The sequence below is a fragment of the Acinetobacter sp. YH12254 genome (genome assembly GCF_013417415.1).
Lineage (GTDB): Bacteria > Pseudomonadota > Gammaproteobacteria > Pseudomonadales > Moraxellaceae > Acinetobacter > Acinetobacter pseudolwoffii.
In genome coordinates this window covers 1-52,912 of the sequence record NZ_VPEB01000020.1, presented here as the reverse complement: position 1 = coordinate 52,912, position 52,912 = coordinate 1, and the positions used below count along the sequence as shown (strand labels likewise).

At 43.9% G+C, this 52,912-nt stretch carries 43 protein-coding genes, 1 rRNA gene and 2 pseudogenes; 23 read left to right on the top strand and 23 right to left on the bottom strand.

Annotation, left to right across the window (positions count from 1 at the left end):
- Nucleotides 1-121: 121 nt before the first annotated feature.
- The 11 genes and pseudogenes from FTV29_RS13465 to FTV29_RS13415 form a co-directional block, all read left to right on the top strand.
- Nucleotides 122-682 (top strand): annotated as a pseudogene (locus FTV29_RS13465) (hypothetical protein); the annotation flags it as partial.
- A 434-nt stretch (nucleotides 683-1,116) separates the two neighbouring features.
- Nucleotides 1,117-3,300: a polysaccharide biosynthesis tyrosine autokinase gene (locus FTV29_RS13460; RefSeq protein WP_180075617.1), complete on the top strand. Its 2,184-nt coding sequence runs from the start codon at nucleotides 1,117-1,119 to the stop codon at nucleotides 3,298-3,300.
- A gap of 165 nt (nucleotides 3,301-3,465) precedes the next feature.
- Complete coding sequence (locus FTV29_RS13455) at nucleotides 3,466-4,170, top strand: FKBP-type peptidyl-prolyl cis-trans isomerase (protein ID WP_005094756.1); 705 nt, start codon at nucleotides 3,466-3,468, stop codon at nucleotides 4,168-4,170.
- A gap of 48 nt (nucleotides 4,171-4,218) precedes the next feature.
- Entirely contained in the window at nucleotides 4,219-4,908 is a 690-nt protein-coding gene (locus FTV29_RS13450; RefSeq protein WP_005173644.1) for an FKBP-type peptidyl-prolyl cis-trans isomerase, read from the top strand.
- A gap of 163 nt (nucleotides 4,909-5,071) precedes the next feature.
- Nucleotides 5,072-5,806, top strand: a complete 735-nt coding sequence (locus tag FTV29_RS13445) for a dienelactone hydrolase family protein (RefSeq protein ID WP_180000602.1) — start codon at nucleotides 5,072-5,074, stop codon at nucleotides 5,804-5,806.
- Nucleotides 5,807-5,900: 94 nt separating this feature from the next.
- Complete coding sequence (locus FTV29_RS13440; protein WP_005268188.1) at nucleotides 5,901-6,260, top strand: HIT family protein; 360 nt, start codon at nucleotides 5,901-5,903, stop codon at nucleotides 6,258-6,260.
- Between the two features lie 160 nt (nucleotides 6,261-6,420).
- Entirely contained in the window at nucleotides 6,421-7,449 is a 1,029-nt protein-coding gene (gene mutY / locus FTV29_RS13435; RefSeq protein ID WP_100357664.1) for an A/G-specific adenine glycosylase, read from the top strand.
- 69 nt (nucleotides 7,450-7,518) lie between these two features.
- Complete coding sequence (locus FTV29_RS13430; protein ID WP_005173640.1) at nucleotides 7,519-8,061, top strand: M23 family metallopeptidase; 543 nt, start codon at nucleotides 7,519-7,521, stop codon at nucleotides 8,059-8,061.
- Nucleotides 8,062-8,076: 15 nt separating this feature from the next.
- A complete protein-coding gene (locus FTV29_RS13425; protein WP_005268190.1) occupies nucleotides 8,077-8,322 on the top strand; it encodes a hypothetical protein in 246 nt (81 codons plus the stop codon).
- 24 nt (nucleotides 8,323-8,346) lie between these two features.
- The gene (locus tag FTV29_RS13420; RefSeq protein ID WP_180075616.1) at nucleotides 8,347-8,928 is read left to right on the top strand and encodes a DNA-3-methyladenine glycosylase I; all 582 of its coding nucleotides are present in this window, start codon (nucleotides 8,347-8,349) and stop codon (nucleotides 8,926-8,928) included.
- Nucleotides 8,929-8,932: 4 nt separating this feature from the next.
- Nucleotides 8,933-9,961: an NAD(P)-dependent alcohol dehydrogenase gene (locus tag FTV29_RS13415; protein ID WP_180075615.1), complete on the top strand. Its 1,029-nt coding sequence runs from the start codon at nucleotides 8,933-8,935 to the stop codon at nucleotides 9,959-9,961.
- Between the two features lie 48 nt (nucleotides 9,962-10,009).
- On the opposite strand, the gene FTV29_RS13410 is transcribed toward FTV29_RS13415, so the two are convergent.
- Nucleotides 10,010-10,654 carry an START domain-containing protein gene (locus FTV29_RS13410; RefSeq protein WP_180075614.1) on the bottom strand — a complete coding sequence of 215 codons (645 nt, stop codon included), beginning with the start codon at nucleotides 10,652-10,654 and terminating at the stop codon, nucleotides 10,010-10,012.
- A 58-nt stretch (nucleotides 10,655-10,712) separates the two neighbouring features.
- Complete coding sequence (dapB, locus tag FTV29_RS13405) at nucleotides 10,713-11,534, bottom strand: 4-hydroxy-tetrahydrodipicolinate reductase (protein ID WP_180075613.1); 822 nt, start codon at nucleotides 11,532-11,534, stop codon at nucleotides 10,713-10,715.
- 386 nt (nucleotides 11,535-11,920) lie between these two features.
- Between dapB and FTV29_RS13400 the strand changes: the two genes are divergently transcribed.
- The 5 genes and pseudogenes from FTV29_RS13400 (at nucleotide 11,921) to FTV29_RS13380 (ending at nucleotide 17,347) form a co-directional block, all read left to right on the top strand.
- Nucleotides 11,921-12,277 carry a GtrA family protein gene (locus FTV29_RS13400; protein ID WP_180075612.1) on the top strand — a complete coding sequence of 119 codons (357 nt, stop codon included), beginning with the start codon at nucleotides 11,921-11,923 and terminating at the stop codon, nucleotides 12,275-12,277.
- A gap of 1 nt (nucleotide 12,278) precedes the next feature.
- On the top strand, nucleotides 12,279-13,220 hold the full coding sequence (locus FTV29_RS13395) for a glycosyltransferase family 2 protein (RefSeq protein ID WP_180075611.1): 942 nt from the start codon (nucleotides 12,279-12,281) through the stop codon (nucleotides 13,218-13,220).
- 154 nt (nucleotides 13,221-13,374) lie between these two features.
- Nucleotides 13,375-14,748 carry a hypothetical protein gene (locus FTV29_RS13390; RefSeq protein ID WP_180075610.1) on the top strand — a complete coding sequence of 458 codons (1,374 nt, stop codon included), beginning with the start codon at nucleotides 13,375-13,377 and terminating at the stop codon, nucleotides 14,746-14,748.
- Between the two features lie 119 nt (nucleotides 14,749-14,867).
- Nucleotides 14,868-15,808: pseudogene (locus FTV29_RS13385) on the top strand (IS5 family transposase).
- A 213-nt stretch (nucleotides 15,809-16,021) separates the two neighbouring features.
- Nucleotides 16,022-17,347, top strand: coding sequence for an ISNCY family transposase (locus FTV29_RS13380; RefSeq protein ID WP_180075619.1), 1,326 nt, complete (start codon nucleotides 16,022-16,024; stop codon nucleotides 17,345-17,347).
- A 153-nt stretch (nucleotides 17,348-17,500) separates the two neighbouring features.
- Here FTV29_RS13380 and dnaJ read toward each other — a convergent pair whose 3' ends face one another.
- From dnaJ to FTV29_RS13360, 4 genes are all read right to left on the bottom strand, one after another.
- Nucleotides 17,501-18,619 (bottom strand): molecular chaperone DnaJ, encoded by a 1,119-nt coding sequence (gene dnaJ / locus FTV29_RS13375; protein ID WP_005094779.1) that lies wholly within the window; start codon nucleotides 18,617-18,619, stop codon nucleotides 17,501-17,503.
- Nucleotides 18,620-18,723: 104 nt separating this feature from the next.
- A complete protein-coding gene (locus FTV29_RS13370) occupies nucleotides 18,724-19,101 on the bottom strand; it encodes a hypothetical protein (RefSeq protein WP_004280853.1) in 378 nt (125 codons plus the stop codon).
- A 130-nt stretch (nucleotides 19,102-19,231) separates the two neighbouring features.
- The gene (locus FTV29_RS13365; protein WP_074383763.1) at nucleotides 19,232-22,369 is read right to left on the bottom strand and encodes an efflux RND transporter permease subunit; all 3,138 of its coding nucleotides are present in this window, start codon (nucleotides 22,367-22,369) and stop codon (nucleotides 19,232-19,234) included.
- Between the two features lie 2 nt (nucleotides 22,370-22,371).
- Nucleotides 22,372-23,475 (bottom strand): efflux RND transporter periplasmic adaptor subunit, encoded by a 1,104-nt coding sequence (locus FTV29_RS13360; RefSeq protein WP_180075609.1) that lies wholly within the window; start codon nucleotides 23,473-23,475, stop codon nucleotides 22,372-22,374.
- Nucleotides 23,476-23,623: 148 nt separating this feature from the next.
- Between FTV29_RS13360 and FTV29_RS13355 the strand changes: the two genes are divergently transcribed.
- The 3 genes from FTV29_RS13355 (at nucleotide 23,624) to FTV29_RS13345 (ending at nucleotide 28,684) form a co-directional block, all read left to right on the top strand.
- On the top strand, nucleotides 23,624-24,247 hold the full coding sequence (locus FTV29_RS13355; protein WP_100535506.1) for a TetR/AcrR family transcriptional regulator: 624 nt from the start codon (nucleotides 23,624-23,626) through the stop codon (nucleotides 24,245-24,247).
- Nucleotides 24,248-24,397: 150 nt separating this feature from the next.
- Nucleotides 24,398-27,082 (top strand): phosphoenolpyruvate carboxylase, encoded by a 2,685-nt coding sequence (ppc, locus tag FTV29_RS13350; protein WP_180075608.1) that lies wholly within the window; start codon nucleotides 24,398-24,400, stop codon nucleotides 27,080-27,082.
- Nucleotides 27,083-27,388: 306 nt separating this feature from the next.
- Nucleotides 27,389-28,684 carry a solute carrier family 23 protein gene (locus FTV29_RS13345; protein WP_148334914.1) on the top strand — a complete coding sequence of 432 codons (1,296 nt, stop codon included), beginning with the start codon at nucleotides 27,389-27,391 and terminating at the stop codon, nucleotides 28,682-28,684.
- A gap of 266 nt (nucleotides 28,685-28,950) precedes the next feature.
- Here FTV29_RS13345 and FTV29_RS13340 read toward each other — a convergent pair whose 3' ends face one another.
- The 7 genes from FTV29_RS13340 to ilvD (FTV29_RS13310) all read right to left on the bottom strand — a co-directional run bounded on the left by FTV29_RS13340 (nucleotide 28,951) and on the right by ilvD (FTV29_RS13310) (nucleotide 37,827).
- Nucleotides 28,951-29,130, bottom strand: a complete 180-nt coding sequence (locus tag FTV29_RS13340) for a hypothetical protein (protein ID WP_004280844.1) — start codon at nucleotides 29,128-29,130, stop codon at nucleotides 28,951-28,953.
- A gap of 308 nt (nucleotides 29,131-29,438) precedes the next feature.
- On the bottom strand, nucleotides 29,439-29,726 hold the full coding sequence (locus tag FTV29_RS13335; RefSeq protein ID WP_004647685.1) for a chorismate mutase: 288 nt from the start codon (nucleotides 29,724-29,726) through the stop codon (nucleotides 29,439-29,441).
- On the bottom strand, nucleotides 29,707-31,029 hold the full coding sequence (locus FTV29_RS13330) for a hypothetical protein (RefSeq protein WP_180075618.1): 1,323 nt from the start codon (nucleotides 31,027-31,029) through the stop codon (nucleotides 29,707-29,709). Before FTV29_RS13330 ends, FTV29_RS13335 begins: the two co-directional genes overlap by 20 nt.
- A 178-nt stretch (nucleotides 31,030-31,207) precedes the next feature.
- Nucleotides 31,208-32,503, bottom strand: a complete 1,296-nt coding sequence (locus FTV29_RS13325; protein WP_180075607.1) for an RNA-guided endonuclease TnpB family protein — start codon at nucleotides 32,501-32,503, stop codon at nucleotides 31,208-31,210.
- 177 nt (nucleotides 32,504-32,680) lie between these two features.
- Nucleotides 32,681-34,366, bottom strand: coding sequence for a dihydroxy-acid dehydratase (gene ilvD, locus FTV29_RS13320; protein WP_004280835.1), 1,686 nt, complete (start codon nucleotides 34,364-34,366; stop codon nucleotides 32,681-32,683).
- Between the two features lie 126 nt (nucleotides 34,367-34,492).
- Nucleotides 34,493-35,800 (bottom strand): RNA-guided endonuclease TnpB family protein, encoded by a 1,308-nt coding sequence (locus tag FTV29_RS13315; RefSeq protein WP_180075606.1) that lies wholly within the window; start codon nucleotides 35,798-35,800, stop codon nucleotides 34,493-34,495.
- Nucleotides 35,801-35,997: 197 nt separating this feature from the next.
- Entirely contained in the window at nucleotides 35,998-37,827 is a 1,830-nt protein-coding gene (gene ilvD, locus FTV29_RS13310; RefSeq protein WP_100357653.1) for a dihydroxy-acid dehydratase, read from the bottom strand.
- A gap of 408 nt (nucleotides 37,828-38,235) precedes the next feature.
- On the opposite strand from ilvD (FTV29_RS13310), the gene fmt reads away from it, so the two are divergent.
- Together fmt and rsmB are read left to right on the top strand one after the other, a co-directional pair.
- Nucleotides 38,236-39,198 (top strand): methionyl-tRNA formyltransferase, encoded by a 963-nt coding sequence (gene fmt, locus FTV29_RS13305; RefSeq protein WP_180075605.1) that lies wholly within the window; start codon nucleotides 38,236-38,238, stop codon nucleotides 39,196-39,198.
- A complete protein-coding gene (gene rsmB, locus FTV29_RS13300; protein WP_180075604.1) occupies nucleotides 39,195-40,502 on the top strand; it encodes a 16S rRNA (cytosine(967)-C(5))-methyltransferase RsmB in 1,308 nt (435 codons plus the stop codon). The genes fmt and rsmB overlap by 4 nt, the downstream gene beginning before the upstream one ends.
- A gap of 71 nt (nucleotides 40,503-40,573) precedes the next feature.
- Here rsmB and zupT read toward each other — a convergent pair whose 3' ends face one another.
- The 4 genes from zupT to FTV29_RS13280 form a co-directional block, all read right to left on the bottom strand.
- A complete protein-coding gene (gene zupT, locus FTV29_RS13295) occupies nucleotides 40,574-41,383 on the bottom strand; it encodes a zinc transporter ZupT (protein WP_005108262.1) in 810 nt (269 codons plus the stop codon).
- An 88-nt stretch (nucleotides 41,384-41,471) separates the two neighbouring features.
- Entirely contained in the window at nucleotides 41,472-41,582 is a 111-nt protein-coding gene (locus tag FTV29_RS13290; protein WP_004647694.1) for a methionine/alanine import family NSS transporter small subunit, read from the bottom strand.
- 10 nt (nucleotides 41,583-41,592) lie between these two features.
- A complete protein-coding gene (locus FTV29_RS13285; protein WP_180075603.1) occupies nucleotides 41,593-43,068 on the bottom strand; it encodes a sodium-dependent transporter in 1,476 nt (491 codons plus the stop codon).
- A 597-nt stretch (nucleotides 43,069-43,665) separates the two neighbouring features.
- The gene (locus FTV29_RS13280) at nucleotides 43,666-45,114 is read right to left on the bottom strand and encodes an aldehyde dehydrogenase family protein (RefSeq protein ID WP_180075602.1); all 1,449 of its coding nucleotides are present in this window, start codon (nucleotides 45,112-45,114) and stop codon (nucleotides 43,666-43,668) included.
- A 135-nt stretch (nucleotides 45,115-45,249) separates the two neighbouring features.
- Between FTV29_RS13280 and FTV29_RS13275 the strand changes: the two genes are divergently transcribed.
- Nucleotides 45,250-45,939, top strand: a complete 690-nt coding sequence (locus tag FTV29_RS13275) for a TIGR04219 family outer membrane beta-barrel protein (protein ID WP_180072911.1) — start codon at nucleotides 45,250-45,252, stop codon at nucleotides 45,937-45,939.
- Between the two features lie 379 nt (nucleotides 45,940-46,318).
- Nucleotides 46,319-46,870: a type 1 glutamine amidotransferase domain-containing protein gene (locus FTV29_RS13270; RefSeq protein WP_180075601.1), complete on the top strand. Its 552-nt coding sequence runs from the start codon at nucleotides 46,319-46,321 to the stop codon at nucleotides 46,868-46,870.
- Between the two features lie 47 nt (nucleotides 46,871-46,917).
- Here FTV29_RS13270 and FTV29_RS13265 read toward each other — a convergent pair whose 3' ends face one another.
- The 6 genes from FTV29_RS13265 to rrf all read right to left on the bottom strand — a co-directional run bounded on the left by FTV29_RS13265 (nucleotide 46,918) and on the right by rrf (nucleotide 52,908).
- Nucleotides 46,918-47,241 (bottom strand): ankyrin repeat domain-containing protein, encoded by a 324-nt coding sequence (locus FTV29_RS13265; RefSeq protein ID WP_180075600.1) that lies wholly within the window; start codon nucleotides 47,239-47,241, stop codon nucleotides 46,918-46,920.
- A 17-nt stretch (nucleotides 47,242-47,258) separates the two neighbouring features.
- Complete coding sequence (locus FTV29_RS13260) at nucleotides 47,259-47,933, bottom strand: hypothetical protein (RefSeq protein ID WP_159516523.1); 675 nt, start codon at nucleotides 47,931-47,933, stop codon at nucleotides 47,259-47,261.
- Between the two features lie 95 nt (nucleotides 47,934-48,028).
- Complete coding sequence (locus tag FTV29_RS13255) at nucleotides 48,029-49,378, bottom strand: aromatic acid/H+ symport family MFS transporter (protein WP_180072917.1); 1,350 nt, start codon at nucleotides 49,376-49,378, stop codon at nucleotides 48,029-48,031.
- Nucleotides 49,379-49,714: 336 nt separating this feature from the next.
- Complete coding sequence (locus FTV29_RS13250) at nucleotides 49,715-51,079, bottom strand: MFS transporter (RefSeq protein WP_180075599.1); 1,365 nt, start codon at nucleotides 51,077-51,079, stop codon at nucleotides 49,715-49,717.
- Between the two features lie 288 nt (nucleotides 51,080-51,367).
- A complete protein-coding gene (locus FTV29_RS13245) occupies nucleotides 51,368-52,627 on the bottom strand; it encodes an esterase-like activity of phytase family protein (RefSeq protein WP_180072919.1) in 1,260 nt (419 codons plus the stop codon).
- A 166-nt stretch (nucleotides 52,628-52,793) separates the two neighbouring features.
- A 5S ribosomal RNA gene (rrf, locus tag FTV29_RS13240) occupies nucleotides 52,794-52,908 on the bottom strand.
- Nucleotides 52,909-52,912 lie beyond the last annotated feature (4 nt).

Below are 52,912 nucleotides of genomic sequence, written 5' to 3'. Positions count from 1 at the left end.
GAGATCCATGCACGTGTAGCAGTCCTTAACAGATTTACGGAATTAGGTCGACCACTTACCCAAGTTACGCCTTAAATTTGGCTCAATTAGGGGCGCTTTGCATTTCAAATCTTTGTGCAACAAAGCCGGGCAGTTTTATTTGTCTGATCAGCCCGTGAGCGTTTATACAGCACTGGGTCTGGCCGGCGGCATTAACGAGCAAGGTAACTCTAGCTCTATTCAATTGGTGCGTCAGGGTGTGGCCTATGACCTCAATACAATTGCATTAGAAAAGGCAGGATATTCATTACATAAGCTGTTAATTCAACCCAATGACACCCTGTATATCAGTCCTCGTGAAAATCAGAAAATCTATGTCATGGGTGAAGCAGGCACGAATACCCCCTTACCCATACGTGACCAAGGGATGACTCTCGCGGATGTTCTCGGTGAAAGTGAAGGGATTAATCCCTATTCAGCCAGTGCTAGTCGCATTTACGTCTTACGTGACAATTCAAATAACCAAATGACTGAAATATATCATTTAAGTTTAAAAAATCTTGGAGATTTTGGCTTGGCCAAAAAGTTTAAAATGCACAGCAATGATATTGTCTATGTGGATGCCACAGGTCTGACTCGTTGGGAACGAGTGGTTAGCCAGATTCTTCCCTTTTCAAATGTTGCTGGTACAGCTATACGCTAGCAGGTAGTTCAGCTATGCATATTAAAAAGATTTTGGGGAGCTGTTTTGAAAATATTAACCATCGATTAATGACTGAATGTTTACTAACGAGATCTGCCCGTATTTGTAGATTAAATCTATAAATATAGATGGCTGAAGTAATGCTCAGCGCTGATCACAAGACAGCATATTTACGTAATAGCATGGGATCTGCCTGCAACTCCATGTAGTTCAACACTAAATATGAAGCAGATTGAATAAAAATAATCTTATCCTGATCATCATAAAAATATCTGGGTTTACCAGACTAGATTTTTTTTGAGGGAACAATAAAGCCAGCATATTTGGAATTCATTTTTGCAGGGGCAGCAGGTCTTTGATGAAGTTCTGTAATTTAATTCAACACGACGTCATCGACTGGAAAAATCACTTTTAAACTTTTAGAAAGCAAAATTATGAACAAAAATAACAATACCGAAAATATGATTGACCTAAAAGGGGTGTTATTTTCCTTGTTTGCGCAATGGAAACTTATCCTCGTATGTGCCTTGCTCAGCGTGCTTGCTGTCCTGCTCTATTTACGCACTGTAGCGATTAATTATAAGGTCGATGCCATCGTCCAAGTCGAAGAAAGTAGAGGTGCCTCAGCTGCTTTATTGGGTAACCTTTCAAGTGTCATTGGACAAATGTCTTCATCTAATGCTGAAGTTGAGGTATTAAAATCACGCAATATTCTGGAATCAGTAATTAATCGCTTAAATTTGGATCTTCAGATTGCCAGTACTGAAGACACTTTTGTTCAGCGACTATTTCAAGGTGTAAATTATCAAACCGAATATCAACCTGAAACTGTGCGCTTTAAAGAGGGTCAAAAAAGCTTCGACATTCGACAGTTTGAAGTTCCTGCCGCCTATTTGGATAAAAATCTGCTACTGCAATTTCAACAACAGGGTTTTAGTCTGATCAATCCTGTGACAGAAGAAACCATTTTCAAGGGTGCACTGAACCAGCCAGTACAATTCAAGACTGCGCAGGGCGACTGGAAAATCGCGATCTTTACTCAGGATCCGCTAGATAGCAGTTATCAGGTGCAAAAGCTCTCTTTGCCCTCAGCGATTGATTCTATTCTTGCCAATTATTCAATTGTAGAAAAAGGCGAACTTAGCGGGATTTTGCAGCTTCGCTACCAAGGTCATGACAAACAGCACATCACCAAAGTTCTGAATACTATTTTGGCAATTTATAGCCAAAATAATATTACCCGTCGTTCGGCAGAAACTGCTCAGACCCTCGCTTTCTTGGATGCTCAATTACCGGATTTAAGAAAACAGCTGGATGATGCAGAGCGGGTCTTTAACCAATTCCGTCAACAGCATAATACTGTCGACATCACCCGGGAGTCAGAATTATATTTAAATCAGAGTGTGACTTTAGAAACACAACGAGCTCTACTCGAACAAAGACAGGCGGAAATAGGCGCTAAATATGCAGCAGCACATCCGACCATGCGAGAAGTTACTGCTCAACTTCGTGTGATTAATGGCAAGATTCGTGAGCTCAATACGACACTTAAAAATCTTCCAGAAATACAACGCCAGTATTTACAACTGTCTCGTGAAGTCGAAGTCAAACAACAACTGTATACCAATTTGGTCAATTCCTACCAACAACTGCGAATTGCCAAAGCCGGCGAGATTGGCAATGTACATGTTATTGATACTGCGCTTGAACCGATTGACGTGATTAAACAGAAACAGCCATTAATTCTGTTCTTAACTTTTTGCTTCGGTACTTTCTTGGGAATTCTGGTGGCATTATTCCGCAATATGTTCCGTTCTGGAGTGAAAGATAGTAGCCAAATAGAATACCAACTGGATCTTCCCGTCTATGCCAATATTGCACACTCCCCTGTTCAGAAACCGGGACTGAAACTGCTGAAAAAGAAAAAACTGCCTTTCTTATTAGCCCTTAAACATAGTGATGATATGGCGATCGAAAGCTTGCGCAGCATCCGGACAGCAAGTCATTTCGCTCTGTCTCAGGCCAAAAACAATATTATTATGATCTCGGGTCCAGCGCCTAGAGTTGGAAAATCATTTGTTTCCAGCAATCTGGCAGTCATCATGGCAGAAAAACATAAACGCGTATTGATCATTGATGCGGACTTGCGTCGTGGTCATATACACAAATATTTTGATTTGGATAATCAATATGGATTAACTGAATACCTGAATGAGCAAATTACCTTGGAACAGATGGTGCAAAGCACCAATGTAGCAAACCTCAGCGTCATCACCTGTGGTGAAAATCCAGTCAATCCATCCGAACTTCTCAATTCGGTACGGTTTCAGGAATTACTGCAACACCTGACGCCACACTATGATCATATTATAATTGATACGCCTCCTGTCCTGGCGGTCACGGATGCGATCATCGTGTCCCGATATGTCGGACTCAATCTGGTGGTGGCCCGCTATGCAAAAACACAAATGAAGGAATTGGCACTGACAGTGAACCGTTTTAAACAAGCGGGAAGTACCGTAAATGGCTTTATCCTGAATGATATCCAGCGTTCAGCAGGTGGTAGTTATAGCTATGATTATACTTATAGCTATAAAACCAAAACAAAAACCAGTTGATCTTTTTGAATAAAAAAACCAGCCATTGCTGGTTTTTTTATTTTTTTAAAGCTCTACCAAACTGCGATATTTGCTTGCTAAAAAACCACCCATTCTGCAAGATTTCTCAAAATTTTCTGCTAAGATGGAATGAACCTCAACGATAACATTAGATTGGAATAATACATGAGCAAGGCCTTACCGATTGCTGTCGCTGTTCTTCTAGGCGGTGCCGCGCTAGTACCTGTTTACTATGCAACTCAAAACCCAGCTGCTCAAACGACTAAAGCATCTAAAGATGCCTCTGCTGTTTCTAAAATCAGCTATGCTCTCGGTTATGAAGTGGCTCATCAAACCCCACCTGAACTCGATATTAATAGCTTTGTGACAGGCGTACGTGAAGGACATGCGCGTACTGAACCGGCGTATACTGAAGAAGAATTACAGGCAGCTTACGAACAGTTCCAGAAAGAAATGCAGCAAAAGCAACTCGATAGCACTAAACAGGCACAAGCATCGAGTGACAGTTTCCTGACAGAAAATGCCAAAAAAGCGGGTGTAAAAACCACAGCTTCCGGTTTGCAATACCTAGTGACTAAAGAAGGCACGGGCAAACAGCCAGCTGCTTCTTCAATCGTGAAAGTCCATTACACCGGCAAACTGGTGGATGGTACTGTATTTGACAGTTCGGTTGAACGTGGCGAGCCGATTGAGTTTCCACTCAATCAAGTGATTCCAGGCTGGACTGAAGGTCTGCAACTGATGAAAGAAGGCGGTAAAGCGACCCTGTATATCCCATCTCAACTTGGTTATGGTGAACAAGGCGTGCCAGGGACGATTCCTCCACACAGTACTTTGATTTTTGATGTGGAACTCATTGAAGTCAAATAATCTATAAATAAGGAGAGCAATGCGCTCTCCTTTATTTTGAGAATAAATATGAAAATACAAATAAGCTTGATGGTTTTACTGCTAAGTTCTGGCAATCTGCTTGCCAAAGATGTGACCAATAAAAGCCCGGAAGCTGAACAGGTCGGTTATAGCTTTGGTTATCTGATGGGAAAAAGTAATGCCGACTCTTTGCAAGGGATTGATCTGGATGCTTTCAGTGCCGGTTTAAAAGCTGCTGCTGCCGGAAAACAATCCACTTTAACTGAAGAAGACATGGCTCGAGTGCTGACCCAGTTTAAACGTCAAAGTGAAGCCAAAGAGCTGATTGAATTAAAACAAAAAGCTGAAGAAAACACCAAAATCGGTCAGGCTTTTCTGACAGAAAATGCCAAAAAAGCAGGGATAAAAACGACTAAATCTGGCCTGCAATATCAGATTCTTCAGGAAGGCAAAGGCAAATCGCCAAAAGCCGATAGCAATGTCCGCGTACATTATGAAGGCCGTTTGATTGATGGCACGGTTTTTGACAGTTCAATTGCCCGTAATCAGCCTGTGGTCTTCCGTACCACCCAAGTGATTACCGGTTGGACTGAAGGCCTGCAACTGATGAAAGAAGGTGCCAAATACCGCTTCTTCATTCCTGCAGAACTGGCCTATGGACAAATTGGTTCAGGTGATGTGATTGAGCCAAACAGTACCTTAATTTTTGATGTGGAATTACTGGAAATTATGAAGTAATCAATACTGTTTTTTTAAATATTCAATCAGAGAGGCGCGATAGCGGCCTCTCTTTTTTATATGGATGAAGCATAATTAATCGAATGTTTTCATGTCACATTCAGATCAGTTTTGCTATGTTATATGTTAATTAAACGGTTCAACAAGAATAGAGGACGTCAGCATGGCAGCAATCAAGACCCGTGAAATTCATTATACTGCGCCGGATGGTAGCGCATTGATTGGCTATTTTGCCGCTCCAGAAACAGATACACCCCTTGCAGGTGTGCTGGTCGCACCAGAATGGTGGGGTCGTAATGAATATACCGAACAGCGTGCTCGCGAACTTGCAGAACATGGCTATGCGGCCTTGGCAATTGACATGTATGGTGACAAAAAAGTGACCACCCATTCTGATCAGGCCTACCAGTGGATGATGCAGACCTTTGAAGATCCGGACACCATCGTTGATCGTGCGACAGCAGCTTTAAATACCTTGGCAGCACAGGATGAAGTCAATGCAGAGAAACTTGCTGCCATCGGTTTTTGTTACGGCGGTAAAGTAGTGCTGGATCTGGCGCGTGCCAATGCCCCTTTAAAAGCAGTGACCACCTTCCACGGGACACTTGCTGCCAAAGCACCGGCTCAAGAAGGTCAGGTTCAGGCCGAAATTCTAGTCTTGCACGGTGAGCTAGACAGCATGGTCACCTTAGATGATGTCGCCAGTTTCCGTGAAGAAATGCATGCGGCCAACGTCGAGCATGAGGTGATTGTCTTTGAAGATGCCAAACATGGCTTTAGCAACCCGCTCGCCGACGAACGGGCCAAAGCCAATGGCGTGGATCTTGGTTACAATGCTGAAGCGGAACAAAAAAGCTTGGCGGCGATGTATGCCTTATTGGAACGTCATTTGGCTTAAATAGATATAAGTGCTCGACTTGAAATCAAGCTGAGCACTTTAAAGAATCATTGAAGAAAAGAACGATAAATCCTACCAGAGGAGAATGCTGACTATGGCTGAAACCAACTGCCCTTACTGTAACTATGACGAATATGATGTCATTGCCAAAAATGATTATGGTGTAGTGCTGCCTGAACCGAATTCATTATCCGAAGGTCACTGTGTAGTGATTCCACTCCGGCATGTGGCTTCATTTTTTGAAGTGACCGACAAAGAACGTAAAAGCCTGATGTCTTTGCTCGAACAGGCACGTAATGAGCTCAATTTACGTTACCAGCCCGCCGGTTTCCATGTCGGTTTTATTGATGGCGAAGTGTTTCAGGAAAAGGTCGAACATCTGCATATTCATATTATTCCGCGCTATAAAGACAAAGTATTGAAGCTGGATGAACGCTGGGGGATTAGCGACTAAATCTTTGCTGTTTTAAAATAAATGCTCTTCGGAGCATTTATTGTTTGTGTTATTAAGCCGATATCCATACACACTACTCCGCAGTTTTTATCTACTTTTCACATTTCAGGCCTGCCGATTCCGCTATAATGGCTGCTGCTTATTCGGTTACTATTTATCCATGTTTGTATTTTCAGATGCCCTGTTAGAATGGTTTGATGTGCATGGTCGTCATGACTTGCCCTGGCAGGTGACAGATGATCCCTACAAAGTCTGGGTCTCTGAAATCATGTTGCAACAAACCCAAGTCAAAACTGTGCTGCAATATTATGAACGCTTTATCCAGCGTTTTCCGACCGTTCAGGACTTGGGTCAAGCCTCTTGGGATGAGGTCGCACCGTACTGGGCAGGACTGGGCTATTATGCCCGTGCCCGTAACCTGCACAAAGCGGCCGGCATCGTAACCGCACAGCAGCAATTCCCTCAAAGCCTGGAAGAATGGATGGCCTTACCCGGCATTGGCCGTTCCACTGCAGGTGCCCTGATGTCACTCGGTTTACGTCAATATGGCGTAATCATGGATGGTAATGTTAAACGGGTATTGTCACGTTTCTTTGCTATTGAGGATGATCTGTCCAAACCGGTGCATGAACGTGCCCTCTGGCAACTGGCGGAACAGCTCTGTCCTATCGAACGCAATCATGACTATACCCAGGCGATTATGGATTTGGGCGCGACCGTTTGTACGCCGAAAAAGCCTTTATGTCTGTATTGTCCGATGCAGCAGCATTGCAAGGCTCATCAGCAAGGACTGGAAAATGAATTGCCTTTTAAAAAGGCCAAAAAACCAGTGCCGGTGCGCTCTGCTCAGGTCTTGCTGATCCAGTCCGGTGCAGAATGGCTCTGGCAGCAACGTCCTAATAGCGGCCTGTGGGGTGGTCTCTGGTGTCTGCCGATTATTGAAAACACCCATGAATTCGAACAGCAATGTCAGCAGCTTGGCCTGAAAAATATCCTCAAAAAAGTCCAGATCAGCCACAGTTTCACCCACTTCACCTGGCAGCTTGAAGCAACCGTTTTCGCAGTGGATCAGGATCAGCAGGAACATTTGGCGATTGAACTGCAAGGCAACTGGATGCGTCCAGAGACAGCCATTGATTGCGGTCTGCCGACAGCAATGAAAAAATTGATCTCTGCCGTTAACCTATGACATAGTCTGGACAAAGCATCATATCGATCAGCTCAGAATGAGCATTGCCAATATTTAAGGATGAATAACGTGCGCCAATACCTTGCTTTGACCTGGGTGGCTTTGATTGCCATATTACTGACCGCCTGTAGCAGTACACCGAAACAACCTTCTTCTGCACAGTTAAATCCGCTACTGGTACAAAAACTGCAAAATAAGCGAATGCCTTCTTCACTGCCCATCCCGGTGGCACGTGTACAGGCACGTGAATTACAGGATACCTGGGGTGCGTCGCGCAGTCGCGGACGTTTGCATGAGGGCATTGATATCATGGCTCCACGTGGAACCAAAGTCTTTAGTGCCACAGAAGGTCTGATTGCAGATTTACGCAATAACAATTTGGGTGGTAAAGTAGTCTGGATTCTCGGTCCGGGCGGTTCCTGGCATTATTATGCACATCTGGATGGACATAAACGCGGCCTGAAAGTAGGTGATGCTGTCAAAAAAGGCCAGCTCATCGGCTATGTGGGCAATAGCGGTAATGCCCGACATACTGCACCACATCTGCATTATGGTATTTATTTACAGGGCAAGGGGCGCGGTGTGGTCAACCCCTACCCCTATTTACGTTAATTTTAGGATATTTACATGTCAGAAATGTTGATCAACCGTCTGGTAGAATTTGCTGAATCAGGCAATCAACAAAAAATCGTACTGAATGGTCAAAGCTATCAGGGCTGGGTGATGGAAATTACCGAAGATGCGCTGCTGATCAGTACCGGTTATGCCGACAAAAGTGGTAAAGACATGTGGATTCAATTTAGCGATCTGGATCAGGCTGAACTGTCTTACTGGGATAATCAGCAAGATCAATGGGCTGTGTTTAAATTATAAAACTATAAAAATAAGGAGCATGGCATGACTCTGCAACGCTGTGGCTGGTGCTCCAATGATCCGCTGTATATCACCTATCATGATCAGGAATGGGGACAAGCCCTGCTGGATGAAAATCGCCTGTTTGAAATGCTGTGTCTGGAAGGACAGCAGGCCGGTCTAGCCTGGATTACCGTACTCAGAAAACGTGAAGCGTATCGTGAACATTTTTTTCAATATTCCATTCAGTCGATTGCAGCACTTACAGATCAACAACTCGACCTCAAGCTTAAGGATGCTCGCCTGATCCGTCATCGTGGCAAACTGCATGCCATTCTAGAAAATGCCCAAGCATGGCTCAAGCTGCAACAGCAAGGCATCAATGTAGGGCAATGGCTCTGGTCTTTTGCCCAGCAACCACGACTGAATAATGATGTTGCGGATTATCGTCAGGCAGCGGCACAGACTATCGAAAGCCAGATCATGTCAAAAGCCTTAAAAAAGGCCGGTTTTAAATTTGTTGGACCCACCATCTGTTATGCCTTTATGCAGGCCGTCGGTATGGTCGATGATCACGAAAATCATTGTCACTTTAAAACAAGATCCTCCCATTCAAAGAAGAGCTGAATTTATGTCGAATAATATTATCCACGCTTATGCTGCAATGTCAGCAGGTGCTGCACTCGAACCCTATCAATTTGATGCCGGAGAACTGCAGCCGCATCAGGTTGAAGTCAAAGTAGAATACTGCGGCCTGTGTCACTCCGATATTTCTGTCATCAATAATGACTGGAATTCTTCGGTTTACCCTGTGGTTGCAGGCCATGAAATTATTGGAACCATCACCCAACTCGGTGCAGAAGCCAAAGGTTTGCAAATTGGCCAGCGTGTCGGCATTGGCTGGACTGCGGAAAGCTGCCAGTATTGCGATCCGTGTATTTCAGGTCAGCAGGTACTCTGTACTGGCGGCCAAGTGGCGACTATTGTCGGACATGCCGGTGGTTTCGCCGACAAGGTCCGTGCTGGCTGGCAATGGGTCATTCCCCTGCCTGAAGATCTGGATCCTGAAAGTGCCGGCCCTTTACTCTGTGGCGGGATTACCGTATTTGATCCGATTCTGAAACATCAGATTCAGGCCATTCATCATGTTGGCGTGATCGGGATTGGGGGTCTGGGTCATATCGCAATTAAACTGCTCAAAGCTTGGGGCTGTGAGATTACGGCTTTCACATCAAATCTGGACAAGACCGATGAGCTGAAAGCCATGGGCGCAGATCATGTGGTGAATAGTCGTGATGTTGCTGCCCTAAAGGCACAGCGTGGCAAGTTCGATTTATTGCTGAGTACGGTCAATGTCACCTTGAACTGGCAGGCTTATCTGGCCACTCTGGCACCGAACGGTACAGTACATATGCTCGGTCTCCCTTTAGAACCGATGCAAATTCCGGCGGGCATGCTGATTGGCGGCGCCAAGTCTGTTACCGGCTCTCCAACCGGTTCACCGGCAGCCTTACGTCAGTTACTGCAATTTGCTGCGCGTAAAAATATTGCCCCACAAATTGAAGTCTTCCCGATGTCACAGCTGAATCAGGCCATTGAACATCTGCATTCCGGTAAAGCGCGTTACCGGATTGTACTTAAAGCGGATTTTGAAGCTTAAATCCTGCCTATTTTCAGCTGTTAGAAAGACCCAGAAATTGGGTCTTTTTTATTGTAGGGCTTCAGGCAAGACCGCAATAGGTGAAGGCTTGGCCAGCTCGGTCTTCATTTTCTGCAGCATCTGATAAGGTTGTTGTTGCACGAACATATTTACGAAGGTCAAAGGAATGGAACCTTCCGGATTGGCATAACCATAGGTTGAAACCTTGACCTTGTTATTGGCTAGTTTCTGAAAAGTCCAGTCGCCCTGATAATCGGTTAAACGCACATAATCCGGATTTAAAGGATAGCCACTTTGGATGGCTTTATTCTTGATGGTGATCTGGCCATTGGCTTCCTTGATCATCTTGCCCTGTACAATCAGGTCACGGTCTTTTAAGGGAAATGGAAAATCCAGCACCATATACAAAGTGAAATCGCCTTTTTTATCATCGCGGGACAAGACCTTGATGCTGCCCATATAGGGTACCCATTGTACCGCCTGCTCGATATCCAGAATCAGCGACACGGCATTTTCAATCGGTGCATGGTAGGTGGTTTCAGCTTTATACAGAAAGACCGGGTTTTGCTGATTCTGATAGGTCCAGACCTTGATATTATTTTTATCAATACTGAGTTTGGGCGTATGCAGCGGCTTTGCCTGCACAATGGCACCAAGCGCCACTGCACAGAGCAGGAAAATCATTTTTTGCATTTTATTATTCGTCTTATTTTAGTTTTAGATCTTTTTTATAAATGATTTTGACTGGATTTTAAACCTGAATATCGTTAAAACCCAGCACGTCTTTCATGTCATATTTACGTGCATCACGGCCGACCACCCAGGCAGCAGCACGTACTGCACCGCTGGCAAAGTTCATGCGGTTGGTGGCTTTATGGGTAATTTCCACACGTTCCCCATCGGCAATAAACATGGCGGTATGTTCACCGACGATATCACCACCACGAATGGTCTGGAAACCAATGCTTTGACGCTCACGCGGACCGGTATGACCTTCGCGGCAGTACACAGCGTCTTCTTTCAGGTCACGGCCTAAAGCATCCGCAATCGCTTCACCCCACATGAGTGCAGTACCCGATGGTGCATCCACTTTATGACGGTGATGCGCTTCAATCACTTCGATATCAACCGTATCACCAAAGACTTTCGATGCCAGTTCAAGCAGTTTAATCGATACGTTCACACCGACTGAATAATTCGCTGCATAAACCACAGGGGTTTCAGCTGCTGATTCATCTAAATAAGCTTTTTGCTCATCATTCATCCCCGTGGTACCAATCACGATGGCAACACCTGCTTCACGGCAAATTTTCAGATGATTGACGGTCGCTGCCGGTGCGGTGAAATCAATCACGACATCACAGTTTTTGACCACCTCTGCAAGACTACCCACCACCTTGACACCGACTGCACCAATCCCGGCAAGTTCGCCCGCATCTGCGCCTAATAGGGTACTTTCAGGGCGTTCTACTGCAGCTGCCAATTGATAACTGGCTTCATGCACAGCCTGAATGAGGATACGCCCCATACGGCCGCCTGCACCCAAGATTCCAATGCGTGGTGTAGCTGACATAACATAGTCCTGATGTTGATCCAAAATTGCTCTTACTATAGCAAAACTGCGGAATAACACTAAGATGCATTGCATAAAAATCAATGAAAAGATATGAAAGGTGTTATGAGCGATTTTTATATATCTAGAATTTTCTGATTAGATTGGCTTTATAAAGTTGTGGAACATTGCTCAAATAGTAAGCGTGGAACGTGAATAATCATAAAAAAAGCCCAATCGGTGAGGATTGGGCTTTTCAATACAACATAAACAACTGAATTAAAACAAATAATTTAAAGAATTTCGTATAAGGTGTATTATGTTAATTTTAGGAAAATTAATAAGTTATTTGTAATATTATTTTATTATTGTAATACTGTCGGCCATCAATTCACATTTCAAAATAAATGCAAAAACTTTTTTTTAAATACGTCTCAGTTGGAGTGTTGAACACAATAATACATTACTGTGTATTTTTTATACTCTATATTTTTTTTTCTCAATCACAAGCTGTATCTAATCTAATCGCTTTTTGTGTAGCTGTAACTTTTAGTTTCTTTGCAAATGCAAAATGGACATTCGATTCTCATGTTAACTTTTATAGATACATCGCTTTTATTTGTTTTATGGGGCTTTTGTCATTTTTAGTTGGATATTTATCGGATCTGTATCACTTAAATATAGCTATAACATTGATAGGTTTTTCAATCATAAGTTTAATCTTGGGTTTTTTATATTCAAAATATTTAGTGTTTAGGAAGTAGTATGAAAATATCTCTAATTGTTCCTGTTTTTAATGAAGAAGAAGCTATCCCTATTTTTTATGACGCTGTTAGAAATTATGCTCCCCTTAAGAAATATGATGTGGAGATCATCTTCATTAATGATGGTAGTAAAGACAAAACAGAATTAATTATTAACGAACTATCACTTACAGATAAGTTTGTTAGAGCATTAAGTTTTACTAGAAACTTTGGTAAAGAGCCTGCTTTATTTGCAGGGATAGAGCATGCAACTGGTGATGCTGTTATTCCAATTGATGTTGACCTTCAGGACCCCATTGAGGTTATTCCGCTACTCATTGCAAAGTGGCAGGCCGGAGCTGATATGGTTTTAGCTAAACGAAGTGACAGAAGTACTGATAGCTATTTAAAAAGATCAACGGCTTTGGCATTTTATCGATTACATAACAAGATTAGCTCACCTAAAATTGAAGAAAATGTTGGTGATTTTCGATTAATGTCTAGAGAGATTGTAGAAAATATTAAGAGACTACCTGAAATAAACCTTTTTATGAAAGGAGTACTTTCTTGGGTTGGTGGAAAGATCGATGTTGTTGAATATGTTCGTCCTACAAGAAGTGCTGGTCAAACCAAGTTTAATGGGTGGAAGCTTTGGAATCTTGCATTAGAAGGGGTTACAAGTTTTTCAACAATACCTTTGAGAATTTGGACATATGTTGGACTTTTAATTGCAACCTTATCTTTTTTATATGGTTCTTGGTTGGTTTTAGAAACTATTATTTGGGGAAATGATGTAAAAGGATATCCGTCATTATTAGTTTCAATCCTATTTTTAGGTGGTGTACAACTTATAGGAATAGGCGTTTTAGGGGAATATATTGGTAGGATCTATATGGAAACTAAGAAACGACCAAGATATATTTTAAAAAGAGATTTAAATAATGAAGGGCAGAGTAAAGTTTGAATAAGGCAACACCAAATGAACTTTATGATCAACATTTACTAAAAGTAATGGCAGCATAATTTAAATATTGAGAGCGGATTTATCACTTATAGAACTGAATTGAGTGGTCTAATTAACGGAACCACATTAGTTTTAATATTGAGAAGACTAGATTATGAATGAATCTTTAGGAAAAAAAGTCAATATATTCTATCTAATGATATTTTTGACTATAACTTGTTTGTTAGTAGGCCTGTATCATGAACAAGCTTATACCGCTATCGATACCACCATATATACTATAATTGGAAAAGATATTTTTGAGTCACTAACCTTACCATATGGTAATACTTTTGATCACAAGCCACTACTAACTTACTACATATACGGTTTTTTCCACTACTTGGTTGGTCAAAAGTATCTATATTTATTAATAGCATTTGCGTGTGCTTTGAGTAGTTCCATTATTTTAAGTGGTAAAAACTTCAATAAATTTTTGGTTGTAAGCTCATTTCTTTTAGTTTCTTCATTTCTGATTGAGAACTTTTCCGGTAATACGGAAATGCTAATGTTACCTTTTATATGTTTGTATATATTTTTTTATACGTCAAAAATTAATGTTAAGTATCAGTTTTTTCTTATAGGGGCAACAGCTTCTTTACTATTTAATATCAACTACTTAGCAGCCGCAATAATGATGCCTAGTACCCTTTACATGTTCTTTTCTAAGGGTTTTGAATCCTATATCTATAGGATTCTTAAATTTTTAGCTGGCTTCTTATTTTTATGTTTTATTTTATTCTTTCCATTTTATTTCACCCATCAAAGTGTAACTGAATACTTTACACTACAATATCAGTTTTTAACTGGCTATACAGGTTCGGCTAGTAGATTAAATAGCTTAGTATATTTATCTAAATTCATCGTTATATTTCTTCCTATAGTCATTTTTTATGTAATAAAAACAAAAAGAGATAAAAACTTTTATGTTACTTTACTACTCTATGTTGGTACGATTTTAGGTGCTTTCGTCTCAGATCATGGTTATAGTCATTACTTAGAGCCAATGGTTATACCCCTATCAATCATGTTTTGGACAGTCTTAGTTCAAGAAAAAGTAAAAATAACAGTGGCTACATTGCTTCCGGCGATTGTAGCTCTAGCTTATGGCCTCCCCATCCGAATGGATAATATGCATAAGATAAACTATATTAATACAGCTCAAGCGCAACAAGATCTCAGTCATCTAAATAAATTAGCACGCATCGATAATAGCGCTCTGAATATTCGCTCCACTCATCTCGTGTATTTATATTCTGATTTAAAAAATGTTAATAAACTCATCTGGTCTAACCATCCTCAGATCATGTTTGGAAGCTATGCGAATGATTATTATATAAAGGAACTTGGAAAGTCACCCTACCTGGTGATGACAGAGGTGGATATGTGTGACGAGCCAAATAAAATCTGTAACATTATTAACAATCATTACTTTTTTGATAGTACATCTAAAATCCATACTGGTTATGATTTGTATGTTCGAAAATGAAGTATTCTATTTCGCATAACAGACGTTACCTTTACGTTAAAGGACCTCGCTTTATAGTGTGAGACGGCTTTGTTGCACAAACCTATCTGTAAAGGCTTTTTCAGCGATATAATTTTCAAATGAAGAAGCCTACACAGAAAATCTACCGCACAACCAATTGGCCCGCATATAACCGAGCACTCATGAGTCGCGGAAATATTGCCATTTGGTTTGATCCTACTACGCAATGGTATGCTCCATCAAAAGGCAAACAAGGGCGAAATCAAACCTACTCCGACGCAGCCATCCAATGCTGCTTAATGATTAAATCCTTATTCCGTCTGTCTTTACGTATGGTCACTGGCTTTGTGCAAAGTCTGATTAAACTTTGCGGATGAGCAGCTCCGAATATCAGTGATATTCGTACAGTACGCTTTGTAGAAGACAAAAGCATATCGATATTGCAATCAGCTACCAAAAAAGTAGCGATGGGCTGCATCTACTCATGGACTCTACAGGCATGAAGTTTCTAGGTGAGGGCGAATGGAAACGCAAGAAACATGGACCTGAATATCGTCGCCAATGGCGTAAACTTCATATTGGTATAGATGCTAAAACCCTACAAATACGCGCTATTCAGCTCACAACCAATAATGTCAGTGATTCACAGGTACTTGGTGATTTACTTGCTCAGATTCCACAAGATGAGCAGATTGACTCTGTTTATACCGATGGAGCTTATGACACCAAGAAATGCCGTCAGGTCATTGCCGATCGGCAAGCGCATGCGGTGACTCCACCTAGAAAAAATGCGAAACCAGGGAAAGATACAAAGAGCAGCTCGCTAGAGCGAAATGAATTACTTCGAACAGTTAAACGTTTAGGCAGGACACTATGGAAAAAATGGTCAGGCTATCATCGGCGAAGTTTGGTTGAAACTAAGATACATTGCATCAAATTATTAGGAGATAAACTCAGTGCAAGGAGCTTTGATAGCCAAGTCAATGAGATTCATGCACGTGTAGCAGTCCTCAACAGATTTACGGAATTAGGTCGACCACTTACCCAAGTTACGCCTTAAATTTGGCTCAATTAGGGGCGCTTTGCATTTCAAATCTTTGTGCAACAAAGCCTTTTAAAGCAGTTAATTATTATTTAACATAAAATCTCTTATGCGAAATCCCATTTGTAAGCCCAAAATAGAAATGTCCGGTTTCTCCAAAGTAAAAATGTCCGCTTTTAGAATATGCACTTTTGCGATTATTGAAGCGGACGGTTTGATATGTTGGTGTCTATGTCGGATAAAGAACTTAAACGATTGTCGGTCTTGCAGGAAATCTGCGATCAACGCATAACTCAATCCCAGGCTGCTCAGCTACTTCATATTTCAGAACGTCAGATCAGACGCTTACTGCAGAAATACAAAGCTCAAGGCCCAGCTGCATTAGCCCATGCTGGTCGTGGCCAAACCAGCAACTGCAAACTTCCTGAAGAACTCAGACTCAAGTGCCTCAATATTGTTTCGGATCAACTCCATGGTTTCGGACCCACTTTAGCGCATGAAAAGCTCACTACCGTTCATGGATTCGATCTTTCAGTGGAAACCCTGCGTTGCTGGATGATTGCAGCCGATTTATGGATTCCTCGCTCCAAGCGCCTGAAACGCCCATATCAGCCTCGATATAACCGAGATTGTTATGGTGAACTGGTACAAATCGATGGCTCACACCATGACTGGTTTGAAGGAAGAGCCGCTAAATGCTGTCTGCTAGTCTTTATCGATGATGCCACAGGCAAATTGCAGCATTTACGCTTCTGTGAATCAGAATCAGCCTTTGACTATATGATTTCGACACGCTTGTATGTTGAACAGCATGGTAAGCCTTTAGCGTTTTACAGCGACAAACATTCAGTCTTTAGGGTGAATCAAAGCAGCAAGAAAGACAGCAAGATTACCCAGTTTGGACGCGTACTCAGTACCCTCAATATCGATATCATCTTCGCTAACTCCCCTCAGGCCAAAGGACGGGTGGAACGGGCCAACAGAACCCTTCAGGACCGTCTGATTAAGGAGATGCGCCTGGAAGGTATCAGTTCGATTGCAGATGCGAATAAGTGGTTACCCTGCTTTATTGAGCAGTTCAATCTCAAGTTTGCAAAGATGGCCTTTAATCCTAAGAACTTACACCGCTCTGCCACCGAAACAGCTGAGCAATTAGATGATATTTTTACCTGGCGAGAGCCACGTAGAGTCACCAATAGCCTGACCATTACTTATGATAAATGTGTATATCTCCTGGAGAGTACAGAAGAAAACCAGAGGCTGATTGGTAAATATCTTGAGTTTCTAGAATACCCGGATGGTACTGTAGCCATCATGCATGAAGGCCGGAAGATCAATTACAGCATCTTCGATAAATTAAGTCAGCTCAACCAGCGAGAGATTGTTGAGAATAAACGGTTGGGTGCTGTTCTGAATCATATCCAACAACAGCATGAAGAACTGGAACAACAAAACAAACGCAATCGTTCTCAAAAGATGCCAAGCAGACGTGCACAGAAAACAGTAATCAAAGAACGAAATCTGAATCCTGTGCTTGACTTGGAAATGTCCATATAGGACATTTCTATTTGGTTATTAGGTAGGACATTTCTACTTGGGAATAACACCCATTGTTAGAACCCATTTCAAGTACCTAATTCTATTTCTATCATAGTATAAATTTAAAGCACAAAAAAGGACGCCGCAGCGTCCTTCTTTATTTTCATTCGATCAATCAAACAAACGATCAAAGAATGATTTTTTCTTTGGTGATGATTTACTGTCTTCACCATCCATAGTTTCTTGCAGCTCTTTCAACAGTTCACGTTGACGTGCACTTAAATTAACTGGTGTTTCCACTACAATACGGCACAGCAAATCACCTTGCATGCTGGTACGTACCGGTTTAACACCTTTGCCACGTAAGCGGAACAGTTTACCCGTTTGCGTCCCTTCAGGAATTTTCAGGCTTACTCGACCGTCTAGAGTCGGAATCTGAACCTCCTTACCTAACGCTGCATCGGCGATTGAAACCGGCACATCCATATACAGGTCAGCACCATCACGCTGGAAGATTTCGTGCTCACGCACCACCACTTCGACGTACAAATCACCTGACTGACCATCACGAATCGCTTCACCTTTACCGGTCAAGCGTACGCGGTCGCCATTATCCACACCCGCAGGAATAGTAACTTCCAGCGTTTGCTGACGATCCGACACACCTGAACCATGACATTTATTACATGGGTTCTTGATGATCTTGCCCTGACCGCGACAGGTACTACAAGTTTGCTGCACCGAGAAGAAACCTTGCTGCATACGCACTTGACCGGCACCATGGCAGGTACGGCAGGTTTCTACATCATTTGGATTTTTTGAGCCTTTACCATCACAGGCATCACATGGTGCCGGTGCAGTAAAAGTAATGGTTTTCTTGACGCCTTTGACCGCTTCTTCCAGGGTCAATTCCATCACATAGCGTAAGTCCGAACCACGGCGTGCACGTTGCTGGCCACGACCACCGCCGCCACCAAAAGCACCACCGAAAATATCACCGAACTGGCTGAAAATGTCTTCTGCGCTGAAACCACCACCGAAGCCGCCACCGCCGCCCATACCCCCTTCAAAGGCCTGATGGCCCATACGGTCGTACATGCTGCGCTTTTCACCATCAGACAGCACTTCATAGGCTTCTGCTGCTTCTTTAAATTTATCTTCAGCTTCAGCATTGTCCGGGTTACGGTCTGGATGATATTTCATCGCCAACTTACGGTAGGCTTTTTTGATTTCATCATCACTAGCGGTTTTAGCGACGCCCAAAACCTCATAATAATCACGTTTAGCCATGTCTGGCGATGCTCCTCACGGAATTTTGTTTAATATTCAACTGAGGTCTGAAATTGGGGTCAAACCTGATTTTACAAGGGGAAATATGAAAAAAATTATATGCTTTAGAACACAGCTTTATTTTGAGAGAATTTATGCAGGCCTTTAAACCAGGCATTGAGCAGGAAAATAAAGGCAATAAAGCTGAAAATCACCCCGGTCACGACACAGGCTTTGACCCATAACTGGCTGTCCCAGGCAAAGAAAAACAGCGGAATAAACCACAGCGCAGCAAAGAGCGCCAAAATGGTATAAATCACGATATTTCGCATGATCCACAAGGCCTGCGCCTGTAACCAGACTTCGGCATAATCGACTTGTGTCACTTTACGGGCCAACCAGTAGGCAAAAAGTCCACTAAATAGCGTAAATAAGGCCAAAAACATGAAGACATAAGCCATCGCTACGGAACGTCGCATCTTGGTTAATGTAGTTTGAGTCATGTTGGTTTAACCTCATTACCGGATTGGCAGTTCGGCCAATGCAGTAGTTACTTATTTTTTTAAATTATAAAAATCTCAGCTGCTACTATATTGAAAATTTCAATATTTCGCACCTGAAATTATGACAATTTTAAACAGAATTTAAACTTTTTTTCACTTTAAACCATTGTGCATATAAGGCAGGCAGGAAAAACAGGGTCAGAAGTGTTGCCACAATTAAACCGCCCATAATGGCCACTGCCATCGGCCCGAAAAAAATACTGCGAGACAAGGGAATCATGGCTAAAACTGCGGCCAATGCGGTCAAGACAATCGGGCGACAACGGCGGACTGTGGCATTGATAATGGCATCCCATGGGGATTCTCCGGCCTGAATATCCTGCTCGATCTGGTCAATCAGAATCAGGGAATTTCGCATGATCATTCCAGAAAGCGCAATCGTCCCGAGCATGGCCACAAAACCGAAAGGTTTATTGAAAAGTAATAGGAATAACACCACCCCGATAATGCCTAAAGGTGCGGTCAGGAATACAATAAAGGCCCGTGAGATGCTCTTGAGCTGAATCATTAACAGGGTCATCACTACCGCCAGGAATAAAGGCATGCCAGCATTGACCGAGTTCTGTCCACGCGCGGATTCTTCGACCGTGCCGCCGACTTCCAGCAGATAGCCATTCGGCAACTCAGCTCGAAGTTGGTGCAGTGAATCGTGTAATTCATTCACCACAGTGGCCGGCTGTAAGGCCGTGCGAATATCGGCACGCACTGTGATGGTCGGTAAACGATTCCGATGCCAGATCAAGCCTTCTTCAAAGCTATATTCAATGTTGGCAAGCTGTGCCAACGGTACCGAAGTACCACGTGACGTCGGTATCGCCAGACTGCTTAAAGAAGCGACATCAACGCGTTCAGCCTGCGCACCACGTAAACGGATTTCAATCAGTTCACGCTTTTCCCGATACTGATCAATGCCGGCCCCCAAAATCGAGCTGTTCAGCACATTGGCCAGCTCACTGCTAGTCACGCCCAACTGACGGGCACGATCCTGATCGATCTCCAGTTTGATGACTTTGCTCGGCTCACCCCAGTCCAGATGTACATTGGTGGTATTCGGATTATCGCCCACGGTTGCGGCGACTTTCTGCGCCCATTCACGAACCAGTCCCAGATCTTCACCAGAGACCCGGAACTGCAATGGATAACCGACTGGAGGGCCATTTTCCAGCAGGGACACCCGGGTACGGACTTCCGGTAATAACAGCCGAATCTGGTCACTCAAGGATTGACGGATTTCGTTACGATCTTCCAAAGAGGATGCCAGCACCACAAACTGGGCAAAACTGGTTTGCGGCAGCTGCTGATCCAGCGGTAAATAGAAACGCGGAGAACCAATTCCGACATAGGCCACATAGTTATCAATGCCCTGCTGTTTCGACAAAAAGGCTTCAACTTTTTTCACCGCAGCTTCGGTGGCTTTCAGAGAGGCGCCTTCTTCAAGTTTGAGATCCACCAAAATTTCAGCCCGATTCGAGGGCGGGAAAAATTGCTGTGGCACCAGCTTAAACATTAAAATGGAGAGAATAAAAATTCCTACCGTTGCTGTAATCACGGTCTTACGATAGGTCACACAGGTATTTACCCAACGGCGAAAACCTTGATAAAACCGGGTTTGATAAGGGTCATGCTGTTCGCCGGCATGATGCACGACCGGCTGGGGTTCGGGCTGCTTGCGCAAACGCGCCCAAAGGCGCTGATACCACGGCGCTTTTTGTATCAAGTCTTTGTTGAAATTGGGCAGCAGTTTATCGCCCAGATAAGGCACAAATAACACCGCGGCAATCCAGGACATCAGCAGTGCAATCGTGACCACCTGAAAAATAGAACGGGTATATTCACCGGTACTCGATGCTGCTGTGGCAATCGGTAAAAATCCGGCGGCGGTAATCAGGGTGCCGGTCAGCATTGGAAAGGCGGTGGTTTTCCAGGTAAAGCCTGCCGCCTCAAGCCGGCTATAGCCCTGCTCCATTTTAATCGCCATCATTTCAATGGCAATAATCGCATCATCGACCAGAAGACCGAGTGCCAGAATCAGGGCACCCAAGGAAATTTTATGCAGGCCGACATCAAATAAATGCATGCCGGCAAAGGTCATGGCCAATACTAGCGGAATCGAAAAGGCCACCACCAGTCCGGTACGAAAACCCAGCGAGAAGAAACTGACCAGCAGCACAATAATTACTGCTTCTGCCAGCACTTTCATAAATTCATTGATACTGCGTTTGACTGCCACTGGCTGATCGGAGACTTTTTGCAGCTCCATGCCGAGGGGCAAGGTTTTTTGCAGACGGGCAAATTCCTGTTCCAGATGTTTGCCCAGTGCCAGAATATCGCCGCCTTTGCGCATGGACACGGCAATACCAATGCCATTTTCAGCCATAAAACGCATCCGGGGTTGGGCCGGATCACTAAAGCCTCGATAGATCTCAGCGACATCTCCCAGCTGAATGGTTTTGCCATTTATCAAAAGTGGCAGTTGCTGTAATTCTTCAATACTGTTTAAGGCACCGCTGACCCGAACCTGAATCCGGTCTGAACCGGTTTCAAAAAAACCGGCATGGGTCATGGCATTTTGCTGCTGCAAAGCCTGCTGAATGGCGCTGACTGGAACTCCGAGCTGGATGGCTTTGGTGTTGGAAATCTCAATCCAGATTTTCTGGTCTTGCAGGCCGATTAAATCGACTTTGGCGACATCTTTGACCCGTTGCAGTTGTAACTGCAAACGGTCGGCGTATTCCTTGAGGGTCGCATAATCGAAGTCTTTGCCTTTGAGCACATAGATATTGCCAAAGGTATCGCCGAATTCATCATTAAAGAATGGGCCTTGTACTCCTTGCGGCAATTCATGCCGGATATCGCTGACTTTCTTGCGCACGTTATACCAGACATCGGCCACATCTTTCGAAGCCAGAGAATCCTTGGCAATAAAGGTCACCATGGATTCCCCCGGACGCGAATAGGCCATGATGCGGTCATATTGCCCCGTGGTCATCAGTTCCTTTTCAATCCGATCCGTGACCTGTAAGGACACTTCTTTGGCACTGGCACCCGGCCAGTAGGTCTGGATCACCATCACTTTAAAGGTAAACGGCGGATCTTCACTTTGCGACAGCTGGGAATAGGACACGATGCCAATCAGCCCGAGCAGGATCATAAAATACAGTACTAGTCCCTTATTCTTTAAAGCCCATTCCGACAGGTTAAAGTTCATATTTAACTCCCTGACTGAACGGTCACAGGACGGTTTTCACGATTAATCGGATTGATTTTTTGCTGGTCACGCAGCAAATGTACGCCGCCAATCACCACATAATCTTCCGCTTTCAGGCCACTGAGTACCGGTACGCTATCGCGACCATAAGCCCCTAAAGTCACCGGGACTTTGTGTACAGTATGATCCGGCTTGACCAGCATCACATAGGCTTGTTGATCTGTGGCTGAGACACTGGACAGCGGTACACTGAGCCTATTGTCCCGGCTGTGCTGAAAAAACACCCGGGCACTTTGTCCGAGCTGGATCTGAGCATTGCCTTCGCGCAGTGAGACTTTGACCCGGAAGGTACGGGACTGGTCTGCGGCTGGTGATATTTCACGGACAAAGGCACTAAATTTTTCTTCAGGTTTGGACCATAAAGTCACCGTGGCAGGCTGTCCGACCTTGACCTCTGAAATGGCCTGTTCCGGCACGCCAATCACCACTTCACGCTCACCGGAAATGGCTAACTCATATGCCGCTTGCCCGGCTGCGACCACCTGACCCGTTTCGATATTTCGTGCCGTGATCACGCCATTTTTAGTGGCAATCAGCTGATTATAAGTGGTCTGGTTTTTGGCAGTATCATAATTGGATTGCGCCTGTTTCAGACTCGACTGTGCAGCTTTATATTGATTATCGATGGCATCATATTGCGAGCGACTCACGGCATTGACCGGTAACAGCTGCTTGAAACGCTGTAGTTCATCCTGAGCAATTTTACTGGCAGACTGCGCGTTTTCCAGCTGGGCACGTGCCGCATTCAGCTGCAACTGGGCATCTTTTACATCCAGTGTGGCCAGCACCTGTCCGACTTTGACTTGGTCCCCGACATCAACGAAGCGCTGGGTCACCTGTCCCGCTACCCGAAAGGCCAGTGCTGTTTGCTGACGCGCCTGCACATCGCCGGCATAACTTTTCAGTTCATGCTGTGAAGTGCTCGGTGTGGTCACCATGACAAAGGGAATTTCCTGTTCTGCGGCGATTGTATCTTTACTGCATCCATTTAAGGTCACACTGCAAAGCATCATCATGCCAGCCAACACGCTGTAAATCCTGCTCATCTTATTCGCTCTTATCTGATCATCTTTTTTCGGGCAAACTATGCTGATATATTGAATTGCTTATTTTTTAATTAATATACCACCCGGTACACTAATTACAACAGAACCCTCAAAGCAATGACCAAGTTGACTTTTTTTGGAAGAAATTGTGCAAATACCTGTAGGACGACCGAAAGATCTGGAGAAACGCCAACGCATCCTGAGCGCGGCCAAAGCGCTATTTTTAGCGCATGGTTATCATGCCTCCAGCATGAACCAGATTGCCCGTGAAGCCGGGGTGAGCAAACTGACGGTGTATAACCATTTCCAGGACAAAGCGACGCTGTTCAGCTGTGCCATTGAAGATACCTGTGAAGCCATTCTGCATGAGCATCCGCAGGTCTTGCAGCCAAGCAGTGACTTTGCTCAGGAATTTTATCGGGCCTGTTTACGCGCTTTGAATATTATTAGCCTGCCTGAAGCCATCAAACTGGACCTATTACTCATGGAGCTGGCCTCGCAGCAAAGCCCGCTGGCAGAGCAGTTTTATCAGGCCTCGCATGCCAAACTGGAGGCGGTCTGGCATGATTTCTTTGCGCTGGCGCAGCACTACCAGTTTATTCAGGTCGATCGACCCGAGAAACAGACCGAACTGATCGTGTCCCTATTGACCGGAACACGTCATCAAAAAATCCTGCTCGGACTTACAGCTCCGCCCTCCAGTACAGAACAGCAGCAGATCATTAATCAGGCGATTGAATTGTTTATGCTGAAATATGCCATTGCTGATTAAATTCCTTCTGATCGCTTGAGTGCTGGCGACAGGATACTGGCTAAAATTTGCTAAAAAAACCGCAAAATATCTGCAACTTTTGTCTGTAAAGGACTTGGATTGTCCTACAGTCGCGGTATAGTCAAAGCAAGCATTTAAGGGAATATAAAAATGATTCAACAAATTGATGCACCACTACGCGAAGACGTACGCTTACTGGGTAATTTGCTGGGGGAAACCTTAAAATTACATGCGGGGCAGGATTTGTTTAATCAGATTGAGCAGATTCGTGCTTTATCTAAAGGCGCACGTGATGGACAGGTCGAAGCAGAAAAACAGCTAGAACAATTATTTTTGAGCCTGGAAGATGCGGAAATCCTGCCTCTAACCCGTGCCTTTACCCATTTTTTGAACTTTGCCAATATTGCCGAACAATATCATGTGGTGCGTCGTCGCCGTCAAAGCGAATTCGATGACACGGCAGAATCCCCTAATCCTCTGGTACCGTTATTTGAAAAATTTAAACAGCAGGAGATTTCTGCCGACACGCTGTACCAGCAAATCTGTGAATTAAAAATTGAACTGGTACTGACCGCGCATCCGACAGAAGTCAGCCGCCGCACCCTGATCCAGAAATATGATGGTATCAATAATGCCCTGTCCAAATTCGACCAGCAGAAACTCACGCCGCGTGAACGTCAGGCGGTGTTGGCAGATCTGAAACAGCTGATTAGCTCGGCCTGGCAAACCGATGAAATCCGTCAGCATCGCCCGACCCCGATCGATGAAGCCAAATGGGGCTTTACTACCATTGAACAGACCTTGTGGAATGCGGTTCCGAAATTTATCCGGGAATTAAATGGCATGGTCGAACAACAATGCGGCCAGAACTTGCCCTTAGATATTGCACCGGTACGTTTTGCTTCCTGGATGGGCGGTGACCGCGATGGCAACCCGAATGTTACCCATAATGTGACGCAAGAAGTGTTATGGCTGTCACGCTGGAAAGCTGCCGATCTGTATTTACGCGATATTGAGAACCTGCGCTGGGAACTCTCCATTCAGCAATGTAGTACGGAAATCTCCGAGGCATTGGGTCTGGATCATCCGGAACCCTACCGTGAATATTTACGTGACACCCGTAGCCGCCTGAAAGCGACCCGACACTGGCTGGCAGAAAAATTAAAGGGCAATGATGCCGATGATAGTTTAGTTATTAAAAGTAAAGATGAGCTATTACAGCCACTATTGACCTGCTATCGCTCCTTAATGGACTGCAATCTGGCCGAAATTGCCAATGGTAGCCTGCTGGACTTTATTTACCGGGTCAACAGCTTTGGGATTGAGTTACTGAAACTGGATATTCGTCAGGAATCAGGACGTCATCGTCAGGCAATCTCGGCGATTACCGAATATTTAGGGCTGGGAAATTTTGAAACCTGGACCGAACAGGCACGTCAAAACTTTTTACTGCAAGAATTGCAAAGCAAACGTCCCTTGCTCCCAAAACATCTGAATGAACCAGCCGGCAGTCTGATTCAGCACCCGGATGTACAGGAAGTCTTTGCCACCATGCGCACCCTGGCAGAACAGCCAAGTGAGTCTCTGGGTGCCTATATTATTTCCATGGCGGAATATCCAAGTGATGTGCTGGCGGTATTGCTTCTACAAAAAGAAGCGGGTATCAAGCACGCCTTACGAGTGGTACCGCTGTTTGAAACCCTCAAAGATCTGGACGGTGCAGCCGAGACCATGTCAACCCTGTTCAATATGCATTGGTATAAACAGCATATTCAGGGCAAGCATGAAGTGATGATTGGCTATTCGGATTCAGCCAAGGACGCCGGTTTTATGTCGGCCAACTGGGCGCAGTACCGTGCCCAGGAAGAACTGACGACGATTGCCCAGCAACATGGCGTTCAGCTGACCCTGTTCCATGGCCGTGGCGGTTCGATCAGCCGTGGCGGTGCACCAACCCAGCAAGCCTTGTTCTCACAGCCACCGGGGTCGATTTCAGGCACGATTAGGGTGACTGAACAGGGTGAAATGATCCGCTTTAAATTCGGACTGGAAGAAATTGCCCTGCAAAATCTGGAAATTTATACCGCTGCGACCTTAGAAGCAACCTTGCTCCCGCCACCCGAGCCAAAACAGGAATGGCGCGACTTGATGCATCAAATGACCGAACTCTCGGTTCAGGTCTATCGCCAGACCGTGCGGGAAAACCCGCATTTTGTCAAATACCTGCGCACTGTCACTCCTGAACTTGAACTGCAAATGCTGCCGCTGGGGTCACGGCCGGCGAAACGTAAAGTCAGTGGCGGGATTGAGTCCTTGCGTGCGATTCCGTGGGTATTTGCCTGGACCCAGATTCGTCTGATGTTACCTGCCTGGCTGGGTACCGGTGCCGCGCTGAATAAAGTACTGGATCAGGGGCAACGGGCGGTACTCGATGAGATGCTGGCAGAGTGGCCATATTTTCAGACCCTGATTGATATGCTGGAAATGGTGCTATCCAAAGCCGATGCACATGTGGCCTTGTACTATGAATCACATCTGACCCAAGATGAAGATCTCAAAGTACTCGGCACAGAGCTGCGCCAGCGTTTGCAAGATGCTGTACAGACCTTACTGACGTTAAAGGGTGAATCCAAATTGCTCAGCAGCAACGGCGTCCTGGATCAATCCATGAAAGTCCGTAAACCGTATTTGTTGCCACTACATTTGCTGCAAGCTGAGCTGATGAAACGTCGCCGTCTCTATCTGCAACAGCAGCAAGCTGAAAATACCCCGGTCGATCATGCCTTAATGGTCAGCATTGCCGGCATTGCAGCCGGTTTACGTAATACCGGCTGATTTTTCGCCCTCGCATTCAAAGCACATCCTGGTGATGTGCTTTTTTTGTACATGAATTGGCCAAAACCACTCACTGCATCGTATTTTTTATAACTAAAATAACAAATCTTTATGAGTGAATTTTAAGCATAGCTATATGATTAATCCACTGATTTAACGCTACTTTTATATTAAAAATATTTACCAATTGATAAAAAATAAATAAAAGTCAATGAATTAACTTGAACAAAAAGTTGAAAGGAGTGATTAAAACTTCCAAAAAACCGGAGTATGATGTGCACAATTTATCTTTTGAGTGCTCATTTTATGTCCAGTTGGTTTCCCAAATGGCGCCCTTATGAGGGCAGTATCGATGCACGACCAGTAGGTACCGCAGAGTATTTGCCACCCGCACAAACGGTAGTTTTGGGTGTACAGCATGCCTTTGCCATGTTTGGCGCGACTGTACTGGCACCTTTTTTAATGGGCTTTGATCCTAACCTGGCGATTTTAATGTCAGGGATCTGTACTATTCTGTTCTTTTTAATCACCGGTGGCCGGGTTCCAAGTTATCTAGGTTCAAGCTTTGCCTTTATTGGTGTGGTCATCGCAGCAACTGGTTATGCGGGTGGTGGCGGACTGAATCCGAATATTGGCGTTGCAGCAGGCGGGATTATCGCATGTGGCATCTTCTATGCGCTGATGGGCTTTCTGGTCATGGCGACGGGCACCCGCTGGATCGAAAAGCTGATGCCACCGGTAGTGACCGGTGCCGTGGTGATGATCATTGGCCTGAACCTTGCTCCAGTCACGGTTAAAAGCGTCATGGGCAACACCTTTAATATGTGGATGTCTCTCGTTACCGTGATGTGCATGGGCTCGATTGCCGTCTTTACCAAAGGCCTGCTGCAACGCCTGCTATTATTGGTCGGTCTGTTACTGGCCTATCTGATCTATTTCATGCTCAGCAATATCATGGGTTATGGTACTGCAATCAACTTCCTTCCCATTCAGCAAGCGGCCTGGTTTGGGTTACCGACTTTCCATGCACCGACCTTTGAATTGAATGCGATGTTGATCATTGCGCCAATTGCCTTGATTCTGGTGGCTGAAAATCTGGGCCATATTAAAGCCGTAGGCGCGATGACCGGTGAAAACCTAGATCCGCATATTGGTAAAGCCTTTGTAGCAGATGGTATTGCAACCACTTTAGCCGGTGGTGTGGGTGCGCCGGGTATGACCACCTATGGTGAAAACATTGGTGTAATGGCCGTGACACGGGTTTACTCGACCATCATCTTTGCAGTCGCGGGTGTCTTTGCTGTGTTCCTGGGTTTATCGCCTAAGTTTGGTGCGGTGATTCATACTATTCCAACGGCGATTCTGACCGGTGCTTCGATTATAGTCTTTGGTTTGATTACTATTGCTGGTGCCAAAATCTGGATTGAGAACAAGGTCGATTTTTCGCAGAACAAGAACCTGATGGTGGCTGCGGTGACCATTATTTTAGGTACGGGTGATTTTGCCCTGACTTTTGGTAGCTTCAATCTGGGTGGTATTGGTACGGCAACGTTTGCAGCCCTGTTCTTAAACTGGTTCTTCAGTCTGGTCGATAAAAAATAAAATTCAGCGATGACTGGGCACAGCCTGTTGCAAGCAAAAAGACCGAACATATATGTTCGGTCTTTTTTGTAGCCTAAAACAGTCTGTCTAGAATGAACTGTTTTAAGTGACTGGCAATTGATTCACGTTGGCTTATTTCTGTTTTTTAAGCGCTTGCTTCAGTTGCTTCAATTTGCCTTTATGTTTTGAAATCTTTTTCAAACGTGCTTTGATTTCTTGCTTTAAAGATTTAACTTGCTTAGCCATGGTATTACTCCCTAGTAAGGCTATTCGTTAGGCTTGTGTTGTTTCACAAAACCACGAATAAATTTTCTTAATTCACGAGCAGCACTAGTATCCAGTTCTTCGCAGAGACGAATAAATTCATCACGCTCCGTACTCTGAATACGAATTAAAAGTTGTCCATCTTTCTTGCCTGTCTTTATTTTTTTGATTTGCTCGCTCATTGCTTATCTCTCCAAAATAAAGACTACTTTGCAAAAGATGTATATACAATATATATACTTTTTAAATTAAATCAAACTTACATTGTAAAAATATTTAATAAAATCAATTTCTTTTTTTTACCATAATTTCTATAAAACCGTGCAAAGCACGTCCAGGCAAGGCTTTAGGCACTTGGCTGAATGGGCTTTTTATGGATAAATTATTTTTGCAAAAAGGCGATGTTGTGCTTAAAAATCGCCATGGCTACAGCAAGATCTCCTGCATAGCTTGAAGATCGTCCGGCGTAGTTGAACTGAAATGAGCCCGTTTAAGGACGAAACTCTTTCAGTTCACGTTGAATAAAGTATTGGAACATTTCACGGTATAGATGTTCAATAAACTCCTGATCGAGGCCCTGCTTTTGCGCCAATGCCCTAACATTTTCTACAATCTGTTCCATACGTTCTGGTGACTGCAAATCGGTTTCAGTTTTTTTGAAACGGGTGGTTTGATCAACATAAAATTGACGCGCAGCGATCAGCTCAACTAAAGCTGTATCAATGGCATCGATCTGTTGACGTGCATGTTCTAGTGATTCAGCTTTGATCTTTTCCATGTTTTTTCAGTTCACTTTCAGTTTGATTATTACTCTTATACTTTTCTTCTAACACATTACTGAAAATACTTTCAATCATCCAGACCCGATATAAGCTATTAAATGTATAACTTTGATCATCTATCCGCAGTTCCAGTACCGGAAAGTTCGGCTGCGACTTCATTTCACAGAGCATATCATTGTCCTGCAGCTTCACCAGAATATCGTCCTGGGTCAGATCTACAATATTTAACTGTTGCTGCAAAAGTTTGAAATGGGGTGCATAAGACAGGTCTTCACCACGGGTCCAGACGGCCTGCAAGATCTGGTACATCGCCTCAATCCGCTGCTCCTCGGGACAGCTATAAAATAACTGTGCCATTGGCGCGATCGCCTGCTCGGTCGGTCGGCAAAACGGGGTAAATTCTACGTCCGTCCGTTTGGATAAACGTGTGGCCAGACTCCAGTCAAACTCATCCCGGCCACGATAGGACAAGGGATAGACATTCAGCTGGATATTATAATAATCCGCCAGTTCTTCCTTGATGTAAGCTAGGAGCAGCCAGGAAATCGGATCTTCCAGCGCGAGATACAAGTCCAATTCCGGATCCATCGACTGGATCTCGTTCAGCTCTTCAGCATCACTGATCAGATGCTCACGCCATTCAATGTGATCGATCATAAAAATCGGATTACCGGTCAGCAGTTTTTGCTGCTCCAGACGCCGGGTCAGACGTAACAGGTCATCGACTGCCTGATACTGGCGTCCGCCTAAATTAAAATAGCTAGCCAAAATCGGAGTCTGATCAAAAATACGTTCGGGAAAGTTCTGTGGCTGATGATGACGACTGGCCATGGCATAAAGGGTTCGTAATTTTCCGGTCTGTTTTTGCCACAGCATATGGAAGACATCTTCCAGCAAATACAGGAAATCCTGTCCACGCAGCGGTGTATGCCGCAAAATCAGTTCGGCCTGTTTTAAGGCCTCAGCGGTCGGTAATTCCGGGGTATCATGAAAACTGAAACGATGCTGTTTCGACAAGATTTTCGCATCATTAATCGTGTAGTGCTGCCATTCATCAAAAGACATCTGATTTGGGGGGGCTGCATGCGAACTAGAAATAATTACTTTCAGCGGCTTGAGCTGCGGACTTAAAATTTCTTCGAGCTGGGGCAGCTGCTGTACCGCCAGATAGCTGTACACATCATCCAGTCTTAAATGGATACTCAGCCCATCTTGAATAGATAACACCGTTTGACGGATTGGTTTCTGGTAAAACCAACTCGATCGGATTGGATCAAACCAACGGCGTAACAGGGACATGAGTTCGGCCTCGACAAAGATGACGGTGTGCAGTTCAAAAAATTGAATCTGTACAGAATAATCTATTTTTAAGATCGCAGAGCAAAAGCCCTGCATGGTGTAAAAACTTATATCAAGTCTTGACATACTCCCCCCACTTTCGACTAGCTCAAGTGGGGGATTCTAAAAGCAAAAGCTCTTAGGTGACTTCCTCACGGATTTCACTTGCTTTCTGCTTCACAGGGCGATCTTTACCGCATCTTCCCTCGACAGACAAAACGGTATGTCCCACCGCTAAAATGTTACGAGAAGCGTTAATATCTGCATTCTCGCTAAAACCACAACTAACACACTCAAACTTAGCCTGAGTAGGTCTATTTTCTTTTGCAACATGACCGCATGAACTACAAGTCTGACTTGTATATCTAGGGTCAATCTTAACGAGTAAACCACCTCGCCATTGTTGCTTATACTCCAACATATTGACAAGCATTGACCAACCTTGATCTAGGATTGATTTGTTTAAGCCTGATTTAGCTTTAACATTCTTTCCTTTTTCTTCGATTGAGCCTTTGGCTGACTTCGACATATTGGCTACTTTTAAGTCCTCAACTACGATCATTGCGTGGTTTTTGCTGAGAGTTGTCGTGACTTTGTGCAAGTAGTCATGCCGAATATTGGCAATATGATGATGTAATTTATTGATCCTTAAATTAAGTTTTTTCCAATTTTGACTAAATTCGGTTTTCTTTCTCAACTTGCGTTGAAGCCTAGCCAACTTTACTTGATTGGCTTTAAAACTATTGATTGGGTCAAATACCTGACCTGTTGATATTGTAATTAATTTCTTAATGCCAAGATCAACACCAATTGTAGATTTTGATGGATGAATTGGTTGTTCGATTTCACGGTTAGTACAAAATGAAACATACCAAAGCCCACAAATTTTCTTAATTGTAATACTTGTAATTTTACCAACAATTTCTTGTGATTTTTTAAATCTTATCCAACCTGTTTTTTTAGGCAAAGAAACTCGATCACCAATAACCTCACAATTTGCAAATGGAAGTCTAAAAGATTGCTTACCATCTAATTTCTTCTTGAATCTTGGCATGAGTGGTCTAAGCTCAATCTCACCACCATCAGCCAATTTAAAAAAATTGGGTTTACGTGGTTTCCGCTTGTTTTGCTTTAAACGAGCTTGTTCTTTTTTGTTGTAAAACTTACCCCATGCTTGAGCAAGATCACGTATTTTTTGCTGTAAGCAAGCTGAATATGTTTGACCAAGAAAAGAAAATTCAGGTGTTTTTTTAAGGGGTACTAATTTTTTTTCAATGCTTTCGTAACGAATATATTCATCTTTAGCAAACATTTCAAATGATTTAGCGAGAATTTGATTCCACACAAAACGAGCAGAACCTATTGCTTGATTAAGCAATATTTCCTGTTCTTGGTTAGGCAGAAGCCTAAACTTGTAGTGTTGTAAAATCTTCATTAAATCATTGTTTATAAAAGAATTGTAGTGTTTGAATTATAGCAAAAATAAGCAATAAAACCAAGAAAACATTATCTTTAATATGGCTATCGCCACTCGCTTGTATCCCCCACCTGACTGTCGGTGAGGGTCTTACGCCCGATTAAGATAAACAAATGTTCAATGTTTAACAATGGATTAGAGGTCAAGATTCAAGTCAGTGACCGCCCCGGTTTCTGCACCTGAGGTCAGTTTGGCGAATTTGGCCAGTGCTCCATGGGTATAGTTCGGTTTTGGTTTGATCCAAGCTGCTTGACGTGCTGCAATCTCCGGCTCATCCACATGCCAGGTCATTTCCCGGGTTTCCGCATTAATTGAAATCTGGTCGCCATTTTGTACCAGACCAATCGGGCCGCCATCATAAGCTTCGGGGGTGACATGACCAATCACAAAACCGTGACTGCCACCCGAGAAGCGTCCATCGGTAATCAGGGCAACTGAAGCGCCTAAGCCCTTCCCGATAATCGCAGAGGTCGGTTTCAGCATTTCTGGCATTCCCGGGCCACCTTTGGGACCAACGCCACGAATCACCACCACTTCACCCGGCTGGACTTCGCCATCCAGAATACCGCGCATGGCACCCTGCTCACCTTCAAACACGCGAGCCGGGCCAGCAAAATGCAGTCCTTCCTTACCGGTAATTTTGGCGACCGCGCCCTTCGGTGACAGATTGCCTTTTAGAATCACCAGATGTGAGTCTTTTTTCACTGGCGCATCAAAAGGCAGAATAATCTGCTGGCCTTCCGGATAGTCCTGCACATCGGCCAGATTTTCTGCCAGCGTCTTACCTGTGACCGTCAGACATGAGCCATCCAGCATGCCGGCATCCAGCATGCGCTTCATCAGTGGTTGAATTCCACCAATCGCAATCAGTTCTGACATCAGATATTTACCTGATGGACGCACGTCGGCCACCACCGGAATATCTTTACCAATCCGCACGAAATCATCCAGACTCAATTCCACTCCTGCTGTATGTGCCATGGCTAAAAGATGCAGTACACCATTGGTCGAACCACCCAGCGCAATCAAGACTTTAATCGAGTTTTCAAAGGCGGCTTTGGTCATGATGTCGCGCGGCTTAATATCCAGTCGCAACAGGTTCATCACCGCTTCACCGGCCCGGGCACAGTCAATTTGCTTGTCTTCCGATACCGCTTCCTGTGCCGAAGAGCCCGGCAGGCTCATACCTAAAGCTTCAATCGCAGAGGCCATCGAGTTGGCCGTGTACATACCGCCACACGAACCCGGACCTGGCAAGGAAACCTCTTCAATATGCTTGACCTGAATCGCGTTGATTTCACCTTTGGCATATTGACCCACCGCTTCAAACACTGAAATCATGTCGGTATGACCTTCACCCGGTTTGATGGTTCCGCCATAAATAAACAGCCCCGGACGGTTGAGGCGCGCCAATCCCATGATGCAGCCGGGCATATTTTTGTCACAGCCACCAATGGCAATCACACCATCATAAGCCTGACAGCCGACCACGGTTTCAATCGAATCTGCGATCACTTCCCGTGACAGCAGGGAATATTTCATGCCTTCGGTGCCATTGGAAATGCCATCTGAAATGGTAATGGTATTAAAGATAATGCCCTTGCCACCCGCCGCACTCACGCCCTGCTCTACGGTTCTGGCCAGACCATCAATATGCATATTACAAGGCGTGACATTGGCCCAGGTCGAAGCAATGCCGATAAATGGCCGGTTAAAATCGGCATCCTGAAAACCGGTGGCACGCATCATGGAACGCGCCGGTGCATTTTCAATACCTTCATAAACGGGGGCAGAATGCTCGCGGATATTATCTTTACTCATTATTCTCTTCCTGGGCGATGACCGATTTTAAGCGTCGGTCTTGGACAATTTATTTTAAGATCATTGTTTGACATACTCCCACCACTTTCACTTTATTCAAGTGGGGGATTCTAAAAGCATCAGCTCTTAGGTGACTTCCTCACGGATTTCGCTTGCTTTCTGCTTCATCGGGCGACCTTTACCGCATCCACCCTCCACAGACAAAACGGTGTGTCCCACCGCCAAAATATTACGAGAAGCGTTAATATCCGCATTCTCGCTAAAGCCACACGCAACACATTCAAAATGTGCCTGAGTAAGCCTATTTTCTTTTGCAACATGACCGCAGGAGCTACACGTTTGACTTGTGTATTTCGGGCCAATCTTAACGAGTAAACCACCTCGCCATTGTTGTTTGTACTCCAATATATCAACAAGCATTGACCAACCTTGATCTAGGATTGCCTTGTTTAAGCCCGACTTGGCTTTGACATTCTTTCCTTTTTTCTCGATTGTGCCACTTGCTGACTTCGACATATTGGCTACTTTTAAGTCCTCAACTACGATCATTGCGTGGTTTTTGCTGAGAGTTGTCGTGACTTTATGTAGGTAGTCATGCCGAATATTAGCAATATGATAATGTAGCTTGTTAATTGTGGTGTTCAACTTTTTCCAATTTTCACTAAACTTCAATTTTTTGCTCAACTTACGTTGAAGTTTAGCTAATTTAATTTGGTTGGTTTTAAAACTGTTCTTTGGGTTAAATACCTCACCCTCAAATGTTGTGACTAATTTCTTGACACCTAAATCAACACCAACTGCGGTTTTGGATGGATGTACTGGATTTTCCAATAACTCTTTTTCACTGCCAAATGAAATATACCAATGACCTGATCTCTTACTGATTGTCACATTCTTAATTGTGCCTAGAATATCTTGTGATTTTCTAAATTTCACAAATCCTATGCCATTTGGCAGCTTAACTCGATTACCCTCAATTCGACAATATTTATCAAATTGCACCAATCTAATTGAATCGTAACCATCTGATTTTTTCTTAAATCTAGGCATCAGTGGGCGTAACTGGATTTCAGAACCATCAGTGAGTTTGAGGAATTTGGGCTTGCGTGGTTTACGCTTATTTTCTTTTAATCTTGCATGTTCTTTTGCATTGAAAAACCTTGTCCAAGCCGAAGCCAGATCACGAATTTTTTGCTGTAGGGAAACAGCATTAGAATGATTTGCTAAAAAAGCATATTCAGGATTCTTTTTAAGACTGGTGATTTTATTCACCAAATTGGTTGCATTGATAAATTCATTCTTTGCAAACATTTCAAATGACACAACTAAAATTTGATTCCAAACAAAACGCGCAGAACCAACAAGATTGTTTAAAATAACCTCTTGCTCTTCATTAGGCTCAAGCCTAAATTTATACGCCTTGTTGATTTTCATTTTTTTTAAAACTTATTTAAATACAATGTTATATTTCTTTTATTTTAACATAAAAACGAATTAAAGCTAAATTAAAAAACTTACGAAATTCACCTCCACCCTGACTGTCGGGTGGAGTCCTCTTTCATTTTAAGATAGTTTCTTGTATAAAAAAAGCACCCCATCTGGAGTGCTATTTAAATCTGTAAAATTACAGCTTAGATATCACGTACCGCACCTTTCGCCGCACTGGTGGCATGCATTGCATAGGCTTTCAGCGCTTTAGATACTTTACGTGGACGTTCCTTTGCAGGCTTCCAACCTTTGGCTTCTTGTACTTCACGGCGTGCTGCCAATACATCTTCAGCAACGGCTAAATGAATGCTACGGTTTGGAATATCAATTTCGATACGGTCGCCATCTTCAACCAGGGCAATTGTGCCGCCTTCAGCTGCTTCTGGGGAAACGTGACCAATGGAAAGACCTGAAGAACCACCAGAGAAACGACCATCAGTGACAAGTGCACAGTCTTTACCTAAACCTTTCGATTTTAAGTAGCTGGTTGGGTACAACATTTCTTGCATGCCTGGACCACCCTGTGGACCTTCATAACGGATCAGCACCACATCACCTGCCACGATTTTCCCACCAAGAATGGCTTCAACTGCATCATCCTGGCTTTCAAATACACGTGCTGTGCCGTTGAATTTCAAGATAGAGTCATCTACACCCGCAGTTTTGACGATACAACCATCCAGTGCAATGTTGCCGTAAAGCACTGCCAAACCGCCGTCTTGCGAGAAGGCATGTTCAACATTACGTATTACACCATTTTCACGGTCGCCATCTAGACGGGTGTAATAACGATCTTGTGAGAATGCAGTTTGGGTTGGTACACCGCCCGGTGCCGATTTGAAGAAGTTATATACCTCTTCATCTTCAGTACGGATGATGTCCCATTTGTCTAAAGCATCTTTCAACGTTGCTTCATGTACGGTCGGTACAGACGTATCCAGTAAGCCACCACGGTCTAGTTCACCGAGGATCGACATAATGCCGCCGGCACGGTGAATATCTTCCATGTGGACGTTTTTAACCGCAGGTGCCACTTTACACAGTACAGGCACTTTACGAGATAAACGGTCGATATCGTCCATGGTGAAGTCTACTTCTGCTTCGTGAGCAGCTGCCAACAAGTGAAGAACGGTGTTGGTTGAACCACCCATCGCGATGTCCAAAGTCATGGCATTTTCATAGGATGCTTTGGTTGCTACATTACGTGGCAATACGCTGTAGTCATTTTGCTCATAATGACGCTTGGTGATTTCAACGATCAACTGACCTGCGCGCTCAAATAATTTCTTACGGTTGGCATGTGTTGCCAGCGTAGAACCATTACCCGGTAATGAAAGACCCAAAGCTTCAGTCAAACAGTTCATTGAGTTGGCCGTAAACATACCTGAACAAGAACCACAGGTTGGACATGCAGAACGTTCGTATGCTTTGACTTCTTCGTCTGTGTAGTTGTCATCTGCCGCCACAATCATCGCATCAACAAGGTCAATTGCCTGTTCATTGCCACGAATTTGCACTTTACCCGCTTCCATCGGGCCGCCTGAAACAAACACCACAGGAATGTTCAAACGCATGGCTGCCATGAGCATGCCCGGGGTGATTTTGTCACAGTTTGAAATACACACCATCGCATCTGCACAGTGTGCATTAACCATGTATTCAACCGAGTCAGCAATCAGGTCACGCGAAGGCAATGAATACAGCATGCCGTCATGACCCATCGCGATGCCGTCATCGACTGCAATGGTATTAAATTCTTTTGCTACACCGCCTGACGCTTCAATTTGACGTGCCACCAGCTGACCCAGGTCTTTGAGATGCACATGACCCGGTACAAACTGGGTGAACGAGTTCACCACCGCAATAATCGGCTTACCGAAATCTTCATCTTTCATTCCGGTAGCACGCCATAAACCGCGTGCGCCAGCCATATTTCTTCCGTGTGTCGATGTTTTTGAACGATAGTCAGGCATTTTATATTTCCAACAAAGTTTGAGCTTGAAATGAACCGGACAGATCCACTCTGGCTAAATCATACTGACAATAAGCTTAAATCAGTTAAATTTTACACCTATCATACTACAAGCCCTTGTTTTACAAGATGACCCTTTGGTTGTAGATGCAGGCAAAAATGTCTATAGAGAGGTCGTAATGATCTGACGATAAAAATTTCTTGATGAAATCTACTATACCGTCATCATCATCAGGACAATACAAAACTTTCATGAATAATTTTTACAATTTGCATGAGTTTTTTTTATATAAAAATTCCACTGAAATTCAAGCACTCACCGGTCTTATTCAATAAGTTTTTGCAACGATTAGGCTGAAATTTGGCTTTTGGCTTATAATACGCTTTAAGTTTATTTGGAATTTCATGTGTGAAGATCATATTTGCAGGCACACCAGAATTTGCAGCGACTGCATTGGCTGCGCTGCTCAAAACCGAGCATGAAATTGTGGCGGTGTATACCCAGCCTGACCGCAAGGCCGGACGCGGACAAAAACTCACGGCATCTGCGGTCAAGCAGTTGGCGCTTGAACACAATATTCCAGTGTACCAACCGCTTCATTTCAAATCTTCGACTGAAGAAGGTCTGGCAGCGCAAGCAGAACTCAAAGCCTTAAATGCAGATGTGATGGTGGTGGCGGCCTATGGCCTGATCCTGCCACAAGTGGTTCTGGATACACCAAAATATGGTTGCCTGAATATTCATGGTTCCCTGTTGCCACGCTGGCGCGGTGCAGCCCCGATTCAGCGCGCGATTGCTACTGGCGATACCGAAACCGGTGTGACCATTATGAAAATGGCAGCCGGTCTGGATACCGGAGACATGCTGTACAAAACTATCTGCCCAATTACCGCCGAAGATACCTCTGCCAGCCTGCATGACAAACTGGCGCTGCAAGGTGCTGAGGCAATTGCGGCTGTGCTTGAATCGGAACAGACCTTGCAGCACTATTTAGCACAGCGTGAAGTGCAAGATGACAGCCTGACGGTCTATGCACATAAACTGTCTAAAGCAGAAGCGCAAATTGACTGGACACAAGCTGCGGCAGAGATTGACCATAATATCCGCGCTTTTAATCCTTGGCCAGTAGCCTTTACCCCGCTGGATGACACAAACAATTTACGCATCTGGAACTCATCACTTTCTACGCACAACGCAAGCACTGCTCTGCCTGGTGAAGTGATTGCCCTGGATAAAGACGGCGTACATGTGATGTGTGGTGATCAGAGCGCCATTTGCATCACCAATCTGCAATGGCCGGGCGGCAAAGCCCTGAATGCTGTTCAAATTAATCAAACTCAAAAACTATCGCTAGGATATAAATTCACATGAGCCAAATTCAATCATCAGCTAAAAACTTGAATTTGCGCGCGCAAGTTGTCAAAACGCTATTGGCTGTACAAAACGGCCAATCACTTGCTTCTGTACTCAACCAACATATCAATATTGTGTCTGAACGTGACCGTGGCTTGTATCACGAGTTAACCTTGGGCTGTTTACGTCAATGGCATGGCCTGAAAGCCATTACTCTGCCGCTATTAACCAAACCTCTCGATAACCAGGCCTTGGAAAGCTGCTTATATTTAGGTTTATACCAGATTCTATGTACCCGTATTCCGGCGCATGCTGCGATTTCAGAAACGGTGACAGCAGCCAAACAACTGGGATTCGAACCTTTAAGTGGTCTGGTCAATGCGGTGCTGCGTCGTGTTTCACGTGAAACAGAGGAATTTGATCTGGCTTTAAATCAGGCGCATGGCCTGCCAAGCTGGTTATTCAAGCGTTTAAAGAAAGACTGGCCGGAACAGCTGGCTGAACTGTCGCACGAGTTAAAACAGATTGCGCCGCTGACCTTGCGTGTCAATGTCAATCAGGTCAGCCGTGATGAATATCTGGAAATTCTGGAAGAAGAAGGTTATGAGGCACGCGCCTGTACCCTGTCTGAAGTCGGCATTGTGCTGGAACAGAATGTACATATTCCAAACCTGCCGGGCTATGAAGCCGGCGGCTTCTCGGTTCAGGATGAACACGCCCAGCTATGTGCAACCTTAATACCTGATCTGGAAGGAAAAGTTGTAGTAGATGCCTGCGCTGCACCGGGTGGTAAGACTGCGCATATCTTGGAAAAATACAGCCCGAAAAAACTCTATGCCATTGATCAGGATGCTAAACGTTTAGTCCGTGTGGCAGAAAATCTGGAACGTTTACTGTTAACTGAATATGCCGACGTTGAAATTATCGCGGCTGATGCGATCACCTGGACCGCTCCGGAGCCGGTCGATTGTATCGTACTGGATGCACCATGCTCTGCAATTGGTGTGATCCGTCGTCATCCGGATATTCGCTTGTTACGTCACTCTACCGATATTCCGCAAACGGTACAGCTGCAAAAGCAGATTCTGGAAAATATATGGCAGCAACTGAAAGTCGGTGGTACGTTGCTGTACATCACCTGTTCAATTCTGAAAGCCGAAAATGAACAACAGATGGTCGAGTTCTTTGCTCAACATGCCGATGCCAAAGAAATCAAAATCGAAGCTGATTGGGGCATCGAGCAGATTCATGGTCGTCAGTTGTTGCCGAAAGCAGATCAAGGCGACGGCTTTTTCTATTGCCGTATAGAAAAAACTGCATAAGTCATGTGTTTAAAATGAAAGGCAGCGCAAGCTGCCTTTTTTTATACCTCGTGATTTAGGGAATATAAGGCTTATTGAATAAACTTAAAAATCACCAGACTGCTGGCCAATGCCGCCATGCCGCTCACCAATCCATAGACTGTTTCATGCCCTTCAGAATAGCGCTTTGCCGTCGGCAATAATTCATCCAGCGCCAGATAAACCATCACCCCACCAATCACGCCAAAGATCAGACCATAGACGGTTTCACTCATATAAGGTGCCAGAATAAAATAACCGAGCGCTGCCCCCAATGGTTCGGCCAAGCCCGAAACCAGACTGGCCCAGAGCGCATAATCTTTACGGCCGGTGGCCATATATACCGGCAAGGCAATCGCCACGCCTTCTGGTACATTATGAATCGCAATTGCCACCGCCAGTGGCGCACCCAAAGCAGGGCTTTCCAGCGTGGCAAAAAACGTCGCCAGTCCTTCCGGCAGGTTATGTGCGCTAATCGCAAACAGGGTCAGCATGCCGGTACGCAGTAATTGGGGTGAACTGACGCCCTTGGCAGAATGGGTTTCAATAGTGTCATGTGGGTTTGGCACAAAGCGATCTAGCAATAACACCAGAACTACGCCCAGTAAAAAAGCAAAAGTGCCAAAGGCAAAACCGGTTTTTTCATCAAAATCTAGGCTAAAGGAAGCGATCGATTTGTTCAGAATTTCGGTTAAAGAGACATAGATCATGGCCCCGGCAGCAAAGGCCAGACCAAAGGCCAGCAAACGGAAATTAGGTTTTTTTAAGAATAATACCAGTCCCCCACCCACCACGGTGGCCAGCCCGGCAAATAAAGTCACGGCAAAGGCTGTATAGACTTGTCCATCTGAAACGGAAATCATGTCAGAGCATCAGCCATTAAAAAAGTCATTATCATCAAGGATGATAATGACTTCTATTTATGGTAACAGTAGGTTTATGTGAAGATTTTTAGTCTTCTGGTTCTTCCGGATTCTTTGCCAGATGAATCACAGCCAGTACCAGACCACCCCATAATAAAACGATAGAGATGATCATCATGATTAGTGCAGATGTATTCATAGTCGCTCTCCTAGCTGTGACGATCTTTAATCAGGCTGAATAGAATGGCACCCAGAATAAAGAATGCCATTACTCCTCCACCTACCATCCATAGGGTACTGGCAGCATAGCCACCATAACCTTCTGCCATGATCGATTTCAGGGTCAGGCCCAATGCCAGCAATAATGACAAAGGCGTGATCACCGTTAGCATGAAGTTCCAACTGGCACCCAGTTTCACGCTGGCAAACTCATTCACATGGCCTTCTAGCTGTTTCATTAATGGACGACGGAACCAGGACAACAGAATAATCGATAACAGACCACCACCGACAATACCGATGTTATTGGCAAAGTAGTCGATGATATCGACAAAGGTAATGGCACTATGTGTCGAGAACATCAGGGTAGAAATCACCGCTGAACCACCAGCAATAATCGTCACTGACTTGTTCTTTGACCAGCCCAGTTTGTCTTGGAACGCAGCAATCGGAACTTGCAGGATGCTCACCATCGAGGTAATACCGGCAACCGTCAACGAAGCAAAGAACAGGAAACCGAACAGGTCACCACCTGCACCTAAACTGGAAATGATTTTCGGAAACGCAATAAAGGCCAGACCGATACCGCCAGACACCACATCTTCAACTTTCGCACCTGAGCTGAACGCCATAAAACCAAGCGCGGCAAAGACACCAATACCCGCCAGAATTTCAAAAGACGAGTTGGCCAGTGCCACCACGATCCCTGAACCGGTCAGGTTGGTTTTGCGTTTCAGGTAAGATGCATAGGTCAACATGATCCCGAAGCCCACTGATAGTGAGAAAAAGATATGACCAAAAGCGGCTAACCAGACTTTATAGTTGGCCATCGCTTCCCAGTTCGGCGTGAAGAAAGCATTTAAGCCATCGACTGCACCAGGTAAACGTACTGCCTGAATCACTAGGATCGTGAATAAAATCACCAGCAATGGCATAAAGATTTTATTCGCCAGTTCCACCCCACGGCGTACTCCACCGTAAAGAATCAGCATGACTGCTGCCCAAACGACCACCAAACCAAAGAACAGCACAGGTACAAAACCGAGCGTCAGACCCTCACCATTTTGCAGGTAAGTATTGAAGAAGAAGCCTTGGGTATCTGTGCCCCACTGCTGTCCAAAGGAATAGAACATATAGCTGCCAGCCCAGGACAAGACGCTGGCATAGTAAATCCCGATCACCAGAGTGACCATGACCTGCCACCAACCCAAGGATTCGGCATTCATGAGTTTTTTATAGGCCATAGGCGGTGCTTTACGGAACTTGTGTCCGACCGCATAGTCTAAAAACAATAAAGGTAAACCTGCTGCGAAAATCGCAATCAGATAGGGGATCAGGAATGCCCCGCCACCATTTTCATAGGCAACATAAGGGAAACGCCAGATATTCCCCAAGCCAACGGCGGAACCAATCGCTGCAATAATGAATCCTGATCGTGCGGACCAATTCTCACGAGTTTCTGTCATAGAACACCTAAACTTTTAACCCCTTTAGATGCTGCTTGTTATGGTTATGGCGCAAGCAAAAAAAGAAGCATTTTCAATAATTTTGGGTGTTTGGATTAGAGCTGCACCTTTTGGGCGTCGAATTCTAATGTACAAACAGGTCAGCAGGTCTTACATCTTGCTTAAAGTCTGATCGAAAAGCTGACCTTGTAGATGGTTCAACAATACTGACTTTTTTAAATTTTTTCTGTAAATTCTGCTGAAAATATTCGTTATTTATAATCTATTCGAATTAAGCGTTCAATAATTCAACGAAACCCACCTGATTTTATAGGCTATATATTGACAAACTTTTTGGAATATATCTTTCTTAAGTTTGACTACAGAACCGCAGTCAAGCAAAGCTCATGCTGCGATCATCCAAATCGCCTTATATTTATAGAAGAATTCGAGTCAAAGGCTTATCGCGATGTGAGCCACTCTATAGCTGAAATGCGCGGAACAGAGATCTGATCGCCCTGCTCCACGTGCATCTTTGACATCTGAAAATGGACTGCAATACCCCGGTCTGACCTGCAGCAAATCCATCACGGGATCTGAGCGATTGATGTCATTTACTTAAGATTTAATCACCAGCATCCGTTCTTCCTGCATATCGCGAATGGCAGATTGAATCCCTTCACGGCCTAAACCTGAATCCTTCACCCCACCATAGGGCATGTTGTCCACCCGGAAAGATGGAATGTCATTGATAATGACCCCGCCGACATGCAGATGATCCCAGGCATACAGCATCTTGTTCAAGTTCTGGGTATACACTCCGGCCTGCAAGCCAAAACGGCTACGATTGATACAGGCAATCCCTGCTTCAAAATCAGGATAAGGTTCAATCATCGCCACCGGACCAAAGACTTCATCACGGTAAATTTCCAGATTATGATCCACGTTTTCCAATAAAGTCGGTGCGAACATCACTCCATCCAGCTCACCACCTACCAGAATTCTGGCATCCTTTTTCAGTGCTTTTTCCAGCCATTTTTTCAGGCGTTTGGCTTCTGCTTCCTTGATCATCGGCCCCACCAAAGTTGTGCTCAGATTTGGATCGGTGGCTTTCAGATGTTTGAGTTTTGCAAGCAGTTTATCTCTGACTTCGGCATAAATATCCTGATGCACCAGAATGCGCTGCACACTGATACAGACCTGCCCGGCATGACCATAAGCACCGCCAACCAGACGGGTAATCAAGGCATCATTAATTTCGGTATCCGGCTCGATCATGACTGCGGCATTACCGCCCAGCTCCAGAACCACTTTTTTGCGGCCAGCTCGCGCTTTCATATCCCAACCCACCACATCGGAACCGGTAAAACTGAGTAATTTAAAACGGTCATCGGTGACCAGCACATCGGCCAGCTCGCGCGGACAGGGTAAAACTGAAAATGCGCCTTTCGGCAAATCGGTTTCCGCCAGAATCTCGGCAATTTTCAAGGCAGAAATCGGCGTCAGACTGGCGGGTTTCAACACGAAAGGACAACCGGCAGCAATTGCCGGTGCAATTTTGTGGGCGGTCAGATTTAAGGGAAAATTAAAAGGGCTGATTAAAGACACTGCGCCAATCGGCACCTGCTTAACCATACCCTGATACCCCGATGCTGCCGCGGTTACAGCCAAAGGCAGCATACGTCCCTGATCAATTTGAGTCACGGCATCTGCGGCAATTTGAAAGGTATTAATCAGACGCTCGACTTCGGCTTCTGCCGCTTTGCGCGGTTTACCGCCTTCTGCAATCAGAATTTCAGTCAGTTCTTCACGAATTTCATGAAAACGGCGCACACAATGCAGTAGAATTTTCTGTTTTTGAAAGGGTTCTAAAGCCGCCATCTCTGCCTCGGTGTCTAGGGCAGACTGGATGGCCTGCTCCAGACTTTTGGCATCGGCCAAAGCGACACGTGCATAGAGTGCTTGCGTATATTTATGTTTAACCTCTAGCCATTCTCCGGTCTGAACCGCCTGACCAGCCACATAGAATGAATAGTCTTTACACTGTTGTACTGCTGTAGATCGCATTTTTTAGTCCTTCAAAATCTCAGGATATACATTTTTGAAATTCTCTATATCATGCACTTGCTGATAAATATTAAGAAGATGTTTTTAAGTAACCAGACACGCTCAATTTTAATAAAGCTTTAGGGACTCACTGTCATGCAGACAAAAATACTCGCCACATTATTCTTCAGTTTTGGATTAAGCACGCTCAGTCATGCAGATTTCATCGGGGCAAAAGCCGATCTCAGCTACTGGAATTTTAACGGTTATAGCGAAAATAGCAGTATGAAACATGATCTGGATCGACAAGGTACGGCGCAGCTGTCCGTGGCTTTTGAACATCCAGTGCCACTGTTGCCAAATGCCAAAATCAAATATGTCAATCTGGACAGCAACAGCGAACAAAGCACTCCGATCAATGCCTCAGAAATCAAACTGAAGAATATTGACTATATTCTGTATTACGAATTGCTGGATACCGTGGTACATGCCGATATAGGCGCAGGCTTAAGCAATCTGGAGGGTACGGTAAAAAACCTGAATACCGGGGCTTTCACGCAATACGATCTGGATGAATACACTCCACTGCTCTATGCAACTGCAGGGGTTAAATTGCCATTTACCGGACTGAGTGCCAAAGCAGAAGCCGTTTACAGTCATGGCAGCGATAGTAAAAAGACCGATGTACAGGCTGAGTTACAATATGATTTTATTGATAATCTGCTGGTCGATGTCGGTGCCAAAATCGGTTATCGCATGATGACGGTAGATTTTCAACAGGAGCAACGTCCAGATTTACAGCTGGAATTTAAAGGCCCGTATATTGGCTTAGATGTACATTTTTGATGCCAAGAATTCAGCAGCTGGTCGTGCTCAATTTCTCTGCGTTCATGTAAGTCAAAGCGTACAACAATAAGCGCAATCTGCTGCTGGTACAAAATCTGCTTGTGTATTACTTTAGACACATAGAGAGCAGGATGCTCCGAAAACCTAAAAACAACAAGAATAAGCAAGCATCAGGACGTGAGGTACGACAGGAGTTATACCTAAATCACGAGATACGGAAAAAGCCCCAACAGGATGTTGGGGCTTTTTTTCTGCTATTTCTTTTTCTGTGCATTGTTTTATTTATCTTTGCTTAACAGTTCCGAGTTAAAACTCCAACATTGTAAAAATCGGCTTGTTGTTAAGCTAAAAATCCTCACATTTTTTGGGAACAGCAATCATGGTAAAAAAGGTCCTCTTTATTACATCCAATCAAGGTATTGAACATGATGAACTGACTGAGCCTTTAAATTTTTTAAAGTCCAAAGGTTTTGAAGTGATTCATGCTGCAGAAAAAAATGAAGATGTAGCCACTGTCAAAGGTGATACCAAAGCTGCTACCCAATATACGCCTGATACCAGTTTTGACCATGTCGACCTGAATGATTATGATCTGTTGGTGATTCCAGGTGGTACAGTCAACGCAGATACTTTAAGAATTAATCAGGATGCCCAGAAAATTATTCAGCATTTTGCCGACAATCACAAACCGATTGCGGCGCTCTGTCATGGGCCATGGGCCTTAATTGATGCAGATCGAATTAAAGACAAGAATCTGACCTCATATAAAAGCATCAAGCTGGATCTGGAAAATGCCGGCGGTAAATGGGTCGATGAAGAAGTGCATCGCTGTAATACCGGCGGCTGGGTACTGATTACTTCACGGAATCCGGATGATCTTCCGGCCTTTAATGAAGCCATTTTAAAAGAACTTGAAGGCGATGCTGCCTAAGTTCCTACCATAAAAAGAGAATCTCATGATTGAGGTTCTCTTTTGCTTTAAATAGTTCCGGTCAAGCTTTTTAGATAAACCATCACTTCTTTATTGCCTTCCATTTCGGCCAATTCTAAAGCAGTATTAGGACTGCGATGTGCAATATCAGCACCCTTGCTGACCAAGAGTTTGACCACTTCCAGATGATCATTTTCAGCAGCGGCCTGTAAAGCACTATAGCCTTCTTCGTCGGCAGAGTTAACGTCCAGACCTTCCTGTAAGCCTTGCTCGACCTGTTCAACATCGCCTAAAGAAGCCCAGTACACCAGTTCAGGAAGATGTAATTCGTCATCATCTTCAGGGATTGGGGAGAATGAGTCGAATTGCATAGAATCTACCTCAAGATTTATTTTAAGTCTGAGGGTATAAAAGCATATCCATTATAACTAATCCAATCCATGTGCAAAAAATTTCCTAATGATTTAACTGACTCAATATTAGCTGTAGGACCCATTAAAAAACTAGAGAAAACATTTCTTTTATTATTTTCTTTATATTCATGGATATACCATACACCCTGTATATGTTTTCTTTGAATATTGCCTTGTTCATCTTTTCTATGTAATAGACGACTTATTTCTTGGTAAATAAAATCTTGATCATGAAAATCATTTCTTTCATTTAGAAGAACTAATATCCCTGTGCAATCATCTTTTCCTATAGCTTTTTTAGTTTCAGAGATTTGTTTATCTGCTGATGAAAGAAGTGATCGCAAATTTCGAGAGGCATAATCACATAATTTATTTCTAATAAAATTAGGATCTTTATGTTTTTGGATCAACTCTTCAATATGTACAGTCCCAAAAAATTCTGGGAAATCCTGATCTTTATCTACTTGATCATTTGTAAAGTCATTAATTGTACTCTGTCTATCTTTTTCTAAAAATTTGACTTCTAAAATCCATGAGCGCTCAAAAGCAAAATAATCTGCCTTACGCCCTATAAATTTAATATCCTGTATATCATCTATCGATTCATATTCAGAATCCGCAAACTTCTTAAAACGATCATTTAGGTTCATTTATTTATCACTTTTTTAATATTTTTAAAATTTATCATTTAATGATAATAATAAAAAAGCCCCCTTTCGGAGGCTTCTTATTTAAAAACTTAGCTTTAAGCTTTAGACACTGCTGGCTCAATTGCACCAATCTTTTCAGATTCATTGTCATGCATGATTAACGCAACCGCAATTGCAGTAATCAGAACCGGTAAGCCGACTGCCATAAAGTTGAAGTAAGCAGGCAGGTTCATACCAAGCAAACCACCAATCAGGATCGGCCCTACAATCGCGCCCATACGACCAATCGCAGAAGACCAGCCAATACCTGTCGAACGTACCGCAAGTGGGTAGAACTGCGCAACATAGCTATATAGCAACATTTGCGAACCAATCGACGCTGCACCCGCCAAGAACACCAAGATGTAAAGCAGGAACGAATTCGACTGGAAGCCCATCAGGCTCATCACAATCGCACCCATAATACCCAGGAACATCAGTACCGGTTTCAAGTGGAAACGATCCGCCAGAATACCACCACCCACAATACCTACAACCGCACCCACGTTCATCACCATCATGAACATCAGACTGTTGTCCATCGAGTAGCCCGCTGCCATCATCAACTTCGGTAACCAGCTGCTTAAAGCATACATAGTTAACAGACAAGTGAAGAACGCGACCCAGAACAATAAGGTATTGACCGCACGGCCACGACGGAACAAGCTCACCACGTTTGCTGCTTCAGGCACATTTTCCTGTGGCAGGGTAAGCGTTGTATTCTCGGTAACCGTTAGATTTGGTGCCAGACGACGTACGATTTGACGTGCTTCAGCCTGCTTGTTTTGCTTCACAATAAATGCCAGCGATTCAGGCAAAAATTTCCAGATCACTGGTAATAAAAATAATGGAATACCCGCGATAAAGAACATGATTTCCCAACCAAAACTTGGGGTAAACCATGAACCCAACAACGCAGCCATTACACCACCGACGGCATAACCACTAAACATGGTGGTTACCAAGGTACTGCGCATTTTTTGTGGCGCATATTCCGAAGTCAATGCCACCAGATTCGGCATGACCCCACCAATACCCAGACCGGCAAGAAAACGTAAAATACCGAATTCGGTTGGATTTGAGGCAAAGCCACCCGCAAAAGTTAAACCACTGAATAATACAATACAGATCATGATCACTTTCTTACGACCGATCTTGTCCGCGAGGGAACCGAAGATCATCGCACCAAACATCATGCCAGCCAGTGCGGTACTTGCAAGCATGCCCGCTTGCACTGCACTTAAGCCCCAGTCTTGCATCAGTAAGGGTAAAACCACACCATTGATTGCTAAATCGTAGCCATCAAATAAGATAATAAGTAAACACCAAGCAACTACATTGAAGTGGAAAGGCGTGAATTTCGCATTATCGACTACAGAATTTACATCTATTTTTTCCGTTGTCATCGTTCTCATCTCCCATGAGTACTTGTCCATAACATCTTTGTTGAAGATTGAAGGCAATCTTCAATGTCAGGCAATATACGCAAGCGGGATTTAAGGCACAATAAGACTAATTGATATTCTGCTATGACAAATGTAATGCCATTTATTTGCGTGATATGTCACATTATTATTAAAATTAAATTTTAAGCCATTAATAATAATGACTTTAATTTAAGCAGAATTTGTAGATTTTTTAGCTCAATCACTTTTTTTGAGTGGTTTTATTTCATACTAAAGATATAAAAAACCCCTTCAGACAAAGGGGTTTTTTAAACTGAATGAATCAATGAAGATCGTTTAAATTTTGGCTGCTTTTAATTGTTTCACCTGAACGCGACCGGGTTGTGGTTGACGAATCATTGAAATAGCGATGATACCAATAATACCCGGCATGGCAACCGCGATGAAATTCCATTTATGTGGTAATTCCATACCCAGCAGCATACCAATCACAATTGGACCCACAATTGCACCTGTACGCCCCACAGCAGAAGCCCAACCAATACCGGTAGAACGTACTGCAACAGGATAGTATTGAGCAACATAGCTATATAACAAGATACTGGTACCAATAGATGAAGCACCTGCTAAACTGACAAGTAAATAAATAACAGGTGTTGGAGAGTTAAAGCCTAAACCAACCAGAGACAGTACACCCACAGTTAACATACTAATAAGAACAGGTTTAAAGTCAAAACGGTCTGCCAGAATACCACCACTAATGGTTCCGATCACGGCACCAATATTCAGTGCTAATAAGAACATTAAACTGCTGCCTAAAGAATATCCCGCAGCCATCATGAGTTTTGGCAGCCAACTTCCAAGTGCATAAAGCATGAGTAAGCACATAAAGAAAGCAATCCAAAATAAGAATGTTCCTGTGGCACGATTTTCTGTAAATAACGCTTTTACTGATGCACTTTGTGTCTGATCGCCTGTGGCTAGAACCAGTTCAGTGTCTGCTCGTACGTCTGCAGTTGGCTCAACTCGTTTTATAAAATGACGTGCCTCATTCATTTTTTGTTCTTTAACCAAGAAAGTTAGAGACTCAGGTAAGAACTTCCAAAACAATGGAACAAAAAGTAAGGGAATACCTGCAATGAAGAACATAATTTCCCAACCAAAACTTGGGGTAAACCATGTACCACATAATGCAGCCATAATCCCACCTACGGCATAACCACTAAACATGGTGGTTACAAGTGTACTTTTTAAACGTTTAGGCGCATATTCAGAGGTTAAAGCAACCAGGTTAGGTAATACCCCACCTATGCCCAAGCCGGCAATAAAACGTAAAATACCAAACTCTGTTGGAGTGGTGGTAAATCCACCCAAAAATGTAAAAGCACTAAATAAAGTGACACAAATTAAAATCACTTTTTTACGACCGATTTTGTCTGCAAGCATCCCAAACAGCATGGCACCAAACATCATGCCGGCTAGTGCTGTACTGGCAAGCATGCCTGCTTCAACAGCACTCATGCCCCACTCCTGCATCAGTAGAGGCAGAACGACACCGTTAATTGCTAAATCATACCCGTCAAATAGAACAATAAACAAACACCACAATACAATGCTTAAGTGAAATTTAGTGAATTTTGCCTGATCAATCACATCATTCACACTAACCGTATTTGCTGCCATTTTCGTGTTTTCTACCATTTTTACTCACCTCCTGTGAGTTATTATTCGTTGTTTTCAGCACGACACATGCCACTAACTCTTATTTATTATTTTTAATGATTCTTATCGCCATGTTCGTGCAACAACTTAGTTCAACACAGCTAATTTTCAGGCAATATGCGACTAAAGTCTTAAGCTTTGCTCAAAATTCTAAACCCATGCGTCCAGTTTTTAATGATTTCTTAACAATTCAAGCTACTTCTTCGATATAAAAATCCCTGAGTTCTCAGACTCAGGGAACGTTTTAAAATTGAGAAAAAACTGAAATTAATATAATGCTTGAGCTAATCGGATCTGAATAATTTCATTATCATCTGCCAGATTTCGATTACGACCACTTGAACCGGGAAAGTTATTGTCATTCAAGACGGTAATTAAATCAGGCCCTTCAATAATAATGTCTTCAATGGTCTGAAATGGAAAACCAAAGCGCTGACCGGTGGCAAGATCTCCCGGACGTACCGGACCATAAAGTAAATCTGGATTGGCCAGATCCATTAAATTAACCAGTTCTTCACGTGCGACAGACTCACCGGACTGATTCAATCTGACCTTGATTAATTTTTTATAGCCGCCCAGATTATTTTCACTGTCATCACGTTCAATAATCACACCTTCTTTGGCACTAAATAACTGAAAATCACCAATTGCAGAGGCTTTCGAAGCCAACTCAAAATAATAGAAATTTCCAGTATAAACTTTCTTTTCCAGATCAAATTCTGAAATGATTAGTTGTGGCGTCGTGGCATTTAATAAAGGTTTTTCAAGTAAAGGATATAAATAGCGACCATTGGGGGAAATTGCCATACCTTCAAAGCCCCCACTCTGCTGTACCAAAGGTTCAATATAACCGTCAATATAACCGATAGTCCCCTTGTTTAGCTGATTTTGTGGAGATCTGAGTTCAGTTCCAGCTTCTAATGGATGCGCTAAAGCAATCGGCGGACTTTTTAATATTCCATCTGCACTAAAATGTAATAAATAAGGGCCAAATTCATCTCCAATCCAGATATCGCCATTGGGCGCGCGCTGCATAGATTCCGGATCAAAGTCAGCACCTGTCAATAAACGCTCTTGAGTATTCTGATGGACAATTTCAAAAGGAATCAGTTTGTTCGGATCACGAAGCTGAATATAAGATAAATGTTTGACAGTTGCTGTACCGCCCGCCTTGGTTCTGAAATCGCTAGAAAGATGATGCAAACGCAATAAATAATCAGAAGAATTATCCTGCGAGCCAAAGCCATTATCCGACATCACCAGATAAGTTCCATCCGGCTGCTTTAATGCAGCAGAAAAACCCTGTACAGGCTGGCCTGAAAATGGAGGAAAAATACCATTTGCTCCACGTACATCTCGTCCTGAATCAGAGCCTTCTGCATAGGTCTCTACATCCAGTTTGGCAAAAGACACCAAAGTTGGTTCAGTTACGCTTTCGATGGGCTGAAGGGTTTTATCATCGGATTCATTGCATGCCGTCAGAGCGAATACAGAGACCGCCAGCAAACTTAAAGAAATTTTTCTCATACGTCTATTCATCTTTTTATAAAGTCGACGTCTTATTTAATACAGCGTGAATGACAGGACAGTTGCGATGAGATGAAGTTTTAAGGACAGTTTTATCTTAATAATTATAAACCCCACGCACAAAAAAACACCCCCAAGCCTTGGCTTGAGGGTGTTTTGAATAATGAGCTGGCGATGACTTACTCTCACATGGGTAACCCCACACTACCATCAGCGCAAAGAGGTTTCACTTCTGAGTTCGGGAAGGGATCAGGTGGTTCACTCTTGCTATTGTCGCCAGCACAA

What these genes read in the sequence shown, in the direction of transcription:
- FTV29_RS13460 (WP_180075617.1), top strand. Translation starts at nt 1,117, where the DNA reads ATGAACAAAAATAACAATACCGAAAATATGATTGACCTAAAAGGGGTG.
- FTV29_RS13455 (WP_005094756.1), top strand. Translation starts at nt 3,466, where the DNA reads ATGAGCAAGGCCTTACCGATTGCTGTCGCTGTTCTTCTAGGCGGTGCC.
- FTV29_RS13450 (WP_005173644.1), top strand. Translation starts at nt 4,219, where the DNA reads ATGAAAATACAAATAAGCTTGATGGTTTTACTGCTAAGTTCTGGCAAT.
- FTV29_RS13445 (WP_180000602.1), top strand. Translation starts at nt 5,072, where the DNA reads ATGGCAGCAATCAAGACCCGTGAAATTCATTATACTGCGCCGGATGGT.
- FTV29_RS13440 (WP_005268188.1), top strand. Translation starts at nt 5,901, where the DNA reads ATGGCTGAAACCAACTGCCCTTACTGTAACTATGACGAATATGATGTC.
- mutY (WP_100357664.1), top strand. Translation starts at nt 6,421, where the DNA reads ATGTTTGTATTTTCAGATGCCCTGTTAGAATGGTTTGATGTGCATGGT.
- FTV29_RS13425 (WP_005268190.1), top strand. Translation starts at nt 8,077, where the DNA reads ATGTCAGAAATGTTGATCAACCGTCTGGTAGAATTTGCTGAATCAGGC.
- FTV29_RS13420 (WP_180075616.1), top strand. Translation starts at nt 8,347, where the DNA reads ATGACTCTGCAACGCTGTGGCTGGTGCTCCAATGATCCGCTGTATATC.
- FTV29_RS13415 (WP_180075615.1), top strand. Translation starts at nt 8,933, where the DNA reads ATGTCGAATAATATTATCCACGCTTATGCTGCAATGTCAGCAGGTGCT.
- FTV29_RS13410 (WP_180075614.1), bottom strand. Translation starts at nt 10,654, where the DNA reads ATGCAAAAAATGATTTTCCTGCTCTGTGCAGTGGCGCTTGGTGCCATT.
- dapB (WP_180075613.1), bottom strand. Translation starts at nt 11,534, where the DNA reads ATGTCAGCTACACCACGCATTGGAATCTTGGGTGCAGGCGGCCGTATG.
- FTV29_RS13400 (WP_180075612.1), top strand. Translation starts at nt 11,921, where the DNA reads ATGCAAAAACTTTTTTTTAAATACGTCTCAGTTGGAGTGTTGAACACA.
- FTV29_RS13395 (WP_180075611.1), top strand. Translation starts at nt 12,279, where the DNA reads ATGAAAATATCTCTAATTGTTCCTGTTTTTAATGAAGAAGAAGCTATC.
- FTV29_RS13390 (WP_180075610.1), top strand. Translation starts at nt 13,375, where the DNA reads ATGAATGAATCTTTAGGAAAAAAAGTCAATATATTCTATCTAATGATA.
- FTV29_RS13380 (WP_180075619.1), top strand. Translation starts at nt 16,022, where the DNA reads ATGTCGGATAAAGAACTTAAACGATTGTCGGTCTTGCAGGAAATCTGC.
- dnaJ (WP_005094779.1), bottom strand. Translation starts at nt 18,619, where the DNA reads ATGGCTAAACGTGATTATTATGAGGTTTTGGGCGTCGCTAAAACCGCT.
- FTV29_RS13370 (WP_004280853.1), bottom strand. Translation starts at nt 19,101, where the DNA reads ATGACTCAAACTACATTAACCAAGATGCGACGTTCCGTAGCGATGGCT.
- FTV29_RS13365 (WP_074383763.1), bottom strand. Translation starts at nt 22,369, where the DNA reads ATGAACTTTAACCTGTCGGAATGGGCTTTAAAGAATAAGGGACTAGTA.
- FTV29_RS13360 (WP_180075609.1), bottom strand. Translation starts at nt 23,475, where the DNA reads ATGAGCAGGATTTACAGCGTGTTGGCTGGCATGATGATGCTTTGCAGT.
- ppc (WP_180075608.1), top strand. Translation starts at nt 24,398, where the DNA reads ATGATTCAACAAATTGATGCACCACTACGCGAAGACGTACGCTTACTG.
- FTV29_RS13345 (WP_148334914.1), top strand. Translation starts at nt 27,389, where the DNA reads ATGTCCAGTTGGTTTCCCAAATGGCGCCCTTATGAGGGCAGTATCGAT.
- FTV29_RS13340 (WP_004280844.1), bottom strand. Translation starts at nt 29,130, where the DNA reads ATGAGCGAGCAAATCAAAAAAATAAAGACAGGCAAGAAAGATGGACAA.
- FTV29_RS13335 (WP_004647685.1), bottom strand. Translation starts at nt 29,726, where the DNA reads ATGGAAAAGATCAAAGCTGAATCACTAGAACATGCACGTCAACAGATC.
- FTV29_RS13330 (WP_180075618.1), bottom strand. Translation starts at nt 31,029, where the DNA reads ATGTCCCTGTTACGCCGTTGGTTTGATCCAATCCGATCGAGTTGGTTT.
- FTV29_RS13325 (WP_180075607.1), bottom strand. Translation starts at nt 32,503, where the DNA reads ATGAAGATTTTACAACACTACAAGTTTAGGCTTCTGCCTAACCAAGAA.
- ilvD (WP_004280835.1), bottom strand. Translation starts at nt 34,366, where the DNA reads ATGAGTAAAGATAATATCCGCGAGCATTCTGCCCCCGTTTATGAAGGT.
- FTV29_RS13315 (WP_180075606.1), bottom strand. Translation starts at nt 35,800, where the DNA reads ATGAAAATCAACAAGGCGTATAAATTTAGGCTTGAGCCTAATGAAGAG.
- ilvD (WP_100357653.1), bottom strand. Translation starts at nt 37,827, where the DNA reads ATGCCTGACTATCGTTCAAAAACATCGACACACGGAAGAAATATGGCT.
- rsmB (WP_180075604.1), top strand. Translation starts at nt 39,195, where the DNA reads ATGAGCCAAATTCAATCATCAGCTAAAAACTTGAATTTGCGCGCGCAA.
- zupT (WP_005108262.1), bottom strand. Translation starts at nt 41,383, where the DNA reads ATGATTTCCGTTTCAGATGGACAAGTCTATACAGCCTTTGCCGTGACT.
- FTV29_RS13290 (WP_004647694.1), bottom strand. Translation starts at nt 41,582, where the DNA reads ATGAATACATCTGCACTAATCATGATGATCATCTCTATCGTTTTATTA.
- FTV29_RS13285 (WP_180075603.1), bottom strand. Translation starts at nt 43,068, where the DNA reads ATGACAGAAACTCGTGAGAATTGGTCCGCACGATCAGGATTCATTATT.
- FTV29_RS13280 (WP_180075602.1), bottom strand. Translation starts at nt 45,114, where the DNA reads ATGCGATCTACAGCAGTACAACAGTGTAAAGACTATTCATTCTATGTG.
- FTV29_RS13275 (WP_180072911.1), top strand. Translation starts at nt 45,250, where the DNA reads ATGCAGACAAAAATACTCGCCACATTATTCTTCAGTTTTGGATTAAGC.
- FTV29_RS13270 (WP_180075601.1), top strand. Translation starts at nt 46,319, where the DNA reads ATGGTAAAAAAGGTCCTCTTTATTACATCCAATCAAGGTATTGAACAT.
- FTV29_RS13265 (WP_180075600.1), bottom strand. Translation starts at nt 47,241, where the DNA reads ATGCAATTCGACTCATTCTCCCCAATCCCTGAAGATGATGACGAATTA.
- FTV29_RS13260 (WP_159516523.1), bottom strand. Translation starts at nt 47,933, where the DNA reads ATGAACCTAAATGATCGTTTTAAGAAGTTTGCGGATTCTGAATATGAA.
- FTV29_RS13255 (WP_180072917.1), bottom strand. Translation starts at nt 49,378, where the DNA reads ATGACAACGGAAAAAATAGATGTAAATTCTGTAGTCGATAATGCGAAA.
- FTV29_RS13250 (WP_180075599.1), bottom strand. Translation starts at nt 51,079, where the DNA reads ATGGTAGAAAACACGAAAATGGCAGCAAATACGGTTAGTGTGAATGAT.
- FTV29_RS13245 (WP_180072919.1), bottom strand. Translation starts at nt 52,627, where the DNA reads ATGAGAAAAATTTCTTTAAGTTTGCTGGCGGTCTCTGTATTCGCTCTG.